Raw genomic sequence first — 57,671 nt, forward strand, 5'->3', positions numbered from 1 at the left:
ATCCAAGGACTGCGTCCATCCCCAAAAGGCGTCGTCGACAACCTGATCTGGGACATCTTGGTGACCAGAAGGAATATTGAGCGAACCGCTTTGGATATGCCAGATTGCATATCTCTGTTGCTCAAGCGTCTCAAGGCACCGCACTGCCCTCCACTTGTAAACTTTCCCGCGCTCGTCCGATTTCACGATCCAGGCCACGTCCGCAGAGTCATTGATCCACGTTCGAATTGCCTCGGCATCACGCCTTGTTGCATAAATAATGGGCATTGTCTCGCCTAAACATAATCACCCCTTCCAGAGATGCTAAAGAATGTATGTACGCCTATTCCGGTCCACGTGAAAGGCATGCCTCGGATCATTTTTATCCGTCGCTACAAAGCCTCGACTAATCATACCGGCTGGCAGCCTGATCAATACTGACCTTCGGCGTAGCGCAATCAGTCCGGTGTCGGTATCTCGTGACACAACGACACCAATACCACGTGCAGCCAGTGCTGGGCTGGCTCGGCGTCGACTCCGGGCACGCTAGCCACACCGATCATGTCGTCATGGATTGCCAAACCCCTACCGACATTCGCATAGTGGCGGGTGCAACCACCCCATGAGGATGTCCCCCACATGAAGAAGACCGCCCTGGCATCGGCGCTGATCGCGCTTGCCTGCACCTTGTCGGCCGCCACGTTCAGTGCGTCCGCGACGGACCAGCATGCGCTGAAGGTCACCCCCGACATGATCCAGACCGGATCGGACATTCCGACTCACTGGAGGCAGCCGGAAGGCAATTTCGACTACATCAAGCGCGAGGTGATGATCCCGATGCGCGATGGCGTGAAGCTGCATACGGTGATCCTGATTCCGAAGGGCGCGCACGACCTGCCGATGCTGCTGGAGCGCACCCCGTACAACGCCGAGGGCTTCGTGCCGAACGACAGTCCGCACATGGCCGACGCCGTGTGGTCGGGCGACAAGGACTGGGCCGACGGCAGTTATATCCTGGTCTGGCAGGACATCCGCGGCAAGTACGGCTCGCAGGGCAAGTACATCATGACGCGCCCGCCGATGGGCCCGCTCAACCCCACCAAGACCGACGACACCACCGACGCCTGGGACACCATCGCGTGGCTGGTGAAGCACGTCAAACAGTCGAACGGCAAGGTCGGCATGATCGGCTCGTCCTACGACGGCTGGACGGTGGCCATGGCGCTGCTGCACCCGAACCCCGCACTGAAGGTCGCGGCGCCGGAGAGCCCGATGATCGACGGCTGGATGGGCGACGACTGGTACCACTACGGTGCGCTGCGTCAGATCAACCTGGACTACTTCACCGAGCAGATGACCGCCCAGGGCTCGGGCGAAAGCGTGCCGCGCGAAAACCACGACGACTACACCAACTTCCTCGAAGCCGGCTCGGCCGGCGCCTATGCCGACGCGCACGGCTTCAAGCAGCTGCCCTGGTGGAACCGCTTCTCCGCACACCCGGCCTATGACGCTTTCTGGCAGCTGCAGGCGCTGGACAAGCTGCTCGCCAAGCACCCGTCCAACGTGCCCACCATGTGGCTGCAGGGCCTGTGGGACCAGGAGGACATCTACGGCGCCGTGCATGCCTGGGAAGCCCTGGTGAAGGCCGGCCATCGCGCCAACAACCACCTGGTGATCGGTCCGTGGTGGCATAGTCAGATCAACCGCAGCGGCCGCCACCTCGGTCCGCTGAAGTGGCCGGGCAACACCACCGCCGAATTCCGCCGCCAGGTGATGATCCCCTGGTTCAACCACTACCTGCGCGGCACCCCGCTGGCCAAGCCGCTGCCGGACGCGATGATCTACAACCCGGTGGCGAAGCGCTGGGACGACTTCGCCGACTGGAAGGTGGCCAGCGCGCAGAAGCTCACGCCGCTGTACCTGCAGGCGCACATGGGCCTTGGCTTCGAACAGCCCGCCGGCGGCGGTGACAGCTATGTCTCCGATCCGGCCAAGCCGGTGCCCTACCTGCCGCGCCCGATCCCGGCCAATGACGAGGCCCGCTGGCGCACCTGGCTGGTCCACGACCAACGCTTCGTGGCGGACCGTCCCGACGTGCTCTCGTACACCACGCCGGTGCTGACCAGGACCGTGACCGTGCAGGGTGCGCCGATCGCCGACATCTTCGCCAAGACCACCGGCACCGACGGCGATTTCGTGGTCAAGCTGATCGACGTCTACCCGGGCAGCGACCCCACCGATCCGGCCATGGGCGGCTACGAGCTGCCGGTATCGCTCGACATTTTCCGCGGGCGCTACCGCAAGAGCTTCGCCGACCCGTCGCCGATCCCGGCCAATGTGGTGCAGGAATACAAGTTCCGCCTGCCGACGATCAACTACGAGTTCAAGCCAGGCCACCGCATCATGGTGCAGATCCAGTCCAGCCTGTTCCCGCTGTACGACCGCAACCCGCAGACCTACGTGCCCAACATCCTGTTCGCCAAGCCCTCGGACTACAAGAAGGCCACGATCACGATCGAGCACGGCCCGGACGGACGCAGCGCGGTGCTGCTGCCGGTCGTTGCGGGTGCCGGCAGTCACTGAGCCGGGCACCAGGCAACGCAGTTGCAGAAAGGCCCGCTCCACGCTTCGTCGTGGAGCGGGCCTTTTCATATCAGCCAGCGGAAGCGAATGTATGGCGGGGCGTGTCGAGGCAGCAGGCGGCCGTTCGTCACATCCAGAATCGACATCGTTCCGACAGGAGTAGAGGCATGCGCAAGCTCATCGTTCCCGCGTTCATCAGCCTCGATGGCGTCATGCAGGCACCCGGTGGTCCGCAGGAAGACACCAGCAACGGCTTCGTCCGTGGCGGCTGGATCTGGCCCTATGCCGACAGTTCCATCAAGCCGATGGACGGGCTGTTCGAACAGCCGATCGACCTGCTGCTGGGACGACGCACCTACGACATCTTCGCCAGCTACTGGCCGCAGGTGCCCGCCGATGCACCGCACCGAGGCATCGCCGACCGCTTCAACCAGGCCGCCAAGCATGTCGCCACCCATCATGCCGACACGCTCGACTGGCAGAACAGCTACAGCCTGGGACTGGACATCCTCGCCACGGTCCGCGCCCTCAAACTTGCCGACGGTCCCGACCTGGTCACCCAGGGCAGCAGCGAACTGGTCCACCAGTTGCTGGCCAGCGACCTGGTGGACGAGCTGCGCCTGCTGGTCTACCCGCTGCTGCTCGGCGCCGGCAAGCGGCTGTTCGACGACCGTGCGCAGGCGGCGGCCTTCCGCCTCGCATCGAGCAAGACCACGCCCGGCGGCGTGCAGGTCAACCGTTACCTGCACGAAGGCCCGGTACGCACCGGCTCGTTCGGCTGAAAACGGCCAGGCCCAGCCCGACCCACCATCACGATTGCAACCGGACACGCTGTAACCAAACCTGACATCTTCCGTGGCTAGACTGGGTCCATGCGAATCCTGTACGGCGTTCAGACGACGGGACGGGGACACCTGGTGCGTGCCCGGGCGCTCATCGCGGCGCTGAAGGCACGCGGCCACGAGGTGCACACCCTGTTCAGCGGACCACCGGTCGAAACCGTGTGGCTGGATGCCGTTTTCGAACCGTGGACCGTGCGCGAAGGGCTGACCCACATCTCGATCGACGGGCGCGTCAGCTATCTGGCCACCGCTCGCCGCCTGCGCCTGCTGCAGCTGGTGCGGGACGTGCAACGCTTCGATGCTGGCGGCTTCGATCTGGTGATCTCGGACTACGAACCGATCAGCGCCCGCATTGCCCGGCGCGTGGGACTGCCCAGCATCGGCGTCGGCCACTTGTATGCCTACGCGCACCGCGTGCCGATGGCCGGCCACAACCTGCTCAATCATGCGGTGATGCGCCGCTTCGCCCCGGTGGACATGCCGCTCGGCCTGCACTGGCATCACTTCGGCCAGCCGATCCTGCCGCCGATGATCCTGCCCGACGTGCCCGCGCCCGCCGACGTCACCGAAGACGGTCCGGTGCTGGTCTACCTGGGTTTCGAATCGCTCGACGCCGTGACCGCGCTGCTCGGCGGGCTGCGCGACACGCGGTTCCGCATCTACACACGCGTCGATGCGCCCCGGCAACTCGGCAACCTGGAACTGATGCCGATCGATCGCACCCGCTTCCTGGCGGACCTGGTGCGCGCACGCGGGGTGATCTGCAATACCGGATTCTCGCTGGTCAGCGAGGCGCTGCACCTGGGCAAGCGTATCCTGACCAAGCCGGTCCGCCATCAGACCGAACAGGAGTCCAATGCCGAGTCGCTGGAACAGCTCGGCCTGGCCACGGTCTGCCGCACGCTCGATGCACGCACCATCACAACATGGCTGGACAGCCCGGTTCCCGTGCCGATGCACTACCCCGACGTGATGCATGCCGTGCTCGCCTGGATCGACGAGCGGCAAGACCGCCCGTTGCAGGCGCTGGCCGACATGCTGTGGTCGCAGGTCGGCGGCATTCGCCCGGACCTGCTCCGGCCATCCGCCCTCTCCGCCAGCCCCTTGGCCTGTGCGCAGACAGGGCCATGACGCTTGTGCAGCGACGCAGTGCTTGATCAGGACGTGCCTTAGCGTGTGCTGCCTTCGTGGGCTGCCGCCGGCGACCCGGCTCCATGAAAGACAACCATCAGGATGCGTTCGCGCTGATAGGGTTTCTGCAATGCATAGATGCCGAACACGGCAATCAGCGAGGCCGCACCCAGACCGAGCAGCGTGCCGAGAGCTCTGCGTTTCATGAAGGTTCTCCCCAGTTCGTAGGACGTGCGTTCCCGAATCGCGGACCACGTGCAACCCAGCGCCCAATGCAACGCGGCCTGACGTGATCCGATGTAAGCCATCTCGTTGAGCATCGCCTCGGCCCACTCCTCGCGATGCGGCGGCAATAGCCAGGCGGCGAAGCGGACTGCCTTTGCCATTGCCGCGAATGTCCGCAGGCGCGCGACCATCAGGTCTGCTCCGGCGACAACGGTCGCCATGGCGCGCTCAAATCCGACGCATGCTGCACGGCGTAAGCCGCCCCCTCCGCAGTCAACCGATACAGTTTTCTCGGCGGACGCCCCTGATGTGGTGATGGCTGCCATTTCGATTCGAGCATGCCCCGATCACTCAGACGCATGAGGATGGGATACAGCGTGCCGGACGGGAGCCCAGTCCGCTCGGACAGGTCATATCCATGCAGCCATTGCCGCCGCTGTGACAGCAGCGCCGACAGCAGCATGCGGGTCTGTGTCGAAGGGGTGCGAACGGGAGACATGACATAACTCTATATATATAGATTATTGCTGGCAATAGCTGCCTGTCAGGCCCTGACCGACGCCTGGACCAGCGCCGCAAGCTTGAGAACGCACACTTCGCCCCGATGCTCAGGACTCCGGGACTTCCAGCATGTGTCCATGTTCGAAAAGTTCAGACGCTGGCGTGTACGCCACATCATTGCCCGACACCCCATCGCCGAGCCGGTCTGGCAGGCCGCGTTGCAGCGCTGTGCGCCGGCACGCCGCCTGGGCGCATCCGACCAGGCCACGCTGCGCGTGCTGGCCACGTTGTTCCTCGAAAGCAAATCGCTGGAGCCGGTACGGGGTTTGCAGCTGGACGAGGCGGACCGCGTGCTGCTCGCCACGCATGCCTGCATACCGATCCTGAAGCTGGGGCTGGACTGGTACGACGGCTGGCACAGCGTCATCGTCTATCCCGATGCCTTCATCCCTAACCGAACCTACGTCGACGCCGCGGGCGTGGTGCACCAGAACCACGCCGTGCTGGCCGGCGAGGCGTGGGGGCGTGGTCCGGTGATCCTGTCGTGGGCCGACGTACTGAAAGCCGGCACCAGACCCGGACACAACGTGGTCATCCACGAGATGGCGCACAAGCTGGACATGCTCAACGGCGACGCCAACGGCTTTCCGCCACTGCACCGACGGATGGACCGCCGGGTCTGGTCGAAAACACTGTCCGGCGCATGGGACCATCTGCGCGAGCAGCGCCGTCACGACCTGCCGTTGCCGATCGACCCGTATGCGCTGGAAAACCCTGCCGAATTCTTCGCGGTGGTCAGCGAGCAGTTCTTCGAGGCGCCGGCAACGCTGCTAGAGCATCTGCCGCAGGTCTATCGCCAGCTCGAGCAGTTCTACCGCCAGCACCCGTACTGATCGCGGCCGGTACCCGGTGATCGGCATGCGCGGCAAGGCGAAGCCTGCCGATCCGTACGGCATTGGCGGCCGGTTCACCCGCGCCAGTTGGCGTGGGTACGCCAGAACTCCACGCTGCGCGCATAGGCCTCGCGGTCCAGCGGCACGCCGGAGCCACCTTCGTCCACGCCCAGCGCATTGCGCATCATGGTGATCGGCGCCATCGGTGTCTCGGCGGGCTCGGCGGTATACATGCAGCCCACCACGCCCCAGTCGGCATCGATCGGCGAGCCTTCCCTGGCCAGCTGCTCGCGGCTGTACAGGATCGGTATCAGGTAATCCGCCACCGGCGGATCCAGCCCCTCGAACCAGCGCACCAGCACCGGCAGCTCGCCCCGCGTGCGCGCTTCGTAGTCCGAACGCAGCAAGTGCCGGTTGCCGTCGGTGATCGGCACCGTCAGGCAGCGGGTGGATGTCCAGTTGCGATGCACATGCAGCTTGCAGAATGGCGCATAGCCATCGAGCACCTGCAGCGGTGTCTGCTCATTGAGCCGGCGTTCGAATTCGGCAGGCGTGCAGTCCTGGATGGTGTTGCGCCGGGGCTCACGGGGAAACAGGCGGGGACGGGCGAATTCGGTCAGGACAATCGACATGCGGTACGGACCATGGCGTGAAAGCCATGCATTATGCCGCGCCAGGGCTGCCTGCCACGCCACGCCGTCGGGTATGCTCGACCCGTGCGGCGCGGGGGCGCCGATTGCAAAGGAAGCAGCACAATGACGACACGATCCAATGGACCCTTGGCCGCCTTCGGCTGGCTCGGGGAGAGCATCAGCAGAGCCCTGCGCCATCCGAAGCCTCTGATCGGCGGAGCCGCCATCCTCACTCTGATATGTTTTCTACCGGCCTTGATCACTGTTCCCATGCAGTTCCTTGCGCGCCGCGCAGGCGTACCGGAAAACCCGACCCAATTCATGGCCATCATGCTCGGCTCGGCTTTGATCGGCCTGCTGGTCGTACCGCTCTACATGGGCTACCTGCAGGTGATCGGCGCCACCGAGCAGGGACTGCCCGCCCGCGCACGCGACATCTTCAAGCCCTACCGGCATGGCGAAGCCTGGCAGCAGATCGGCTACGGCGCACTGATGCTGCTGATCTACTACGGACTCTTCGCCATCCCCTTCGTGTTCCGCGGGCACGAGATCATCAGCTGGTGGACACAGCTGCAGATCGCACAGATTCAGCACCAGCCGCCACCGAGCCCACCCGCGGGCTTCGGCACCATGATTGCGCTGTATTTCGTGATCGGCTTTTTCGTGTTCGGCGTCTATGCGATCAGCCTTGGCCAGGTGGCACTGCGCCGCCGCAACGTGTTCGGTGCCATCGGCGATGGCGTGGTCGGCGCACTGAAGAACCTGCTGCCCCTGATCGCGCTCGTGGTCGGCGGCATCCTGGCGATGATCGTCGCCGTGATCATCATCGCGATCCTGGCCATCGTCATCATCATGCTGGGCAAACTGGCCGGCATGTGGCTGACCTTCCTGTTGATGATTCCGCTCTACATCGCCCTGATACTGGCCATGCAGGTCATGTTGTTCGGCGTGATGTACGGCATGTGGCGCAGTGTCTGCGGCGACGACACCAGCCCCGACGCGAGCCTGGCGATACCGGCCTGAGCCCTGTCGCTCGTCTAGCACGAAGGCGGCCCAGCTAGCCGCCTTCGTGCGTCATGGACCCGGGTATCGCCTGCCGATTTACCTGTACGCCCTGAGCCAACAGGACTTCAGACGCCGCGGCCAGCCGCAGTGAGTGCCCACGCCTGCGGCGATACCCTGCTTTTCAACAACGCCAGGAAGCGCTCGCGGTCGGCCGGAGACACATCGCAAACGCGTTCCCACGGCACCGCTGCATCGCGCCATTCGATCCTGACGCGCCGCCGGTCCAGCGCCGAACTCGCCTGCACACTGTCCACGATGCGCACGCTCGTGATGTCGGCATAGGGAATCGTGACCCGGAAGAACACCGCGAACCGCACGTAGAGATCATGCTCGCGCAGCGCATACCACGTGCCCAGCACCAGACCCGACAAGGCCAGCAGAACCACAACCGCCACGGCAACCAGCGCCAGTGGCACAGCACGCCAGCCCATGCCGAAGGCAGCGACGACGGCCAGCATCGGAATGATGCCCAGCGCGACGTAAAAGCCGCCGACCCTGGGCCTGAAGCGCCACGCTGTCATGTTCGACATCGCCCATCTCCTAATCAGGCGGCACTGTACACCCGGCAAGCGGGCCTGACCGTAGCGACCTGTCCGCCACTCCCGGAAAGACGTCCGCATGATCCGCGCAGGCTTGCCGACCTTTGACAGATGGGCAAGGCGCATCAATCATCGGCTTCCGTCGCCACGAATACCATGCCGGGAGCCACACCGATGACGCCTTGCCGCACGTTGCGCTCGATCGCCGCATTCGCCCTGCTCGCACTGCTGGCCGGCACGCCCGCGCACGCACTCGACAACGGCCTCGCACGCACACCGCCGATGGGCTGGAACAGCTGGAACGCGTTCCACTGCAACGTCAGCGCCAAACTGGTCGAGGCGACGGCCGATGCCATGGTGGCCTCCGGCATGAAGGCTGCGGGCTACACCTACGTCAACATCGATGACTGCTGGCTGCTGAAGCAACGCGGCCCGCACGGCGAGCTGGTGCCGGACCCGGCGAAGTTTCCGCAAGGCATCAAAGCCGTGGCCGACTACGTGCACAGCAAGGGCCTGAAGCTCGGCATCTACGAATCGGCCGGCGCCACCACCTGCGCCGGCTACCCGGGCAGTCTCGGCCATGAGAAGCAGGATGCCCGGCAGTTTGCCAGCTGGGGCGTGGACTACCTCAAGTACGACAACTGCGGCGACCGGGATGGCGAGACCTATGAGCAGCGCTATACCGCCATGCGCGATGCGCTGCTGGCGACCGGGCGACCGATCGTCTACAGCCTGTGCGAATGGGGCAGAAAGTCGCCGTGGCGCTGGGCGCCATCGGTCGGCAACCTCTGGCGCACCACCCAGGACATCACCCCACGCTGGCATACCGACCAGCCGGACAACCAATACCCGCAGGGCATCCTGGACATCCTCGACCAGCAGGCCGCGCTGTCGCATGCGTCGCACCCTGGCGCATGGAACGACCCGGACATGCTCGAAGTCGGCAACGGCTACCTCAGCGACAACGAGAACCGTGCGCACTTCAGCCTGTGGGCGCTGCTCAATGCCCCGCTGATCGCAGGCAACGATCTGCGTCACATGTCCGATGCCGTGCGCAGCATACTCACCAACCGCGAAGTGATCGCGGTGGATCAGGACTGGGGCGGTCGCCAGGGCTACCGTGTCCATCGCAACGGCAACGCCGATGTCTGGGCCAAGCCCATGTCCGATGGCTCGGTCGCGGTGATCCTGCTCAACCGCGGACGCGGCCCGCTGCACATCGCCACTACTGCCGCTGCCATCGGCCTGAAGCACGCCGCCAGCTACACCGTGCGCAACTTGTGGCAACACCGCAGCCACATGAGTCGAGGTGTCATCGCAGCCGACGTGCCCACCCATGCGGTGGCAATGTTCCGTGTCTGGCCGGGCAAGCACACGGTACTTTAGGCAGCAGAGGCGGGCCCGCCTCCTCCGCTGCTCGGTGGTATATCCTGTGATGACGGCAGCCGCGACTGGGTCTGTGCGACCGGTTCGCGGGCATTCGCCCTGATCTGCGCTTGCAACTGATCGTGCTGCCGAATCTGCTCGATGGACTGCGAGGCCTGTGGCGAGGGCATCTTCACATCCACACTCACGCCCCGGAACGGCTGCCCTTCCTGGCGCCCGCCGAAACTGACTACGCCAAGCTGTTGATCGAAAACGACGTCTTTCAGATTGTGATCGGTGATGCCATGGACGTGGCAGGCTGCCGTGAACTGCAGCAGGCGATTGTCGGACGCCTCTGGAAAGCGATATTTCAGATCGCTGAAGAGAACATGGTTCGGATTGAACAGGTTTCGCGGGTCGTCCATGTCGGGCATACGCGCAGGCTCTGCAGACACAGCCGGCAACAAGCTTGCGGTACCGCGCCTGAGCATGCTCATTTCTGAATCGATGGCACGCCATGTGGCGGGCCCGACCTGACCGTCGATCGTCAGTCCACGAGTACGCTGGAAACCCTCTACCGCGCTTCTTGTGGCCACACCGAATTTGCCATCGGCCAACAACAAGTGCCCCGTGTCGTCAGTACACCCCAACTCAGAAAGCACCGCTTGTAGGTCTCGCACCGCGGCACCATGGTCACCGTAGCGGAGCACATCGCCAGCCCTGCCAGACGAGTGATCTGCCACCCGGACCTTCGGACCAAGACCCAGCTCGGCCATCGCCATGTTGAAGCGGGCTTCCCGACTCCTGATTGCACGTTTGTTGGAAGGATTACGACCGTATGGTGTCGCGTCGATGAAGTGTTGCAAATCTTCACGCGTTGGCGGATCACCCACCTTTACCCCACGCTCGACCTTTCCCACCAAAAAATCGACGAGCACGTCATCGTGACGACTCGAAAACTGATTTGCGTAATCAGCGATGCCCAGCTTCAACTTCATATCCGCATCAATTGAATCACCTGTATGCGAATTTCGCTTACGCACTTCATCAACGATAGCATTAACACGCTGAATCGCAATATCCAGTTGATGATTAGTAAAAGCGTCGATCTTCGAGGGTGGGATTGACTGCAATTTGGCATCAAGCAAAAGCCGGTCTTTTCTTGAAAGCCCTCTATACAATTTCAACTTCGATATATCAGAATCATCAAATCCGTGGCCCAACAAAAATGCTTGTGCATCAGGATTCGCTCCAACATCGAACTGCATCTGGCCAAATGATGAAGAGCTACTTCCGAGACCTGCACAGGAGAAATGTCGTGACTTTGAGACTTTACCACCGAGACCGGTAGCGACAAGAACAGCACGGAGCTGTTCACGTTTAATATCGTTACTGCCAGACATGGGAGCCACCATCCGCTCAAGTGCAAAGACTATCCGCGACCACCACAGTCATAGACAAAATCAACAAGATCCTTACGCATCAACTCATGCCCACTTATCGCCCTAACCTGAAAAGAACCCCACATCTCATCACTACATATCTCAACACTCTTCCGTCGTTGTCCATTTTGCAATGTGCATAAGCCACCAACGACCCGCTCTCCACGCCCAGGACCGATGTGCGACCCATCCCATACACCAATCAGCTTTTTACATTGAACAATCTTTCCGGCAACGGTATTTTTCCAAGAGATTATTGAATAGATCAACGTATTCATTGGCATTACGATAAAATCGAACAACAACGCCGCACCCTTTAGATGGACCCTTATAATTCGTTGGCCTCATGCAATCAGACACATGGTTTTCGTTGCCACTTGAATTACTCGCCAGCACAGCAACACGATCGACATAGACCTGACGCAGACAGGCAGTATCCTGACAAACTCCTCGCGCATACCTTATCCAGTTGCGCTGTTGCTTGATCAGCGCGACCTTGCCGCTGGCATCTCTTGCCGACAACGCAGTCGCGTACGCCTGCTGCAGCTTGGTATCGAGCACAGAAAGCCGAGCATCGGCGCAGATCATCTTCTCGACATGTGTGCTCGCCTTCATGCAATCGAAGCCAACCGCATGCACACCAAGCGAAGCGCCCAGCAAGACCCATGCGAGAACAGGTTTCATTACGTCATTGTGATTCGACTTCATCGCTTCGCTCTGGATAGACCCGAGAAGGATTCTGCTTCGACATGCCAGCAGCCGGCCGTCACCCCTATCCGTACAGCCACCTTGCGGAGGCGGCTCTTTCGACGTATCGCCGGCGTCAAGTGTCGCGATACGGGCCAACATCCGGTATCGGAGCAAACCGAATCCGTAGATCATCCAAACCATGCCTTCGTTGTCAGACTTCAACGAAATCGTCCGACAGGGCTCCCTTCAGAATGCAGGAAACGCATTGGCAGCGCAGGCAAGCACCGGCGTTGTTCCGATGCTACGCACAGGAAACCGAGAAGCGCTTCTGCCGTTCCACTCGATAGGCACGATCAACCCCGCCAACCACAGTGCTGCGGCATCAGCCAACGGATGGTTGAGAAGTCGACAATTGATTACACACGCCAAAAGCTCACTACCCGTAACCACAGGCATCGCCACGCCGATACAAACCCGGTAACCAAAAGCCCGGGGACAGGCTGCAATCACCTGTCCCCGGCGACACTCAGGCATGCGGTGGCGGGTAGGACGGCGGCGCGTCCTTCAGATTGCTGCCCCACGCCTTGTCCGGCGTGGCCTGCAGGGTGAAGCGCAGGTGTCCGCCGTGTACCGCGAACTTGGCCGGCAGCCACGGCTGGTCGACCGCCTTGCCGTCGAGCTGCAGTGCATGCACGTACGGAGTTCCGGCCGAGGCACCCGGCGCCTCGATCACCACATCGCCGCCGGGCCGGCGGATCTCGGCCTGCGAGAACAACGGGCTGCCGACGACCAGGTCGGCACTGCCGGGAATTTCCGGATAAAACCCCAGCGCCGACCACACGTACCAGGACGACATCTCGCCCAAATCGTCGTTGCCGGGAATCCCATCGGGTGCGTCTTTCCACAGTGCGTTCACCACTGCGCGCACGGTGGCCTGGGTCTTGTAGGGCTGACCGGCGAAGTCGTACAGCCATGGCGTTTCCACCGAAGGCTCGTTGTTCAGTTCCGCATGCAGTGGGCCGGCATTGGTAAACGCCCAGCGCCCGTCGGCATGATGGAAGAAGCGGTCCAGCCGCGCCACCGCCGTGCCATAACCGCCCATCGCGTCGAACAGGCCGTGCAGGTCGAACGGCACCATCCAGACGTAGACCGCTGCACTGGCTTCGACGAAGCCGTCGTCGCTGGACGGCTTGAACGCCGGCCAGCTGCCGTCGGCGTTGCGGTTCTGGATATAGCCACCGTCGGCTGTGGCCTTCGGGTTGTACAGGTTGCGCCAGTAACCGGCCCGCGCAAGGAAGCGGCGCTGGTTGGCGGCATTGCCGACATCGGCGGACAGCTCGGACAGAGCGAAGTCGGCGGTGGCATCTTCCAGCGTTTCGGCCGCACCGCCCCAGGCATGTGATTGGGTGGCGATGTAGTGCAGCTTCAGCCACTGGTCCAGCGACGGGCGTTCGCCCACACATTCCACGTTGCAGCCAGCGTTGGACTCGTCGTTTGCCGTCGGCACGGTCGCCGCGCGGACCAGCGAGGCGTAGGCGCCGCGCAGGTCGAAGTGGTGACCGCCGAACGCATAGATGTCCGCCAGCGCCGGCACGGCGGGGTCGCCGCTCATCACATGGGTGCCACCGCTGTTGTGCGTCCAGCGGTCCCACTCTCCATGGTTCTGTCGTGCCTGGTTGTACAGCGACTGGGCGATGTCGCTGCCGACCTTGGGCATCAGCCAGGTCACCAACTGCAACTGCGAGCGGTAGACATCCCAGCCGGAAAAGTTGGCGTACTGCGCATGCTGGCCGCCATGCACGCGATGGACCTTCTGGTCGAAGCCGCGGTACTCGCCGTCGACGTCGCTGAACACATTCGGATGCAGCAGGCTGTGGTACAGCGCGGTGTAGAACACCGTGCGCTGGCCGGGCGTACCGCCCTGGATGCGGATGCGGCCAAGCGCCCGGTTCCACGCCTGGTGCGCTTTCGCCCGCACCTGCGCCAACGTGGTGCCGGCCGGAATCTCCGCGTCCAGATTGGCGCGCGCGTTGGCAAGACTAACGTAGGAAATACCCACGTGCATCTGCACCGGCCCCTTGCGCGGGTCGAACGACACCCATACGCCGGAGCCCTTGCCTACGGTCGGGAAACCCTTGGCGTCGTACCCGGTGCCGCCGTGCGCGACGCGCGAGCCCTTATGCACCATCGCGTCCTGCCAGGCTCCGGTGGCGATGAACGGCCGATCGAAACGGGCCACGAAGTACAGCGTGTAATAGCTGTGCTGATCGGCCTTGGACAGGTAACCGCAGAAGTTGCCGCTGGTCACCGAGCCGCTGACGGTCCGCTGCGCGCGGTCGATGCGGGCCGATGCCGCGCTGCTGCCGACTTCGGAATCCGACGCCCGGAAAAGCAGGTTCGCCGGCTTGCCTGCGGGAAACTCGAAGCGTGCCATGCCGCTGCGCATCGCCGCCGCCAGTTCCACCTGCACGCCATTGGCCAGCGCGACCCGATAGTCGCCCGGCACCGCACGTTCGTCGGCATGGCTGAAGTTGGCGGCGTAGCGCGTGTCGCCGTCGTCGGTCGAAGGCGACGCGGTCACCGGCAAGGTCACCGGCATCACCGGGATATCGCCACTCGCGCCGGCACAGCCCGCGCCGGAAAGATGGGTGAGGCTGAAGCCGCGAATACGCGTGGTGTCGTACTGGTAGCCGCTGGGCGACGCGGTGCGCGTGTGATGGCCGCGCGTGTTCTCCGGACTCCACTGCAGCATGCCGAACGGCATCACCGCGCCGGGATAGGTGTTGCCGCCATTGCTGCTGCCGATCAGTGGGTTCACCGCGTCCGCCGGGGCCGATGCGTTCGTCGCAGCCGCGGCACACGCCACCACCCCGAATAGTGCACTACCCCATGCCAGACGCCGTAGCCAGCTACTCATCGGACCCGCCTGCGTCCAGGCCTTCGCTTTCGACATGATGCCCCCTTCCGGATTCGACCAACTAAATTTATATCGATCTAAATTACGCCAAAAAATGATTCCCGTCGAGGCGCCAAGGCTCCCCCATCAACAGCGCGTCACTACCCGCGATAGTGACGCGACGGGCACCGACCGGATCCCCGCGCCGGAACCCCGTCCTTCGACAGACATCATTGAACCTGTCGGACTTCTTTACAGAACAGCAGATCGCGCCAAGACGCTCGCACGCCAATTGCTTGATATTCAAAGGCACTCAGGGCTAGCACGCTTCTTGCTTCGTATTACATGCATTGCGCTGGGATGGCAGGTTTGTCCGTCAGATTCACAGGAGGCATGGCAGAGGATCCTGAATCCATCCGCCAGATACCGCCAGAAAGTCGCAGTGGTTTGAGGTCAGAGATTTGCAGTGACCACGGGGGGACGCCAGGACGGCATGTGTATCGCTTCAAGCCGGGTCGGCAATTCTTTAAACGAAGATCGATGAACCTACGGAATGAGCATTGCCATGAAGACATACACCAAATCACTGCTTGCGATGTTGGCCGTACTCCTCGGGAGTATCTGTTTCGTGGGGACGGCCTCGGCGACGGTCCTGGAGATGAACACGCTGTATGCGGGTGAGTATCCGGCGGCCCCGATCAGCGGTCCGGGCACGCCCTGGCTGACCGCTACGTTGAGCTACGGCGGGCCAAGCGCCACCCAAGGCCTCTACGACTACACGCTGACCATGCAGTCGTATCTCAGCAACAACGAGTTCATCGGCGGCGCCAACAAGAATATCGGCTGGGCCTTCAGCCTGGCGAACATCCCCTACAGCATGGCCTTTGCTTCCGGTACGGCGGCCAATTCGACCCGGACCAGCGGCATCCTGACCGGTTCGGTTCCGGGCACCTACAACCTGGCTTTCTATTGGAAAGCCAACACCTTCACGACCGATTCGTATGCCGTCTACGCGATTGAAACCAGCACTGCGCCTACCAGCTCATTCTTCAAGATGACGGGTCTCGACGGGCTCTACTCGGCGGCGCACATCCAGGGCATCACGGGCACCAACCAGACCTGCAGCGTGTGGATCGTCAACGGCGGCACGTCGGGCTTCACACCCAGCCTGACCTCATGCGGGGCAACGAACGTGTCGGTTCCCGAGCCCTCCGAGCTGCCGCTCTACGCACTGGGTCTGGTACTTGTCCTCACCGGATGGTACGCAGCCAGAAGGCGTAGGCAGTAATCTGATCCAATCTTCGATACATGACGCCCCGTGCAACCGCCGGGGCGTCATTGTTTGTGCGCCCGTTCCAGCATGGAGGCGGATACGGCGTCATGTGTCGGAAACCTTTACGGCTAAGACAAATCCCAAAAGATCGCTCTTCCGAAATGCCAAAGCCTTTCAGACACTTAACATGATGGCGCATATATTGCTTATTTTTTAGTCGGTTACAGCCTTCATCTGCCAATAGAGAGGAGACCGCGATGACATCGGTGGTTCGAAACTCTCGATTCGCAAGGTGGCTATCCGCCACGTTCATCGCCGCCGCCTTTCCCATGGCCGCCCATGCCGTGGTGATCAACTACACATTTGATTCCAGCTTCGCCGGATCCGGAGCCAACGGCGCGGCCATGGAAGCAGCCTTCGGCCAGGCCGCCGCCTTCATCGAGGCCAATTACAGCAATCCGTCGAGCATCAACCTGGTAGTCGGTTACGGCTCGATCGACGGATCAGCGATGGGTTCTAGCAGCCTGGGCGAGAGCCTCGCCTACCTGTACCAGAGTGGATACGCCAAAGTCCGGAATGCGCTGCAGACACTGGGCACGCCCGGTTCGGGCAGCTTGCCGCAGACCGGACCAAGTGACCTTTTTGCAACCACCGCCGAGGCGAAGGCGCTGGGCCTGATACCCAACAGCACGGCCACAGACGGCTATCTCGGTTTCTCCAGCACTTATGTCTTCGACTACACCCCGTCCAATGGCATCACCGTGGGCAGCTACGATTTTTTCGGCGTCGCATTGCATGAAATAACCGAAGCCATGGGACGGCTGTCATTGAAGGACAGCAACTTTCCATATCCGTCCGTCATGGACATGTACCGCTACAGCTCTGCCTCCGGCGACTACTTCTCGCTGAACGGCGGCGCGACCCCACTCGCCTACTTCAACGGCATCTCGGGCTACGACCTAGGTGACTGGGCCTCGTCGGTCGGCCCCAATGCCTTCGATGCCGTCAATTCTTCCGGCCACCTGCTGCCGTTCGATCCGGTAGACCGCCAGTTGGTCGGCGCCCTCGGCTATGTGAGCACGACACAGAGCGTTCCCGAACCCTCGGAACTTCCCCTCTTCGCTATCGGCCTGATCACACTGCTGGCCCTACTGCAGCGCGCCAGAGCAGAAAGAGGACGACGTCAGCTCTGACGCGGACGTGCCCACAAACCCGGCCAATGATCCGGCATCGATCAAGGTGCTGGGCCAAGTTTGTACTGCCCTCACCACAGAAGCGGCGGATATCGCCTGCGCACGATTGTCATGTCGACATTCTTTACAAAGCACACCAAAGAACTAGATGCATCACGCGATAAATAATTGATATGGAAGCAAACGATTAGCAGGCACGGAGCTTGCTGGAAGTCTCCTAAATTTTGGCTACAGCGGGAAAGCCAACGAACAACCCGGTTGCCCGCAGCACCACAGAACATCAGCGTGCCGCCAGAGCGGAACGCGCTTTTCGCAACGCACGGCCACAGCCCCACCCGTGGCTCGTCAACCCAGGGGAAACACCATGAAATTGAATTTGCCGCTATGGATTGCAGCGATGGGCCTGATGATCATTTCGTCAGGTGCCTCGGCGACGGTACTTCAAGATAACTACGTCGGCTCCAACAGCCACGGCTATGGCGACGTAATCGCCAACTCCGGCGTCACCATGTTCAACGTGGACAGTCTGGGTTCGACCCTCAACGGTACCCGGCTCACCGTCACCATCTACACGAACTTCGCCGGCAACGCAGGAGTGGATTCCCGCTACACCACCAACAACACCGGTATCGGATACGGCGACCTGTTCCTGTCAACAGGCTGGACGCCCAGTGGCTCCAATCCCTACACCACCGACAATGCCGCCAACGGCAACCACTGGACCTATGCGTTCTCGCTGGACAATCCGCTGAGCAACGCCGGCGGCAAAGGTACCGTCTACGCACTGGGCGCTGGCACGGCAAGCAACCACAACCCCGACGTGCTGCTGTCAGACCACTTCATCGATTGCGGCAGCCATTGCATCTATCGCAACGGCCAGGCGGTTGCCGTGAACAAGAGCCTGGCGACGGCAACGAATACCACCGGCACATGGACGGTGGGCAACGGCTTCCTGAGCTTCAGCTTCGATACCTTGGGCCTCAACCTGGATACCAACGATCTGGGTTTCCACTGGACGATGTATTGTGGCAACGACGTCATCGAAGGCCAGGACGCACCAACCCAGGTGCCGGAACCGTCGTCGGTCTACATCTTTCTTCTCGGCTTGGCACTGGTCGGTGTAGGCGTGATGCGCCGACGCCGGGTGTAACGGGATCACATCCATCCGTCGATCCGCCGTCGAAATACGGCAGTTCCATTAGTGACAATGGGTCCGTGCCGACGTCGGTGTCGGCACTGCTTGTGGCAACAGGCGGCCCAGTGTCGCGACCACCCCACCAAGCGCGCGATCAGCTCGGGACCAGGCCGACCACCTCAGTTCGCTTTGGCCCTCGCGATGTCATCGAGGTAGTCGGGCGTACCGTTGACCCGCTCCAGGTGCGGGTACTTCAGGCCACCGTGATAGTCGACCTTGTGTGTGCTGTACGTGCCGACATACTTCACCGCCAGCTCGATCGGCGACGTGCCGCTCTGCGCCTGCCGGATGGCCGCCTTCAGCGCATCGCCGGTGAACTCGTTGCCGTTGACCGAGACCACCTTCATGCCCGGCACCAGGCCAGCCTTGTAGGCCGGGCCATTCCACTGCACGTCGCTCACCGTGCCGTCGTCGGACATCGTCATGCCGATCGAATAAGCCAGGTCGAGGCGGTGCCTGGACCGCGACACGGCCTGGTCGTAGGCGGAGGGCGCATTCGTGTACACCACCTTCCAGCCACCGCGTGCGATGCCGTGTTCCGGCAACACCTTGCCCGTGTAGTCCAGGCGCTTGCGCAGGAAGCTCGCCCAGTCGAACGGCTGCACCTGGTTCAGCGCATCCACCAGGTCGTGGAACGTGTAGGTGCGGGTGACATAGCTGCCGTTGTCCATGCCGTAGAACAGCTTGGCGAAGTCGTCCAGCGACCGGCGATTGTGGCTGAGCTGGCGTATCTTCGTATCGACACCCAGCCACAGCAGCTCGCCCTCGGGGTAAAAGTCCGTGCTACGACGGTAATTGCTCCAGTAGCTGCCATTGAAATACAGCAACTGAGCACTGGTCGCGGTGTCCTGCAGCGAGCGCCACGCGCGTCCGGTTCGGTAGGCCTGCGCGGCGTCCACCGACGCCAGCGATTCACGGAACTCGGCAGGCGTAAGCAGGCCCGAGCGCGCCGCCAGCACGACGGACCAGTACTCGGTCAGGCCTTCGTAGGCCCACACCATGTCCGATGGCTGCGGCGTATTGAACGCAGGCGTCCACATGTCGGCGGGGCGGCGGAATTTGCCGTTCCAGGAATGCGTGAACTCGTGCGGGATCAACGTGGCCGACGCCATGAACGCATCCGGATTCGTCAGGAAATCCGCACCCGCCATTTCCATGCTCGACTGGTGATGCTCCAGCCCGGTACCCGCGACATGGTCGGACACCGTCAGCAGCAGGTCGTAGTGATGGAAATGGTGCGAATGGAACAGCGCGTACAGCTGCTTCACCATGCGGCGGTATGCAGCCACCTGCGTGTCGCTGATCTGCACCGACGCCGCACTGTCGCCGACGATGTTCAGATGCACCGGCGCCGCGTCGCCAGGTGACAGATCGACGCGCTTGAAGTACTTGCCCGCGATCAGCGGCGAGTCGATGAAGTTGTTGAAACTCATCCGCTTGAAATGGATCGTGTCGCCCGACCGGCTCGTCACGTCCATGGCCGTGGCGAACTTCCAGCCCGTCGGCAACACCACCGTGGGCCGGATCGGAATATCGCGCGCGTAGTAACCGCTGGGATAGAACACCACCTGGGTCGGGTCCAGGTCGGCCAGATAGGGCGTGGACCACACCTCGTAACCGTACCAGGCACCCGGCCCGGGCGACAGGTACTGGAAGGAAAGGTTGATGCGCTCGATACCCTGCGGCACCGTTACATGCAGCGTGTACATGTCCACCACATCGCGCCGCCAGGGCAGTTGCCTGCCGTCCGCCGTGATGGTCAGGCCCGCGATATTGGCGATGGTGGCATCCGGCGCATGGTCGGGCAACGGCCACTTCGGGTAGTACAGCGTCAACGGGCCCGGTTTCACCGGAATCGTCTCGTGCATGCGGTAAATGCGATGCGGCGCATCGCGCAGATCCATCGTGATCGCCAACACGCCGGGATACGGCGTGTCCTTCGGCGCGGCAGGCGCCGACGCCTGCGCGGCACACACCACGAACACCGCACACGCTGCGACCAGTGCAAGCGCGTGGATGCCAAAACGAACCGATAGCGATTTCACCTGAGCCCCCCCCCTGTAACAAGCGATAGCCGTCGCATACGCAGCATGCGAGGAACTGCGCAACGGCGGTGGACACAAGCCTCAAGTGTGTACGTCACCGCACGGATGGCGTCAACTTGCTTTGGAGGGGGCGAAGATCCTCAATCGTTTTACCGGTTCCGGCCGAGTCCGCATCCAGTCGATGTACATGCATTACGCGACCGAGAAGTGAGATGCGGTGCGGCGGGCGTGACATGCGTCCGCCGCTGTTGTTTCACTGCGATCAGCAGCCTGCTTGCTGCGTGATGTAAAGAACGAGGCCCGGTTCGCTCCCGCCATGAAATAAGTGAACCTGACTCAGCTATTTGTGGTCTGCCACTCGTGAAAAGTGCACTCTAACCCCTGTTTTCGCCCTCTATTTGCTCCCCCGACTACTCTGAGGAAGCCTTCACCGAAGTTGCTACGATGTGATTCAATGGCGACCCTTTGGCAAAATAGTCGAGCATGTAGTTGCGCTCGGCAAGCTTCAGCGTTCGCGTCCCCACAGCCGCCGCCCAAGCCGTCCAGTCCGAAGAGCCCGACTTGGGGATTTCACCTCGAATCTCCTTGAACCCGAAATCTTGAGTGGGTATCTCAAGAACTTTTGCACGAGCGATTCGCGCCTCCCCTGTCAAGTCATACAACTTGACCATCAAGTCGCCAAATTTGGCCGACTTAGCAAGTGACTCTTCGACGATATGAGCGAGCCAAAAAAGCTGGTACTCCAGTAGCGGCTCAGATTCCTCCAGAAACTTGAGAAGGACATCGGCCAACCCCTCCTTGTCATTGACATGGGAACAGACTGCATGAAGCTGCTTGTACAAGTTCGGAAACCTTGCGAACAGTACCGGCAAATACTCGAGCATTGAATCGCTGTGCATTCTTAAGATGTTTAGAATCACTTCCGCGTCTGATTCTTCCAAAGCATCGTCCTTCAGAAATGAAAGCAGCATTTCAACTTGTGCCACCGACAATTGATGCTCAACCTCAACCATCTCCGACGTCACTTCGACACCCGAGGCCGTCTCAATGAAGTCTTCAATCTCGACGACTTCCAGCAAACTCTTCTTAATCTCTGAGACCTTTGCGGCGACATCAGCCTGAAAGTCGTCAATTCCTGTCTTCGATGGATTCACGTTCAGAGCAAACTGACCGAGCAACTGCTGAATGGTAGTGAAATCCCGCAAAAGAACACCCATCGAGTCATCAAAGAGATAAAAATCATCCATAAAGCGAACTAACTGCGCGGACTTTAGCTGACCACTGAGGTCCACAAACTTCAGGAACTCGTTGCCGATCATCTTTGCGGGGAATATGCCTTGGGGAAGAAAATCCACACTCCGTCCAGCATTAATCTCGCGGGTAAACTGACCAAACGCCTCTCCATCTTCGGCCGACACACCATCTCGCGAGCTCACCCAGTGCGTAAGATCATGGTGATATATGGAGTTAAAGTATGCGGCAATATCGAATCGGATGTGGTGCTTGAACTTGCCCCGACACTCACCCAAGGCGGCCTTAAATTCTCTATATGAAGAGTTAACAGGCACTGGTAGCCCGTCTTCGTATCTATAGCCAAACGAAAGGCGCTTGCCGCTCACCGCCTTTCGAAAGACTGACCTATTTCGATAGACGAAGTCGTATAAGAAGTACTCCGCCACCGGGTCAAGCTTGACTGTCCTCCGAAGATGTCCTTTTGGCTTCGTAGCAAAGACGCGCTGCTGAGGAAGAAAGCAATACTCTTTGTCAGCCTTCGAAAGGACCTTTGAATAGATAAAGTCGCGCAGCCCAGCCTCGTTGAATTGAAGGACAATCGCGTTGGTCCGCAGGGGGAAGAGCGTCCCCGAGTAGTCCCAATGAATGAAATCCGCCACGCCCACGTGTGCCTTGGCCTTATTTTTCGGCAGAAGCTGCATCAAAGTCGCAATGATGTCATTCACGGAATCATTCCCGAGGCAGGTTCAAAAATGGATTTTGTTCAAAACGGAGCGGGGGCAGAGTGTAGATCTCCGCGCGAGGCGCGCCGTTCGTAGATTGAAGCAATGCCGCGCACTCCGCGCTTCTGACCAATTCACTTCTCACTCCCCCTGCTGCACCTGAGGGATTAGGCCCGATTCGTTGAGCACCTGCAAATCGCCGACACCCGGCCAAGGAAAAACGCTGGATCCCAGCTTTCGCTGGGATGACGGGCTTGAGGACCAACGCGAAGTTCGGCAGCTGCCAAAAAAAGGCCCGCCAAAGCGGGCCTTCCGACATGCGAAGCGACGGTCGCCTCACATATTCCGCCGATACTCCCCACCCACGTCATACAGCGCGTGGCTGATCTGCCCCAGGCTATGCGTCTTCACCGCCTCCATCAGCGCATTGAACACATTCCTGCGCTCCCGCGCCGTGTTCTGAAGATACCCCAGCCCGTGCCCGTCGTGCTTCGCGGCAACGGCGGTTTCGTCCTCGACCACATGGGTGAGGCCTGTCTCGCCCACCGGCGCCAGCGCGTTGCGGGCTTTCTGGAAGGCCTGCACGTTGGCGATCTGCTGGCCCTTCTCTTCTTCCGTTGAACGAATTAGTTCGATCTCGGTGGCGATCTCGCCGCCGTGGTCCTTCGGCAGGAAGGTGTTGACGCCGATCAGAGGCAGACTGCCGTCGTGCTTCTTCTGCTCGTAGTACATCGACTCTTCCTGGATCTTGCCGCGCTGGTACATGGTGTCCATGGCGCCGAGCACGCCGCCGCGCTCGCTGATCGCCTCGAACTCCTTGTAGACGGCCTCTTCCACCAGGTCGGTGAGGGTGTCGACGATGTAGCTGCCCTGCCAGGGGTTCTCGTTGAAGTTGAGACCCAGCTCCTTGTTGATGATCATCTGGATCGCCACGGCGCGGCGCACGCTTTCTTCCGTCGGCGTGGTAATGGCTTCGTCGTAGGCGTTGGTGTGCAGGCTGTTGCAGTTGTCGAACAGCGCATACAGCGCCTGCAGCGTGGTGCGGATGTCGTTGAACTGGATTTCCTGCGCGTGCAGCGAACGGCCGCTGGTCTGGATGTGGTACTTCATCATCTGGCTGCGCGGGCTGGCACCGTAGCGGTCGCGCATGGCGCGGGCCCAGATGCGGCGGGCGACGCGGCCGATCACGGTGTATTCCGGGTCCATGCCGTTGGAGAAGAAGAACGACAGGTTGGGCGCGAAGTCGTCGATGTTCATGCCGCGCGCCAGGTAGTACTCCACGATGGTGAAGCCGTTGCTGAGCGTGAAGGCGAGCTGGCTGATCGGGTTGGCCCCGGCTTCGGCGATGTGGTAGCCGGAGATGGACACTGAGTAGAAGTTGCGCACCTTGTGGTCGACGAAGTACTGCTGGATGTCGCCCATCATGCGCAGTGCGAATTCGGTGCTGAAGATGCAGGTGTTCTGCGCCTGGTCTTCCTTCAGGATGTCGGCCTGCACGGTGCCGCGCACGGTGCTGAGGGTGTGCGCCTTGATCTTCGCGTAGGTCTCGGCGTCCACCAACTGGTCGCCGGTGACGCCGAGCAGGCCCAGCCCCAGGCCTTCGTTGCCCTTGGGCAGCTCGCCGGAATAGCCCGGGCGCTGGCGACCGTCGAACATGGCGGCGATCTTCGCTTCCGCCTCGGCCCAGCGCGCGGGGTCTTCCTTCAGGTACTTCTCGACGTTCTGGTCGATCGCGGTGTTCATGAACATCGCGAGGATGATCGGCGCCGGACCGTTGATGGTCATCGACACCGAACTGGTGGGCGCGCTGAGGTCGAAGCCGGAGTACAGCTTCTTCATGTCGTCCAGGGTGGCGATGTTGACGCCGGAGTTGCCGATCTTGCCGTAGATGTCCGGGCGCGGCGCCGGGTCTTCGCCGTACAGGGTGACCGAGTCGAATGCGGTGGACAGGCGCGTGGCGGCGCCGCCCTGGCTCAGGTAATGGAAGCGGCGGTTGGTGCGCTCGGGCGTGCCCTCGCCCGCGAACATGCGGGTGGGGTCCTCGCCGGTGCGGCGGTACGGGTACACGCCACCGGTGTAGGGGTAGTGGCCCGGCAGGTTCTCGCGCATCAGGAAGCGCAGCTGGTCGGCCCAGCTTTCGGTGCGCGGCGGCGATACTTTGGGGATCTTCTGGTGGCTCAGCGATTCGCGGTAGTTCTCCACCCGGATCGTCTTGTCGCGCACCTTGTATTCGTTGACCTCGGCGGTGACCGACTCGCGCAGCGCAGGCCAGTCGCGCAGCAGGTGCACGGCCTCGCTGGAGAGTTCCTTCACGGCTTCATTGTAGCGCTGGCGAAGGGTCAGCAGGGAGCGGTCGACGACTGGCGCGGAGCCATGCTTGTGCTCGTCACCCCAGCGCATGCTGGGGTCCACTGACTTGGCATCTTGACCATCGGAAGGAAACTGGATCCCAGCCTTCGCCGGGATGACGGGCGCGGGGTTCGGGACGGACTGCAACGTCTGGCTGTCGTACAGGTCCAACGGACGCGGCAGCGCCGCGTCGTCCAGTTCCTTCAGCGCTTCGTAGTAGTGCTGTGCCTTGCCGGCGGCTTCGGCCATCTGCTCGATGCCGCTGTTGATGCCGCGGCCCTGTTCGGCAATCTCGGCCAGGTAGCGCACGCGGCTGCCGGGAATCAGCACGGTGGCGCGCGGTTCCTTCAGCGCGGTGTCGACCTGCGGCGTCCACTTGTCCGCCGGCAGTGCCAGCTTGTCGCGCATCAGCCGGCACAGGTTGGCGAACATCCAGGTGACGCCCGGGTCGTTGAACTGGCTGGCGATGGTGGGGTAGACCGGCACCTCGTCGTCGCTCATGGCGAAGGCATTGCGGTTGCGCTTCCACTGCTTGCGCACGTCGCGCAGCGCGTCTTCGGCGCCGCGCTTGTCGAACTTGTTCAGCACGACGAGCTCGGCGAAGTCGAGCATGTCGATCTTTTCAAGCTGGCTGGCCGCGCCGTAGTCGCTGGTCATCACGTAGCTGGCGAAGTCGACCAGGTCGACGATCTCCGAGTCGCTCTGGCCGATGCCGGCGGTCTCGACGATCACCAGGTCGTAGGCCTGCGCCTTGAGGAAGCCGATGCAGTCGTGCAGCACGTCGTTGGTGGCGGCGTTCTGGCGGCGCGTGGCCATGGAGCGCATGTAGACGCGGTGGCTGCGCAGCGCGTTCATGCGGATGCGGTCACCCAGCAGGGCACCGCCCGAACGGCGACGGGTGGGGTCGACCGCCAGCACCGCGATGCGCATGCCGGGGAAAGCCTGCAGGAAGCGCAGCAGCAGCTCGTCCACCACCGACGACTTGCCGGCGCCGCCGGTACCGGTCAGGCCCAGCACCGGGGTCTGCTTGCCGGCCAGCGCCCATTCCTTGCGCAGGTGCGCCAGCGAGGTCTCGTCGACATGGCCTTCCTCGATGGCGGTGAGCATGTGGCCCACGCCGATCTCGTCGGCGATGTCCACGCTGGCAGTCGGCGCGGCCTGCCCGGCTTCGCCTTCGGCGCGACGCTCGACGGCGGCGCGGGTGCGCACCATCACGTCCTCGATCATTTCGACCAGGCCCAGCTTCATGCCGTCGTTGGGGTGGTAGATGCGCTCGACGCCGTAGGCCTGCAGCTCGCGGATCTCTTCCGGCGTGATGGTGCCGCCACCGCCGCCGAACACGCGGATGTGCGCGGCGCCTTTTTCCTTGAGCATGTCCACCATGTACTTGAAGTACTCGACGTGGCCGCCCTGATAGGACGACAGCGCGATGGCGTCGGCGTCTTCCTGCAGCGCGGCGCGCACCACGTCTTCCACCGAGCGGTTGTGGCCCAGGTGGATCACCTCGGCGCCCTGGCTCTGGATGATGCGACGCATGATGTTGATCGCGGCGTCGTGGCCGTCGAACAGGCTGGCCGCGGTGACGAAGCGCAACGGATGGGTCTCGCGCCGGGGAGTGCTGGCGGGAACGTGCTGGGCGGGCGAGCTCATGGTGGGGACTCCGTAAACATCGTGGGGATAGCCCCGTGATTGTAACGGCGCGGCTGTTGCAGACTCTGATGCAGCGCGGCATACGCCGACGCATGCAACGCGGCGTTGGCGCCGTAAAAGACCCGCAAGCCAGCCGCGGCACCGCGCCGCCACAGGGTGCCATTCCTTCCCGCGCACCGCGACGCTGGCTGAACGGATCGCCGGCATGCCGGTCAACACGCGCGGCGGTGCCACGTTCTCCGCACTGCACGCCGCCATCGCGGCGATGAAAGGAGAACACACCATGATGATGCGCCTTCCCCGCAAGCTCGCCCTGATCGCCGGCCTCGCCATCGCCTTCGGCGGCATGGCCTACACCCAGCCCGCCGCCGCCCAGGTGCATGTCGGCGTGGGTATCGGCATTGGTATCGCGCCGCCACCGCCGCGCGTCGAGCGTCTGCCGCCGCCGCGTGCGGGTTTCGTCTGGGCGCCCGGCTACTGGCGCTGGAATGCCCGCTGGCACCGGCATGTGTGGGTCACTGGCCACTGGGTGCGCGTGCGCCGCGGCTACCACTACCGCCCGGCCCACTGGCAGCGCGGCCCGCGCGGGCAATGGCACTTCCGTCCCGGCCACTGGGTGCGCTGAACCGGCACGGGGTCCGCCACCAGGCGGCGGACCCCGTGACATTCAGCCCGTGGCGGCGAGCCCGATCCCGCTGTCCGCCGCCTGCGGCTGGCAGCCTTTCACCATGCTGCGGTAATCGCGCGGGGTCATGCCCACGGTCGCCTTGAACTGGCGGGCAAAGGCGCTCTGGTCGGCAAAGCCGCAGGCCAGGCCGACGCCGGCAATGCGCTCGTCGCCATGCAGCAGGCGCATCGCCTCCTCGATCCGCAGCTTGGTCAGCCACTGCTGCGGCGTCACCTGGAAGACCCGCCGGAAATGCCGCTCCAGCTGCGCCACCGAAAGGTTCGCCAGCTTGGCCATGGTGTGCACGCGCACCGGCTCGGCGTAATGCGTCTGCAGGTAGTCGAGCACCTGGCGCAGGCGGTCATAGGTGGGATGACGGCCATCCGGCTGCCCCAGGTCGCGCGAGATGCCGACCACGCCGCGCACCTGGTTGCGCTTCACCAGTGGCCGCTTGCAGGTCAGGCACCAGCCGGACGAGCGATTGGGAAAAATGTGGACTTCGAGCTGGTTGTCGATGGTTTCGCCGGCCAGCACGCGACGATCCTGCATGGTGTAGGAACCGCCCATGCTGGACGGAAACAGGGCATCGGCAGTGCTGCCTATGATCTGGTCGCGGCGCTTGAGCCCGAGCCGACGGATCAGGGTCTGGTTGGCATGCGTGTAACGCCCGCCGTCGTCCTTGACGAAGAAAACGACGTCCGGCAACGCGTCGAACAGGTGCTCCAGTTCATCGGCTGAAATTCTCATCGTCGCAGCCCCGTCACGGCTTGTGGTTGCAATGCAACAAATCGCTGTGAGTCGAACATAGCATGCAAATCAGTGCATTGCGCAAGACCCGGGCGGGCCATTTCGACTATGCCGAATTCCGCATCCAAGCCTCCCAACGTTTTCTATACTGGAACGACCCTGCGAGCCAGCATGGACGGCATGCAAACCATCTCCGTCATCGATTCGCACACAGCCGGCGAACCGACCCGCGTCGTCATCGGCGGGTTTCCCGACCTCGGCCCCGGCTCGCTGGCGCAGTGCCGGCAGGTTTTCCGCGAACGCCATGATGCATGGCGCAGCGCGATCGCCTGCGAACCGCGCGGCTCGGACACCATGGTCGGCGCGCTGTTGCTGCCGCCGCGCGACCCCGATGCCTGCGCCGGGGTGATCTACTTCAACAACGTGGGTTACCTGGGCATGTGCGGGCACGGCACCATGGGCGTGGTGCGCACGCTGGCGCACCTGGGCCGCATCGGCCCCGGCCGGCACCGGCTGGAGACCCCGGTGGGCACGGTCGGCGTCGAGCTGCATGACGACGGCCGCATCGTCATCGACAACGTGGAAAGCTACCGCCACCGGCAAGGTGTCACCGTCGAGGTGGCAGGCCACGGCCCGGTCACCGGCGACATCGCCTGGGGCGGCAACTGGTTCTTCATCATCTCGCAGGCGCCGGTACCGCTGACGCTGGCCAATGAACGCGAGCTGGCGGCCTACACCATGGCGATCCGCGAAGCGCTGGAGCGCGCCGGCATCACCGGTGCGGATGGCGCCGAGATCGATCACATCGAGGTCAACGGAGCGTCGCCCGAAAACCCGGCGGTGGCGCGCAACTATGTGCTGTGTCCGGGCATGGCCTACGACCGCTCGCCCTGCGGCACCGGCACCAGCGCCAAGCTGGCCTGCCTGGCCGCCGACGGCAAGCTGGCGCCGGGCCAGGTGTGGCGGCAGGAAGGCATTCTGGGCACCGTGTTCGAAGGCAGCTATCAGCCGGGCGAACGCGGCGTGCTGCCGCGCATTGGCGGCCATGCGTACATCACCGCGCAGGCGCAGCTGCTGATCGACGACGCCGACCCGTTCGCCTGGGGCATCCGCGCCGGATGACGACCCATGGCGCCAGCTACGACCTGATCGTGGTCGGTGCCGGCATCGTCGGCTGCGCCTGTGCCGAGGCCGCCTCGGCCGAGGGCCTGCGCGTGGCGGTGGTGGAACCGGCGGCGATCGGCGGCGGCGCCACCGCGGCGGCGATGGGCCACCTGGTGGCGATGGACGACGACCCCGCCGAGCTGGCACTGACCAGGTATTCGCTGCGTTTCTGGGACGCCTATGCCAATCTGCCGGCCGCCGAGTTCAGCCGCTGCGGCACCTTGTGGGTGGCCAGCAACGACGACGAATGCGCAGCCATCGCCGGCCGCATCCAGCGACTGGCCGCCGCTGGCGTCCATGCCGAGCAACTGGACAGCAAGGCACTGCACGAAGCCGAACCCGAACTCGTTCCCGGCCTGGCCGGCGGCATGCTGGTACCGGCCGAGGGCGTGGTCTATCCGCCGCGCATGGCACTGCACCTGCTGGGCAGCGCGCAGGCACGCGGCACCCGGCTGTATGCCGGCCGCCGCGTGGTCGCCCTGCACGACGACGGCGCGACGCTCGACAACGGCGACCGCCTGCACGGCCCGGTGCTGGTGGCGGCAGGCTGCGCCACCCCGACCCTGCTGCCGCAGTTGCCCGTGCGCGGCCGCAAGGGGCATCTGGTGATCACCGACCGCTACCCCGGCCTGGTGCGACACCAGGTGCTGGAGCTTGGCTATGCCGCCAGCGCGCATGGCAGCGACCGCAGCAGCGTTGCCTTCAACGTGCAGCCGCGACCGACCGGGCAGATCCTGATCGGCTCCTCGCGCGAGTTCGACGCCACCGACGACAGCGTTTCGCGGCCGTTGCTGCGTCGCATGCTGGCCCGCGCCTTCCATTTCATGCCCGCGCTGGGCGAGCTGCAGGCGGTGCGCGTGTGGACCGGATTCCGCCCGACCAGTCCCGATGGTCGTCCCTACCTGGGTGCCGTCGACGACCGCGACCGATGCTGGGTCGCGACCGGCCACGAGGGTCACGGCGTCACCACCGCGCTGGGCAGCGCGCGCCTGCTGGTCGACCTGATGCTGGGGCGCACGCCGGCGATCGACCCGACCCCCTACGCCCCCTCGCGGGTGATGGCGCAACAGGTGACCGCATGAAGCCGGTCGTGCTGTACGTCAACGGCCAACCGTTGCAAGTCGCGGCGGGCATCAGCGTGGCCGCCGCGGTGGCCCACATGCAGCTGGCCCTGCGTCGCTCGTGCAGCGGCCAGCCGCGCGCACCGCTGTGCGGCATGGGGATCTGTTTCGAATGCCGCGTCAGTATCGACGGTGTGGCCCAGCAGCGCTCCTGCCAGGTGCTGGTGCGCGACGGCATGCAGGTCCGGACCGATGTCTGAGCCGCGACACTACGACGTGCTGGTGGTGGGTGCCGGCCCGGCCGGGCTGAGTGCCGCCCGGACTGCCGCCGGACACGGTGCCCGGGTCGGCCTGGTGGACCTGCAGCCGCGCGCGGGCGGCCAGGTGTGGCGGCACGACGTGGCGCATGGCGCACCGCGTGCCGCGCGCCAGGCCATCGACCAGCTCAGTGCCGCGGGCGTGGAACTGCTGACCGGCACCCAGGTGGTCGATGCGGAAGCCGGCTGCCTGCGGCTGGAACGCGGCGACACCACTTTCGACGCCAGCTACTGCGACCTGATCCTGGCCACCGGTGCGCGCGAACTGCTGCTGCCGTTCCCCGGCTGGACCCTGCCCGGCGTCACTGCCGCCGGCGGCCTGCAGGCACTGGCCAAACAGGGCTTTCCGGTAAGCGGCCGGCGCGTACTGATCGCCGGCAGCGGCCCGCTGCTGCTGGCGGCGGCGGCCACCCTGCGCCGGCATGGCGCGCAGCTGCTGGGCATCGTCGAACAGGCGCCACGCGCGCAGGTGATGCGCCTTGCCCGCCAGCTCTGGCGCTGGCCCGCGCGGGCCATGCAGGCATTGCAACTGCAGCTGCAGCTGGCCGACGTGCCGCGCTACTACGACAGTTGCGTCACCGCGGCGCAGGGCCACGGCATGCTGGAAAGCGTGGAACTGCAGGACGCCGCCGGCACCACCCGGCAGCTGGCCTGCGACCTGCTCGGCGTCGGCTTCGGCCTGCTGCCCAACGTGGAACTGGCCGCCCTGCTCGGCTGTGCGCTGGACCCCGATGGCGCGCATCAGCGGGTACGCGTGGACGCCATGCAGCGCACCAGCACCGCACACATCTATGCCGTGGGCGAAGCATGCGGCATTGGCGGCCTGCACAGCGCCCGGCTGGAAGGCGCGATCGCTGCCCACACCGCCTGTGGCCACGCCACCAGGGCACAGGCCCTGCTCGAACAACGCGATCGCGCACGCCGCTTCGCCGTCGAACTGACCCGCAGCTTCGCGCTGCAACCGCGCGTGCGCCAGCTGGCCCGGCCGGACACCCTGGTGTGCCGCTGCGAGGATGTGCCGCTGGGCGCGCTCGACGGTTTCGGCGACGCGCGCGCCGCGAAACTGGCCACGCGCTGCGGCATGGGCGCCTGCCAGGGTCGCATCTGCGGCGCGGCGCTGGCCGAACTCGGCCACTTTCCCCGCGGCCACGGCCGCCCCCCTGTTTTCCCCGCACGGCTGGCAACGCTGGCCGCCGTTTCTGGATCCTGCGAACACCACGGAGCCTGTTCATGAGCAATGCCACTTTCTGGCGCGGTGTCATCCCCGCCATCACCACGCCCTTCACCGCCGATGACGCGATCGACCACGAGTTCCTCGGCCGCCACGCCAACTGGATGGTGGACGCCGGCTGCACCGGCATCGTGCCGCTGGGTTCGCTGGGCGAAGCCGCCACGCTCGACTTCGACGACAAGGTCGCGATCCTGCGCACCCTGGTCAAGGCGCTCGACGGCCGCGTGCCGGTGATCCCCGGCATCGCCGCGCTGTCCACCCGCGAAGCGGTGCGCCTGGCCAAGGCCGCCGCCGAGATCGGTTGCGGCGGCCTGATGGTGCTGCCGCCGTACGTGTATTCCACCGACTGGCGCGAGATGAGCGCACACGTGCGCGCCATCATCGAGGCGACCGACCTGCCGTGCATGCTGTACAACAATCCGGTGGCCTACCGCACCGACTTCCAGCCCGAGCAGATCGCCGAGCTGGCCGCCGCCTACCCGCAGCTGCAGGCGGTCAAGGAATCGTCCGGCGACGTGCGTCGCTTCGCTGGCATCCGCGCGCTGCTGGGCGATCGCCTCGACCTGCTGGTCGGCATGGATGACGCCATCGTGGAAGGTGCCGCGATGGGCGCTACTGGCTGGATCGCCGGCCTGGTCAACGCTTTCCCCAAGGAGTCCGTGGCGCTGTACCAGCTCGCCACCGGCAACGGTGCCGATGCCGCCATGCCGCTGTACAGCTGGTTCCTGCCGTTGCTGCGGCTGGACACCGTGCCCACCTTCGTGCAGCTGATCAAGCTGGTGCAGGCCCAGGTCGGCATGGGCAGCGAACAGGTACGCGCGCCGCGCCTGCCGGTTGCGGGCGCCGAGCGTGACGCCGCGCTGCGCGTCATCGAACACGCCCTCAGCAACCGCCCGGAGGTCTGAGCATGTCCAGCATGGCTCCTGTCCTGATTGCCGGCAGCTGGCGCCAGGCCAGCGATGCCACCGGCCACTTCAACGCCGAGAACCCGACCACCGGCGCCGCCATCGCCGGAGACTTCCCGGTCTCCGGCGCGGCCGACCTGGAGGCTGCGCTGAGTGCCGCCGTCGACGTCGCCGCCGAACTCGCGGCGACGCCGCCGGAACGCATCGCCGCGTTTCTCGAGGCCTATGCCGATGGCATCGACGCGGCTGCCGATGAACTGATCGAACTGGCCCACGCGGAAACCGCACTGCCGCGCGAGCCGCGTCTGGCCAAGGCGGAACTGCCGCGTACCAGCGGCCAGCTGCGCCAGGCCGCCGCGGCGGTGCGCGGCTACCGCTGGACACAGCCGGTGATCGACACCGCCGCCGGCCTGCGCTCGCACCTGGCACCGCTGCACAAGCCGGTGCTGGTGTTCGGGCCGAACAATTTTCCGTACGCCTTCAATGCCATCGCCGGCAGCGATTTCGCCTCGGCCATCGCCGCCCGCAACCCGGTCATCGCCAAGGCACATCCCTCGCATCCGCACACCAGCCGGCGACTCGCCGAGATCGCCCACGCCGCGCTGCTCGCCACCGGCCTGCCGCCGGCCGCGGTGCAGATGCTGTATCACTTCGACAACGAGCCCGGCCTGCGCCTGTGCGGCGACAGCCGTCTTGGCGCGATCGGCTTCACCGGCAGCCGTGCCGGCGGACTGGCGATCAAGGCCGCCGCCGACCGCGCGGGCATTCCGGTCTATGTCGAGCTGTCCAGCGTGAACCCGGTGTTCATGCTGCCCGGCATCCTGGCCGAACAGGGCGAGGCTCTGGCCGGCGAGTTCTTCGCCTCCTGCACCATGGGCAGCGGCCAGTTCTGCACCAACCCGGGCGTGGTGACCGTGCCGACCGGCGCGGACGGCGACGCCTTTGTCGAAGCGGCACGCCAGCGCTTCGCCGCCGCCTCGCCGTCGGTGGTGTTCTCGCGCGGGGTGCTCGATCACCTGGCCAGCAACGTGGACGTGCTGCGCGCCGCGGGCGCGGACTGCCTGGCCGGCGGTGCGCGCGGCAACGGTCCCGGCTACGACTACCAGCCGACCCTGCTCAGCGTCGACGCGGCAACCTTCCTGCGCAACCCGGCCGCCCTGCAAACCGAGGCCTTCGGCCCGACCAGCCTGCTGGTGCGCGCCGCCGACATCGACACCATGGTGGCGCTGGCCGCTGCCTTCGAGGGCAACCTCACCGGCACGCTGTACCGCGCCGCCGACGGTCGTGACGACGCGGCCTGGCAGCGCGTGGCAGCGGCGCTGCGGCCGCGTGTCGGGCGCCTGATCGCCAACCGGATGCCGACCGGCGTCGCGGTCAGTCCGGCGATGAACCACGGTGGCCCCTACCCCAGCACCGGTCACCCTGGCTTCACCGCGGTCGGCATGCCCGCGGCGATCCGTCGCTTCGCCGCCCTGCACAGCTACGACCATGTGCCCGACCCGCTGCTGCCGGCCGAGCTGCGCGACCGCAACCCCGGCGGTGTGCCGCGTCTGGTCGACGGGCACTGGAGCGACGCCGACCTGGAGACGGCATGAGCGGACAGATCGGCGGACTGGACCCGGCACGCGCACTGGACGGCCTGGCGGCCTGGGCGACGCCGGCGGCACCGATCGATGCCGACGAATACGGCCGCCGCCATGAGCAGGCCCGCCGCCTGCTGCGCGAACACGGCGCCGATGCCCTGCTGCTGACGGCCGGCACGTCGCTGCGCTACTTCAGCGGCATCGGCTGGGGTGCCAGCGAGCGGCTGGTGGCGCTGCTGCTGCCGCTGCACGGCGAGCCGGTGGCGATCTGCCCGGCCTTCGAAACCGGCTCGCTGTCGCACGCACTGAAGGTGCCGGCCGCGCTGCATACGTGGGAAGAACACGAGGACCCGCAGCAGCTGGTCGCCGCCGCGCTGCGTGCAGGCGGCGGCAGCACGCTGGCGCTGGACCCGCAGGCGCCGTATGGCGTGGCCAGCCGCCTGCGTGAGGCGCTGGACGGAGGCCGGCTGATCGATGCCACCCCGATCATCGACGGCTGCCGGCGCTGCAAGTCGGCCGCCGAACTGGCGTTGATGGAACAGGCCACCGCAATGACCCTGGAGGTGCACCGGCGTGCCGCGGCGATGCTGCACGAAGGCATCGGCACCGACACCGTGGTGCGCTTCATCGACGCCGCGCACCGCGCGCTGGGCGCCGACAACGGTTCGACCTTCTGCATCGTGCAGTTCGGCGAGGCCACCGCCTACCCGCATGGCATTCCCGGCGTACAGCACCTGCGCGAAAACCAGCTGGTGCTGATCGACACCGGCTGCACCGTGCAGGGCTATCACTCGGACATCACCCGCAGCTACGTGTTCGGCCGCGCGGAGGCGGAGCAGCAACGCATCTGGGATCTGGAACAGGCCGCGCAGCGCGCCGCGTTCGAGGCGGTACGCCCCGGAGTGAGCTGCGAGAGCATCGACCACGCCGCGCGCAAGGTGCTGGAAGCGGCCGGACTCGGACCCGACTATCGCCTGCCCGGGCTGCCGCACCGCACCGGCCACGGCTGCGGCATGGCCATCCACGAAGCGCCCTACCTGGTACGCGGCGACACCACCGCGCTGCAGCCGGGCATGTGCTTCAGCGACGAGCCGATGATTGTGGTGCCGGGCCGCTTCGGCATCCGCCTCGAGGACCACTTCCACGTCACCGACGACGGCGCGGCCTGGTTCACCCAGCCCTCGCCCGCCATCGACCAACCCTTCGCCAGCTGACTCCGAGAAGACTGCCATGCCCATGCTGATGCTCAGCCTTGCCTGCGCCGCCGGCCTCGCCGCTGCCACACCCGCCCATGCGCTGCCATCGCCGGATGCCAGCTTCAAGGCGCTGTACACGCGCGAGTGGAACTGGCGCCAGGCGCAGTTCGCCGACGACGAGGATTCCAGCTCGGACGAACCCGCCGCCCACCTGCCGCATGTCGACGCCGCCACCCAGGCCAGCCGGCAGGCGTACTGGCAGCAGGTGATGGACCAGCTGAAGGCGATTCCGCGCGACAAGCTGAGCCCGGCCGACCAGGTCAACTACGACGTCTACACCTACCAGATCCGCACCCTGCTGACCGACCAGAAGTACCGCACCTGGGAAATGCCCTTCAACAGCGACACCGCGTTCTGGAGCGACCTCGGCTTCACCGCGCGCAGCCATATCCGCGATGCGCAGGGCTATCGCAACTACCTCAGCCAGCTCAGCGAGATTCCGCGCTACTTCGGCGAGCAGATCGACAACATGCGGATGGGCCTGGCGCGCGGCTTCAGCCAGCCCAGGGTGATCCTGCAGGGTCGCAACGACTACATTGCCGGCATCGCCGATGCCACGGGCGAGAGCAACCTGTTCTACACCCCGTTCCGCAAGATGCCCGACAGCATCCCGGCCAGCGAGCAGGCCGCACTGCGGGCACAGGCGCTGAAGGAGATCGAGGCCGACGTGATCCCGGCCTACACCCGCCTGCTGCACTTCATGCGCGACGTGTACGCGAAGCAGGCACGCGATTCGATCGATGCCTATGCGCTGCCCGACGGCAAGGCCTTCTACCAGTCGCAGATCTACGAATACACCACGCTGGACATGACCCCGCAGCAGATCCACGCGCTGGGACTGAAGGAAATGGCGCGCATCCACCAGGAGATGCTCGACACCATCAAGCAGACCGGCTTCAAGGGCAGCTTCGCGCAGTTCCTGCACTTCCTGCGCACCGACCCGCGCTTCTATGCCAGGACGCCGAAGGAGCTGCTGATGGACGCGGCGTGGATCGCCAAGGAAGTCGATGGCGTGGTCGGCCAGTACATCGGCCACCTGCCGCGCGAGCGCTTCGCGATCAAGCCGGTGCCGGCGGACCTGGCACCGTTCTACACCGGCGGCCGCGGCGGCCCCGGCATCTACCTGGTCAACACCTACGACCTGCCCGCGCGGCCGCTGTACTCGCTGCCGGCGCTGACCCTGCACGAGTCCTCGCCGGGACATGCGCTGCAGATGCCGCTGGCGGCCGAGTTCACCTGGCTGCCCGACTTCCGCCGCTACAGCTACATCTCCGCCTACGGCGAGGGCTGGGCGCTGTACTGCGAATATCTCGGCCAGGAGATGGGCATCTATAAGACGCCCTACCAGCGCTTCGGCTATCTCAGCTACCAGGCCTGGCGCGCGGCACGGCTGGTGGTGGACACCGGCATCCACGCCATGGGCTGGACCCGCAAGCAGGCACAGGACTACATGCGCGAGAACACCGCGCTGGCCGATCACGAAATCGAGACCGAGGTCGACCGCTACATTGCGTGGCCCGCGCAGGCGCTGTCCTATTACCTGGGCGAAATGGCGATACGCGACGATCGTGCCAAAGCCGAAAAGGCACTGGGCGCGAAGTTCGACATCCGCAACTTCCACGACGCGGTGCTCTCCACCGGCTCGGTGCCGCTGCCGGTGCTGAACGCGCGGATCGACCGTTTCATCGCCGATGGCGGCAAGTCGCCCTACGCCGACGACAGCCACTGCAACTGCGCCACCCACTGACCAGACCGGAGCGGAGCCCGACGATGCCAGCGAAAGGATCCTTCCACCGCGAGCTCGGCCTGACCGACCTCACCTTCATCGGCCTGGGCGCCATCTTCGGCTCCGGCTGGCTGTTCTCGGCCAGCCACGTGGCGGCCATCGCCGGCCCCGCCGGCATGCTGTCGTGGCTGGTCGGCGGCGGCGCCGTGCTGCTGCTGGGCCTGGTCTACTGCGAACTGGGCGCGGCGCTGCCGCGTGCCGGCGGCGTGGTGCGCTACCCGGAGTACTCGCACGGGGTGCTGCTGGGCTCGCTGATGGCCTTCGTCACCCTGATCGCCTTTTCCAGCCTGATCGCGATCGAGACCGTGGCATGCCGGCAGTATGCCGCCGCGTGGTTTCCCGCCCTGAGCCGCGACGCGGCCGGCGATCCCACCGTGCTGGGCTGGCTGGTGCAGCTGGCCCTGCTGGCGCTGTTCTTCGGCCTGAACTACTTCAGCGTCAAGACGTTCGCCAAGGCCAACAACCTGGTCAGCGTGTTCAAGTTCGTGGTGCCGCTGCTGGTGATCGTGGTGCTGCTACTGCACTTTCATCCGCAGAACATGCACGCGCACGGGTTCGCGCCGCACGGCTTCGCCGGGGTGGAAGGTGCGGTGTCGGCCGGCGGCGTGATCTTCGCCTATCTGGGGCTGACCCCGATCGTCTCGGTGGCCAGCGAGGTACGCGAACCGCAGCGCACCATCCCGATCGCGCTGATCCTGTCGGTGCTGCTTTCCACCGCGATCTACCTGCTGCTGCAACTGGCTTTCCTGGGCAGTATTCCGGCGCCGCTGCTGGCGCATGGCTGGGGTGACATCGGCACCCTGTTCTCGCTGCCCTATCACGACATCGCGCTGGCCCTGGGGATCGGCTGGCTGGCCGTACTGGTGGTGTGCGACGCTGTGATCTCGCCCAGCGGCACCGGCAACATCTACATGAACGCGACGCCGCGGGTGGTCTATGCATGGGCACGCAGCGGCGCGTTCTTCCCGTACTTCGCGCGAATCGATGCCGGCTCGGGCATCCCGCGCCCGGCGCTGTGGCTGAGCTTCGCGCTGTCGGTGTTCTGGACCCTGCCGTTCCCGTCGTGGCAGGCGATGATCAACGTGGTGTCGGCGGCGCTGGTGCTGAGCTATGCGATCGCACCGATCACCGTCGCCGCACTGCGCCGCAACGCACCCACGCTGGAGCGGCCGTTCCGGGTCCGCGGCATCAGCGTACTCGGACCACTGTCGTTCATCATCGCGACGCTGATCGTGTACTGGTCGAACTGGCAGACCGTGTCGTGGCTGCTCGGCCTGCAGATCGCCCTGTTCGCGGTGTATGCGCTGTACCGCCTGCCCTCCGCCGAAGGCCGCGCCCGGCTGCGCGACGAAGCCGCCGGCAGCTGGTGGCTGGTGGTGTACTACGCCCTGCTCATCGCGCTGTCCTGGCTCGGCACCTTCGGCGGCCGCGGCAGTCTGGCGCAGCCCTGGGATTCGCTGGCCGCGGCGCTGGTCGGCCTGGTCATCTACCACTGGGGGGCACGCAGCGGCCTGCCCGCCCACCGGCTGGACCTGGGCTCCGACAACGACTGACCACCCGACTCTGACCCGGCGCCAAAGTCGCCGGGCATGCGCGCCCCCGGTCCGCCATCGAGCGGCAGGCCGGGCTTCCGCCGGGCGCGACAGACCTGTCCGACAGGCGGGCGATGGCGGATCGTCCGCAGGAGTTTGAAGCATGGACCGTCGCCGCTTTCTGCAAGGCATGGCCACCACCGCAGCCGTCGGTCTGGCGGCCGGGCGCCCCGGCCGGGCCGGCACCCCCGACGCAACGGCCACGCGTGCCGCGCCACCGCCGATACGCATTCCCAGCGCGCAGGCGCAGCTCGCCGGGAAGCAGGCGATCGCACGCTTCAGTCAGTCCGGGCAGGACTGGCAGGTGCTGGAAGACTTCAGCCATCCCGACGGCGCGCTGGCCCTGGTCTGCGGCGACCAGGCCTGCGTGCTGGCCAAGCGCACCGAAGCGGCCTACAGCGAGGCATCCACGCCGTACTTCGGCATGCGCCAGGCCGATATCGCCCTGGCCGGTGCCGACCTGCTGGCCGACCACCTGCTGAGCCACGGCGAGCCCGACGAGGCGCAGGTACGCCTGGCTGCACCACCGGTGGCCTCGCAGCTCAACCCGGCGGACTACTACGGACGCCTGCCGTGGACCAGTTTCGTCGGCACCCGCCAGTGCTCCGACACGATGCCGGTGTATACCGCCGGCAGCACGCGTACCTACCACGCCGAGCAGGTGTTCGCCGAACTGCACGACGCGGAAAAAGTGGCGCGTCGGCGCGAAGGCCTGCTCGGCGGCTGGCTGCCCGCGGTACACAAGGTGGTGCCGCTGGACGACGGTCGCTGGTACGACGTACTGGTCTTCGCCGACGTCGATGCCGACGACCGTTTCGTGGTGCAGACCTGGCATCGCACCGCTCTGGTCGAACACGGCCGGATCAGCCGTGTCGTCTACGGCCACAGTTACCCCAGCTACCCGCCGCGCCGCGAACCGCCGGCGGCCGCCGACTTCTATGCCGCGCTGCTGCGCTTCCACGATGCCTGGCAGGCCGAACTGGCCGGCGCGGCGGCGACCTCGCTGCCCGTGGCCGGCTGGGACGACATGCCGCGCTTCGCCTTCGCACGCGAGCTGGTGGTGCGTCCTGGCGGCAGCTACCCGAAGTACGGCGCCGTGGACCGCGACTACTACGGCAACGAGTACGACGGCTTCCAGGACACCTTCACCAGCTCGCTGTACGCCAACCTGGAATGGGGCCGCTTCGAGCAGGCGGCGGCGGTCCTCGACGAATACTTCACCGACTTCGTCTACGCCGACGGCCTGATCAACATGCGTGGCCCGGAAACCGGCCAGTACGGCCTGACCCTGTCGCTGCTGGCGCGCTACCTGCACTACACCGGCGACCGCGCGCTGCTGCTGAAGCACCGCGAAAAGATCCAGGCCACCGCCACGTTGCTGGTGCAGCTGCACGACGAAAGCCTGAAGCTGCCCGATACCGCGCCGGGCCATGGCCTGATCCACGGCTGGAACGAATCCGATTCCTGCCTGTTCCCCGACCCCAGCCTGTGGTGGAAGCCGTACTACGCCAACAGTGCGATGGCGGCCCGCGGACTGGCCGACCTGGCCGCCGTATGGCCGTCGCTGCAACCCGGTGCTGGCGCACAGGCCGCCGACTGGCAACGCCGCGCGAGGATGCTTCGCACGCAGACGGAGCACACGCTGCGCGCCAATGTCCGCCATGATCTGAGCCCGCCGTATGTCGGCCCACTGCCCGGGGTGAGCTTGACCTTCCGAGAGTCGCTGGCCCACGAACATCCCAGCGAACAGCAGTGGCCGCACCGCGCGTACGCCGAACTGCTGCAGGCCGACGTGCTGCCGGACGAACTGGCCAACCTGGTGATCGACTGCATGCGCGGCCATGGCGCGACCAGCATCGGGGTGGTCGCCAACATCGGCCCGGTCGATCCGCATGCGCGCGACATCCTGGGTTTCATCTCCTACGGCTATGCGCAGCAGTTGCTGCGGCTGGACCGCATCGACGAGTACCTGCTGTTCCTCTACGCGCACCGCCACCATGTGCACACGCCGGGCGGCTGGACCGCGGGCGAGGTGACCGGACTGGATGGCAGCATGCCGCTGTTCTGCATGCCCGCGCAGATGACCATTCCACTGCTGCTGCGCTGGATGCTGGTCAGCGAGGACAGCGCGGGCGACACGCTGTACCTGGGCCGTGCGATACCGCACGCCTGGCTGCACAGCGGCACGTCCATCGCCTGCAGCGCATTGCCCACGCGCTGGGGCAAGACCGGGTTCGCTCTGCAACTGCAGGCCGACCGGCACCATCTGCACGGACATGTGGACATGCCACCGGACGCACCCGACAACGCCTGGCTCAGCCTGCGCCTGCCACCGGGCCGGCAATGGCGCGAAGTGCGTGCCGACGGACGCGTGCTCGAAGCACATCCACGCGGCGACCGCTTCAGGTTGCCGCGACATGCCACCGGACGACTGACGATCGAGGCCGCCCTGGCCTGACCATCCCTGCCCCCAGATGCCGGATATTCACCCCAACAGGTGACGATAAACATAACCAAATAGACGTCTAGACACCTATTACATGGACACATCGACGACTATGCCGTATTCCGCATCCAACACCGGCAAATGACACAAGACGTATCGAGCATGTAACGGCAGGATGAAAGCATGGGGTCACACCCGTTCCATACGCCAGTGGTGACGTCACCACGTGTCCCACGGCCATCCAACATGTTGGGGGAGCAACATGCACGATGCGGAAAACCATCGCAGGCGATTCATCAAGGGCACGGCCACTGTGCTGGCTTCTGCGTTTGCGGTGCCTGCTGCGCGTGCATTCGTTCCCGACACGGCAGGCACCAGCGCGACCTCCACGAATGATGCCGTAGCCTCGCGAGAGCAACCGGTGAAGCGCATGCACGGTTTCAGCCTGAACCAGGTGCGCCTTCTCGACAGCGAGTTCGCCACCCAGGCCGAAATCAACCGTCGCTACCTGCACAGCCTGCCGGTTGACCGTCTCGCCCACAACTTCCGTCTCCAGGCAGGCTTGCCCAGCCAGGCCAGGCCGCTGGGTGGCTGGGAAAAGCCCGACTGCGAACTACGCGGCCATTTCAGCGGCGGCCACTACCTTTCCGCGGTGGCACTGGCCTATGCCAGCCATGGCGACACCGTACTGAAGGAACGCGGCGATGCACTGGTAGCCATCCTCGCTGCCTGCCAGCAGCCGAACGGCTATTTGAGCGCCTTCCCGGAAAGTTTCTTCGACCGTCTCAGCCGCGGCCAGAAAGTCTGGGCGCCGTTCTACACCATCCACAAGATCCAGGCCGGCATGCTCGATATGTACCAGCATGCCGGCAACGCACAGGCGTTGAAGGTAGCCACCGGTATCGGTGACTGGTTGGTGCACTGGCTCAACGGGTTTTCCGATACCGAGATGGCGCATATCGAGAAGACCGAGTTCGGCGGCATCAACGAGTCGATGTACAACCTGTACGCGATCACCGGCAACGGTCGCCACCTTGAAGCCGCGCACCGCTTCGACCAGGCATCGCTGCTCGATCCGCTGGCGGCCCATCGCGACGAACTGAAGGGACTGCACAGCAACACGCAAGTGCCCAAGATCATCGGCGCCGCCCGCCGCTACGAGCTGACCGGCGAGCCACGCTACCGGCGGATCAGCGAGTTTTTCTGGGAAACGGTGACCGGCGAACGCACCTATGCCACCGGCGGCTCCAGCAACGACGAGTTCTGGAAGACCGGCCCGGGCGACCTGAAAGGCCAGCTGGGCCTCTACGCCGCCGAGAGCTGCGTGGCCTACAACCTGCTCAAGCTGACCCGTCACGTATACGAATGGAACGGCGATCCGCGCGCCTTCGACTACTACGAGCGCACGCTCTACAACGCGCGCCTGGGCACCCAGGACGAGAACGGCATGAAGCTGTACTACTACCCGCTGCAGGCCGGCGCCAACAAGTACTACAACACGCCATTCGATTCGTTCTGGTGCTGCACCGGCACCGGCGTGGAAGAGTTCGCCCGCTTCAACGAAAACATCTATTTCCGCGAAGGCACGGACCTCTACGTTAACCTGTTCATCCCCTCGGAACTCGACTGGCCGGAACAACAGCTCAAGCTGCGCCAGGAAACCGGTTTTCCGCGTGAGCCGCGGACCCGGTTCGTGCTCGCGCTGGGCAAGCCCATCACGATGGCGCTGAACCTGCGCATTCCCGAGTGGATCGGTCCCGACGCCGCCGTGCGGGTGAATGGCGAGACGCTGGATGTCTTCGCTTCGCCCGGCAGCTACCTCACCCTGCGCCGCGAGTGGCGCGACGGCGACCGCATAGAGCTGGACTTGCCGATGACCCTGCGCAACCAGCCACTGCCCGGCGACGACAGCCTGCGCGCGGTGCGCTACGGACCGCTGGTGCTGGCCGCACAACTGGGCGGCAAGGGACTGACCCATGCCATGCAGTACGCGGGCATGTGGGCGGCGCCGGACCCTGAACCCAAACCGCAACCGGCGCCGCGCGTGGCGATGACCTCGCCGCGGCAGATGGACTGGCTCAAAGCCGCCGACACGCCACTGAGCTTCACCGCCAGCACCCTCCACGGCGAGCTGCCGGTGGTGCCGGTCAACCAGATCAAGCACCAGCGCTACGCCGTGTACTGGCAGACCGAAATGGCTGCCGCCGGCGAAAGCTGAACCCGCGAGCGCGTCACGCGCGCTCAAAACACCTGCGGCAAGGCCCGTTACGGGTCTTGCCGGGGGACGACGGCACCGGGCCCGGTGCGCCGCGCTTGCGCGAACGATGTCCCTCAAAGAGCTATCTGCGGCGTCTCCCCGCAGCTTTCGCGTGCCCCGCAATCGCCCCACGCCCCAACGCTCCGTCAACCCCACCCCGCTGAGGAAACGTCTATGTTTATGGACAAACGCGATACCCGAATCCACGCTTCTCCCTCCATCGCCTCCCGACATGCGCGCCGGGCGCTGAGCCATGCCATCCACGGCGCCTTGATGTTGTTCCTGCTGGCCGGCACCGGCACCCTGCATGCCCAGGACAACGGCACGACCGATACCAGCAGCAAAGGCGCTGACGTCAAAAAGGCGAAGAATCTGGAAGCCGTCACCGTCACCGGTTCGCGTATCCGCCGTGTCGACGTCGAGACAGCCAACCCCGTGGTCACCCTCGACCGGACCGCGATCGAGGACACAGGCAAGCCGACCCTGGGCGACCTGGTGCAGGAGCTGCCCTCGATCGCGGGCAACGCCACCAACCCCTATACCAACAACGGCGGCGGCACCGGCGCATCCACCGTCTCGCTACGCGGCTTGGGCGACAAGCGCACGCTGATCCTGGTCAACGGTGTGCGCCTGGCCTACAACGACATCAATGCGATTCCCGCCAGCATGATCGAGCGGATCGAAGTCCTCAGCGACGGCGCCTCGGCGGTGTACGGCTCTGACGCGATCGGCGGCGTGGTGAACTTCATCCTGCGCGATCATTTCGACGGCGTGCAGGTATCCGGCGATTACGGCACCAGCTCGCGCAGCGATGCCAACCGCCGCAATTTTTCCATCACCGCCGGCCACACCGGCAGCAACTACAGCGTGATCGGCGGTCTTTCCCGCAGCAGCATCGATGCGTTGTCCGCCGGCTCGCGCAGCTATTCGAAGGACGCGCTCTACCTGATCGACGGACAGACGGTGAAGGAAGGTTCGTCGGCGACCCCTTATGGCTCGATCAGCTTCAATGACGGCTCGGCGGCATCCACCGCACTGGCGACTGCCAACGGGTGCTCGCGGGTCACGCTCAACCATGGCGTCAGCGGCACCGCCAGTGCCGGCGATTTCCACTGCTACAACTCCAGCAGCGACTCGTACAACTACCAGCCCTACAACCTGCTGCAGACACCGCAGAAGCGCACCAACGCATTCCTGCTGGCCAAGTACCAGATCAGCGACAACGTCTCGGCCTACCTCAACACGTACTTCAGCCAGACCAAGTCCTCGTCGGTGATCGCGCCCGTCCCGATCTTCGCCAACGGCGACAACTTCCTGGTTTCGGCCAACAGCTACTACAACCCGTTCGGGGTCAACTTCGGTACCGACCGCAGCACCGGCACCTCGTACAACGACCTCAACACCCGCCTGACCGTGCTCGGCAACCGAAGCTACGAATACACCACCGACAACCTGCAGGTGAATCCGGGCCTGCGCGGCAACTTCGGCGACAGCTCCTGGCAGTGGGATGCCGACATCAACTACGGTCGGGTCAGGCAGACCTCGATCAACTACGGGTTCCTGAACTACGCCAAGTTCGAGCAGGCCATCGGCCCCTCGTTCATGGATACCGACGGGGTGGTCAAATGCGGCACCCCCGGCAATGTGATCAGCAGTTGTACGCCGCTGAACATCTTCAACATCAACGACGCATCCAACCTTTCCACGCTGCAGTCGATGGTGGTCAACCCCAGGTTCAGCAGTGTCTATACCGTCAAGCAGGTGGAAGCCAATGCCAACGGCGACCTGTTCGATCTGCCTGCCGGTACGGTCAGCCTGGCCACCGGACTGTCGTATCGAAAGGAAAGCACCTCGAGCCAGGCCGATGCGCTGTATACCGCGGACGAGAACGGCCTGTGCGGCGTGATCGAATTCTGCGCCTCGAACCTGGCCGGCAGCTTCAACGTCAAGGAAGCCTATGCCGAGGCGCTGGTGCCGCTGCTGGCCGATCTGCCGGGCGTGCGCTCGCTGAACATCACCGTAGGCACGCGCTGGTCGGACTACAGCACCGTGGGCAGCAAGACCAACAGCAAGCTGGCGCTGGAATGGCGCCCGATCGACGACCTGCTGCTGCGCGGCACGGTGTCCCAGGTATTCCGTGCCCCGAACACCAGTGAGCTGTATGCCGGCGTGGCCGGCGACGCCGCCACCGTCAACGATCCCTGCAACGGTTACACCGGTGGCCATGCGGCAGCCTGCGCCAACGTACCCACCAACGGCAGCTATCAGCAGGCCGACGGCCAGATCTCCGGCAAGGTCTCGGGTGCCGTGGTGGCCGGGTACCAACTCAAGCCGGAGACCGGTCGCTCGTATGACTTCGGCTTTGTCTATGACCCGCACTGGCTGGAAGGCCTGTCGGTGAGTGTGGACAACTGGCGGATCGACCTGCAGGACACGATTTCCACGGTGTCCGCGCAGACCGTGCTCAACCAGTGCTACGCCAACTCGGCCAGCGCGTTCTGCGCCCTGATCCACCGCAATGGCAATGGCACGATCAACTACGTCGCCGAGCCGACGGTGAACCTTGGCAAGCTGTGGGTCGCCGGCACCGATTTCTCGGCCAACTACAAGTTCGCCAGGACCGACTACGGCCGCTTCATCGCCAGCCTCAACGGCACCTACATGAAGCGCTACGACATCAACCCGGACACCACCGACCCCAGTTCGGTGGTCATCCGCAACGCCGGCATCTACACCTATGCCTACGGCAACTTCCCGCGCTGGCGCGGCCTGGGAACGCTAAGCTGGGCACGCGGCCACTGGAGCGCCTCCTGGCAGATGCGCTACATCGGCAAGACCCAGATCGGCAGCTCCGACCCGGCCCAGGGCCTGTCCGCCGATTACGATATAGCCAATGCCGTGCGCAAGATCGGTGCGGTCGTCTACCACAACCTTCAGGTGGGCTACGACTTTGCCCGCTGGCATACCAAACTCCAGCTGGGTGTGGACAACCTGACCGACAAGCAACCCTCGCTGTACTACGCCAACAATGTCACCAACGCCAACACGGATGTCGCCACCTACGACCTGCTGGGGCGTTATTACTGGATGCGCGCCACGGTGAAATTCTGATCCATCGCGTCAAGGCGGCCGGCCATGGCCGGCCGCCTCGGGAACCCATAGCAAAATGACAGTACGAACCTGCGTCCGCCCCCTGCTGGGCGTCCTCCTGGCGGCCTCGGCCTTTTTGGCCCAGGCCGGCGAGCCTCCGCAACTGGTCCATCACGATGGCCGTTTCGCCCTGATGGTGGACGGCCGGCCATTCACCGTACTGGCGGCGCAGCTCAACAACTCCAGCGCCTGGCCGGACGTGCTCCCGGAAGTCTGGCCCGCAGTCGAGGCCGTGCATGCCAACACCGTCGAGGCACCGGTGTACTGGGAACAGTTCGAACCCCGGCCGGGCCAGTTCGACTACACCAACATCGATGCGCTGGTCACCCAGGCCCGCGCTCACCACGTGCACCTGATCCTGCTGTGGTTCGGCACCTGGAAGAACGGCCAGATGCACTACGTGCCCACCTGGATCAAGGACGACCCGACGCACTACCCACGCATGCTGGACGCCGATGGCCAGCCGATCGAAGTGCTCTCGCCCTACTCGGCCGCCAACCTGCAGGCCGACCGCACGGCCTTCGTCGCGCTGATGAAACACCTGCGTGCGATCGACGGCGACCGCCATACGGTGATCATGGTGCAGGTGGAGAACGAACCCGGTGCCATCGGCACCGTGCGCGACCACGGCGCTGCCGCCGACCGCGCGTTCGCCGGCCCGGTGCCGACGACGCTGGCACAGGCGCTGCACAAGCCGGCCGGTTCGTGGCGCCAGTTGTTCGGCGCCGATGCCGCCGAAGCCTTTGCCGCCTACGGCATCGCCGATTACATCCAGCAGGTGGCGGCCGCCGGCAAGGCGGTGTATCCGCTGCCGATGTACGTCAACACCTGGCTGCGCTACAAGGGCAAGCACCTGCCCGGGATCGACTACCCCAGCGGCGGCGCCACCTGGAACGTGCTGGACATCTGGAAGGCGACGGTGACCTCGATCGACCTGATCGGCACCGACCTGTACACCGACGACTATCACGAGTTCACCCGCGTGGTCGGCCAGTACCACCGCCCGGACAACCCGAGCTGGATCTCGGAAACCGGCTTCGAGGCGGGCACGGCGAAGTTCCTGTTCTACATCCTGGGCAAGGGCGGCATCGGCTTTTCCACCTTCGGTGTCGACGGCCACGACACCGACGCTGCCGGCAAGGCAGCCAGCCAGGCCTATGCGCGCAACTACGGGGCCATCGGCGCGATCGACCGCATCGTGGCGTCAGCCGCCTATGAGGGACGTCTGCAGGCCGTGGTCGAGCAGCGCGGCCAGCCGAAGCGCGTGTTGCGTTTCGGTCACTGGCGGATCGATGTGTCGTTCGGCGCGCCAGCCTGGGGCGACGCACCGCCGATCCTGGCCGGCAACCCGCACGACAACGGCCACGTGCTTGTCATACAGCTTGACCCGCACACCTTCCTGGTCACCGGCTTCCATGCCCGCGTCGAGTTCAAGCGCACGGCGCAGGACGGCCGCCGCGGCCAGCTGTTGCGCGTCGAGGAAGGCGATTTCGAGCATGACGGTCGCTGGCATTCGCGTCGCTGGCTCAATGGCGACCAGACCGACTACGGCCTGAATTTCGGCGACGACAGCCGGCTGCTGAGGGTCACGGTCGGCAGCTACTGACAATCGCCGCATGCCGCGCCCGCGCACCGGCCTGCGGGCCGGTGATGGTGCGGCGCAAGCTGTTGCCTCCGTCGGTGGAGGACTACAATGCACCCCGTCCACGAACCGCCATGCTCCGCCTGGCGGTTTGTTTTTTAAGCACAATCAAAGAGTTGAAGGTGCGTACACGGACATGCCAAGGCATGCACGCGCTGCGTAGTACCGCCCTCCTTCGGGCACTCCATCCACGACGTTATCCGTATCCCCATGATCTTTGAAACCATCTCCCATACCGACCACGAGCAGGTTGTTTTCTGCCACAACCGCGACGCCGGCTTGAAGGCCATCATCGCGATCCATAACACCGTGCTGGGCCCCGCACTGGGTGGTCTGCGCATGTGGCCGTACAAGACCGAGCAGGATGCCGTGAACGATGTGCTGCGCCTGTCGCGCGGCATGACCTACAAGAACGCCGTGGCCGGGCTGAACCTGGGCGGCGGCAAAGCGGTGATCATCGGTGACCCGTCGAAGGACAAGTCCGAGGCGCTGTTCCGCGCGTTCGGCCGCTTCGTCAACACGCTGGGCGGCCGCTACATCACCGCCGAGGACGTCGGTATCGACGTCAACGACATGGAATACGTGTACCGCGAAACCGAGTACGTGACCGGCGTGCACCAGGTGCATGGCGGCTCGGGCGACCCGTCGCCGTTCACGGCCTACGGCACCCTGCAGGGCCTGATGGCCACGCTGCAGTTCAAGTACGGCAGCGAGGACGTGGGCAAGTACAGCTACGCGGTGCAGGGCTGCGGCCACGTCGGCGGCGAGTTCATCAAGCTGCTGCGCGAGCAGGGCGCCAAGGTGTTCGTCACCGACATCAACAAGGAAGCCGTGCAGCGCTGCGTGGACGAGCTGGGCTGCGAAGCGGTGGGCCTGGACGAAATCTACGACGTGGACGCCGACGTCTACGCGCCGTGCGCGCTGGGCGGCACCGTCAACGAGCAGACCATCGACCGCATCAAGGCCAAGATCATCTGCGGCCCGGCCAACAACCAGCTGGCCACCGACGCGATCGGCGACGAGCTGACCCGCCGCGGCGTGCTGTACGCACCCGATTACGCGGTCAACGCCGGCGGCGTGATGAACGTGTCGCTGGAGATCGACGGCTACAACCGCGAGCGTGCGATGCGCATGATGCGCACGATCTACTACAACCTGGGCCGCATCTTCGAGATCAGCAAGTCCGAAGGCATCCCGACCTACAAAGCAGCCGACCGCCTGGCCGAAGAACGCATCACCGCGATCGGCAAGATCAAGCTGCCGCACATGGGCAACGGCACCCGCTTCCAGGGTCGCATGCGCGGCCAGTAAGCGGACCAGCCAGCCATGCTCCCGACGAGCCCGGCCATGCGCCGGGCTCGTTCGTTTCACGCCGGCCGTCACGCATTCGCGCAGGCGGCTTCAATCGACCGGCAAGCCTGCTAAACTGCGGGCACAAAAGATGTGCAAGGCTTTGCCGGCAAAGGCAAAGCTGCGATCAGGGGGCCCGTTTCGCGGGCAGCCGGCACGGCCGGTGTCAGGCAGATCCAGCGGTAACCGGGATATCCGCGCCCAGGGCCTTTTGCGCCCGATGCACGGAGGCCCATGGCTGACTGCGGCACGCAGTATTCACCAAGGCAGGAACAGGTAGAACCGTTATGAGCAGCATCATGGAAGCAGGGATTAGCGACGAGGAGATTCTGGACAAGCTCCGCGACGTGCTGCGCGACACCTTCGAGATCGATCCTGCCCGGGTCACCCCCGGCGCCCACCTGTTCACCGACCTGGAACTGGATTCCATCGACGCGGTGGACCTGGCGATCCAGGTGCAGGAAATGACCGGCATGCGGATCAAGCCGGAGGACTTCAAGAACGTACGCACGGTGGGTGACGTGATCGCCACGGTGCACGCCCTGCTCGAGCGCTGACGCCGCACGCGCCATGCGCCCCGACGCTCGTTTCGCGCCCTGCGCGCTGATCCCCATCTACAACCACGGCAGCACCATCGCACGCACCGTCCAGGCCCTGCGCACGCATGGCCTGCCGGTACTGGTGGTGGACGACGGCAGTGACGCGGCCACACGCGCGATCCTCGACGGCCTGCTTCGCGACGAGGCCGGCATGACCCTGATCCGTCTGCCGCACAACCAGGGCAAGGGCTGTGCCGTGGCGGCCGGCCTGCGGGCGGCGCATGCGGCCGGCTACACCCATGCGTTGCAGATCGATGCCGACGGCCAGCACGACACCGCAGACGCACCGCGCTTCATCGCCGCCGCACAGCACTGCCCGTCGGCGCTGGTCTGCGGCTGCCCGGAGTACGACGAAAGCGTGCCGCGCGGGCGCCTGTACGGGCGCTACGTCACCCACGTCTGCGTGTGGCTGGAAACCCTGTCGCTGGCGATCCGCGACTCGATGTGCGGCTACCGCGTGTATCCGCTGGATACCGCCTGCGCTGAACTCGACCGTGCTCCGGTGCCGGCACGGATGGACTTCGACACCGAAATCGCGGTTAGGCTTCACTGGCGCGGCGTGCCGGTGCGCAACCTGCCGACCCGGGTGATCTACCCGGAAAACGGCTTGTCGCACTTCCGCATGCTGCGCGACAACCTGCGCATCAGCGCGATGCATACGCGTCTGCTGCTGGGCATGCTGCCCCGTGCGCCACGCCTGTTGTGGCGCCATGTTCGTGGAGACCAACCATGCGACGTCTGATCGCCCCGCTGCTGCTCTGCATCCTGCTGCTTGTCGGGGTGCTGCCGCCCGGCCATGCGGACGGCACCGACCAGCCACTGCTGCAGCAGATTTTGACCGGGTTGGCGCGCCACCACGCCGTGCGTGCCGACTTCGTGCAGACCCGCTCCAACCCGGCCCTGGCCAGACCCCAGACCAGCCACGGGCAGCTGCTGTTCGTGCTGGGCCACGGCATGCTGTGGCAGACCGTGGCACCGTATGCGGAAACGCTGGCGTTCACCGGCACCCGGGCGGCGCGCATCGACGCGCAGGGGCGCGCGCAGCGCATGCACGACGCGCGCGGCGTGAGCCAGATCTCGCAGATGCTGCAGGCGATGCTGGCCGGCCACGTCGACACCGTGCGCCGCCAGTTCGACATTTCCGCCAGCGGCACCGCCTCGGCCTGGACCCTGCGACTGGTGCCGAAGCAGGAGCGCGTGGCGCGCGTGCTCGGCAGCATCGTGCTGAGCGGCGACGCGTTCCTGCAGGACATCCGCATCGCCATGCGCGATGGCGGCGGTACCGACATCCGCTTCAGCCACAGCCGCGATGCAGCCCGCTTCAACCCCCTGGAAAAACAGGTGCTCGGCCTGCCATGAGTCCGCGTCTGACGCTTCGCGCCGGGGCCTTCGCCGTCGCGCTGCTGCTGATTGCCGCTCTGGGCGCATGGCTGCTGTTCGGACGCGGCCGCCTGCCGATCCAGACCGACCTGCTGGCGATGCTGCCTGCCACCGAACAGCAGCCGCTGGCGGAAGCCGCGGTACAACGGCTGGCCCACGCCAACGGCGACCGCATCGTGCTGCTGGTGGAGAACACCGATGACCGTCGCGCCAAGGCGGCCGCCCGTGCGCTGGGCAAGGCGCTGACGCCGCACAAAGTGTTCCGCTCGGTGCTGGCCGAACTGCCGCCGTTCGACCTGAAGCAGATGGTCGCGCCCTATCTGGCGCACCGCTTCTTCCTGCTGTCGGATACCGACCGCGCCGCAATGAACGCGCCCGGCTACGATCCGGCACAGGCGCTGGCGCAGCGACTGAACGCGCCCTTCGTCGACGGTGTGGGCACCACCCTGCAGGACGATCCCTTCGGCTGGCTGCAGCACTGGCTCGGCACCCAACCGTGGAGTCGCTCGCCGCTGCTGCCGGAAGACAATCTGCTGGTTGCGCACACTGGTGGCCGCACCGATGTGCTGGTCACCGCCACGCTGGCCGGCTCGTCCTACGACGACAGCGTGCAGCAGCGCGTGCTGGCCGCCGTGGACGATGCGGCCCGCCGGATCGAGCACGACCAGCCCGGCACCCGTGTGCTGCGTACCGGCGCGGTGTTCTATGCCGCCGCCGCGCGCGCCGGCGCGGAGCACGATGTGCACCTGGTCGGTTGGATCTCCACCTGCGGCATCGCGCTGCTGCTGATCGGCATGTTCCGCTCGCCCGGACCGCTGCTGCTGGCGTTCCTGTCGACCGCCGCGGGCGTGGTGTTCGCCACCGTGGCCAGCCTGCTGGTGTTCGGCCAGATCTACCTGCTGACCCTGGTGTTCGGTGCGGCCCTGTTGGGCGAGGCGGTGGACTATTCGATCCAGTACCTCACCGCGCGCGCCAATGCCGGCCCCGGCTGGCAGGCCGCGACCGGCCTGCGTCAGGTGCGTCCGGCGCTGCTGCTGGCGCTGGCCACCTCGCTGTTGGGCTATGCCCTGCTCGGGCTGGTACCGTTTCCCGCTCTGCGCCAGATGGCAGTGTTCGCGATGAGCGGCATGCTGGCGGCCTGCCTCAGCGTGTTCTGGCTGCTGCCGGCACTGCTGCAGCGCCCTGCCGGACCGCTGTCGGCCGCGCCGGTACGCTGGGCGCTGGCCCTGCAAAACGGCGTCGGCCGCGCCAGCCGGGGACCGCGCGGCGTGCTGCTGGCCGTCGGCTTGCTGCTGCTGGCGCTTCCCGGCTGGTACCGGCTGAGCCACGACGACGACGTGCACCTGCTGATCTCGCCGCCGCCCTCGCTGGTACAGCAGGAACACCGCATCCGCGAAATCGCCGGCATCGGCAACAGCAGCCAGTTCTATCTGGTACAGGGCGCCGACACCCAGCAGACCCTGCAGCGCGAAGAGGCACTGGAACAGCGGCTGCAGGCGCTGGTGCATGACAATCGCCTCGACGGCTGGATTGGACTGGCCGGCATGGCTCCTTCGCGTACCCGCCAGCAGGCCGATCACGCGCTGCTGGCACATGCTCTGTTCGCGCATGGCGCCAGCGCCAGTGCGGACGATGCGACCGTCCGCGCCCGTCTGCAGACACTGCTGGTCGCCGGTGGGCTGCGCGCCGATGCAGCGGCAGCCTATGCCGATGCGTGGCCGGGCTCGCCGCTTAACTTCAAGACCTGGCTGGCATCGCCGATGGCCACGCCGTTCCGTTATCTGTGGATGGGCTGCGGCCGACACGGTTGCGGCTCCATCGTGCTTCCACAGGGCGACCCCGGCGATGCCCGGCTGCGCCGCGCCGCCGCTGGCCTGCCCGGCGTAACCCTGGTCGACAAGGCCGCCAGCGTGTCGCGCCTGTTCGGCCGCTATCGCCGCTACGCCAGCATGTGGCTGCTTGCGGCGATCGTGCTGATCGTGCCGGTGTTCGGCTGGCGCTATGGCTGGCGGCGCATGCCGCGCGTACTGGTGCCACCGGTGCTCGGCATGGCGCTGGCGCTGGCCACGCTGGGTTACCTCGGCCAGCCGCTGACCCTGTTCCACTGGATGGCGCTGATGCTGGTGCTGGGCGTGGGCGCCAACTATGCGGTGTTCCTGCACGAGGGCGAACCGCACACCGCACACCGCCCCGGCGCGATGTACGCCAGCGTGCTGCTGTCGGCGATCACCGCCCTGCTTTCGTTCGGTCTGCTGTCGCTGAGCTCGATGCCTGCGTTGCGGGATTTCGGGCTCACGCTGTTGCTGGGGATCGGTTTCACAGTGTTGCTGGTGCCGGCGAGTCGGCATCCAGGCGGGGAGGGGGCGACGTGATCCCGATGGCGACTGCCCGTCAGCTGACGGTGCGATGTGAGACCGGTCTTGCCCCACCATGGCACTTCGAGTCGCCCCGTGCAGGAAGCAGAGCGGTTTCGACCGCCTGCCGGCGGCCGAGTCACCTTCTCTTGCTTGCCCACGCCGCCGCTCCCGGCGGCGGCGCGGGCCGGCAAAGAAAGGGGGTTCGGGTCGCGGCAGTGGCTCGAAACCGCGCTGTCCATTGCGACAACGCAAACGCGTCGAAAGTCCTGGCACACAGAAGCACCACGACTAATCCAACAAACCTGATTTCACCGACAAGGATGCCGCCCCCATGAAACGTGTCGTCATCACCGGCATCGGCGGTATCACCGCGCTGGGCCACGACTGGCCGACCATAGCCGCACGCCTGCGCGAGGGTCGCAATGCCGTACGCAGGATGCCCGAATGGGATTATTTCGACGCGCTGAACGGACGCCTCGGCTGTCCGGTCGACGACTTCAAAGTGCCGTCGTGGCCGCGCCAGAAAACCCGCTCGATGGGCCGTGTCTCGCAACTGGCAGTGGCCGCCAGCGAGCACGCACTGCGCGATGCGGGACTGCTGGACGAGGTGTCGATCCGCGATGGCCGCATGGGCGTGGCGTATGGCTCCTCCGGCGGTAGCGTCGCACCGATCCGGGTGATTGGGCGCATGCTGGAAACCGGCTCGATGCAGGGCGTCACCGCCACCAGCTACATCCAGATGATGGCGCATACCACGGCGGTGAACGTGGGCGTGTTCTTCGGCCTGCAGGGGCGCATCATTCCCACGTCCAGTGCCTGCACGTCCGGCAGCCAGGCGATCGGCTACGGCTACGAGGCGATCCAGCAGGGCAAGCAGACGCTGATGCTGTGCGGTGGCTCCGAGGAGCTGTCGGGACCGGGTGCAGCGGTGTTCGACACGCTGTTCGCCACCAGCACACGCAACGACGAGCCGCAGCTGACCCCGCGTCCGTTCGACCGCGCGCGCGATGGACTGGTGGTCGGCGAAGGCGCCGTCACCCTGGTGCTGGAGGAGTACGAACACGCCAGGGCCCGCGGCGCGACGATCCACGCCGAGATCGTCGGCTTCGCCTGCAATTCCGATGGCGCACACATCACCCAGCCCAGCGCCGGGACGATGGCGGTGGCGATGCGCCTGGCGCTGGCCGATGCGAATCTGCCGCCGTCGGCGATCGGCTACGTCAGCGCCCACGGCACCGCCACCGATCGTGGCGACGTGGCGGAAAGCCACGCCACCCATGACGTGCTCGGCCCGCAGGTGCCGGTGAGCGCGATGAAAAGCTATGTCGGGCACACCCTGGGTGCCTGCGGCGCGCTGGAATCGTGGTGGGCGATCGAGATGATGCGCGCGGGCCGTTTCGCGCCCACGCTCAACCTGGACCAGCCCGACCCCGACTGCGCCGAACTGGACCACATCACCGGCAGCGAGCGCACCATCGCCACCGACTGCGTGATGAACAACAACTTCGCCTTTGGCGGCATCAACACCTCGCTGATCTTCAGGGCCTGCGACTGATGCGCCTGGTCGATGCCAACGGCCTGCCGCGGGTGGTGGTCACCGGCACCGGCTCGCTGTCCTGCCTTGGCGCGGGCAACCACGCGCTGTTCGACGGGCTCCGCCACGGACGCTGCGGACTGCGCAGCATGGCCGGTTTCGCCGCGCTGGACCTGCAGGCACGGGTCGGCGGCCCGGTCGACCTGGCCGGACTGCCGGAGCCGCCGCGCAAGCTGCGCCGCTTCCTGGCCGCACCGGGTCTGTACGCCTGGCATGCATTGAACGAGGCGCTGGCGCAGGCCGGCCTGACGAACGAACGGCTGCAGCGCGACGACTGCGGTCTGGTGCTCGGTGGCGGTGCCGCCCTGAGCGAACACGAGGCGGCTCTGGACAGCCATCGCGCCCGCGGCGTCGGCCGGCTCTCGCCGTTCATCGTGCCGCGCGGCATGAGCAGCGCGCTGTCGGCCAGCGTGGCGCACGCCTTCGGCATCGGCGGTATCAGCCTCACCATCAGCTCGGCCTGCACCAGCAGCGCGCATGCGATCGGCCAGGCGATGGAGCTGATCCAGCTCGGCCGCCAGCAGGTAGTGATCACCGGCGGCGCCGAGGAACTGCACGACAGCACCGCGATGTGGTTCGACGCGATGCATGCCTTGTCGCCACAGCACGATCCCGCCCTCGCCTCGCGCCCCTACCACCCCGGGCGCGACGGCTTCGTGCTGGCCGCGGGTGCCGGCGTGCTGGTGCTGGAATCGCTGCAGCACGCGATGGCGCGCGGTGCCGTGGTACTGGCCGAGCTGGCCGGCTACGGCAGCGCCACCGACGCCGCCAGCATGGTCGGCCCGGGTGCCGACGGCATCACCCGCGCGCTGCGCCAGGCGATCGACCGCGCCGGCACCCTGCCCGGCTACATCAACACGCATGCCTGCTCCACGCCGCAGGGCGACCTTGCCGAGTGGCAGGCGATCCGCACCGTGTTCGCCGAACGCGATCTGCCAGTGCCGCCGCTGTCGTCGATCAAGGGCCTGATCGGTCACGCACCCGCCGCCGCCGGCGCGCTCGACGCGATCGCCAGCCTGCTGATGATGCAACACGGCATGCTGCTGCCCGGCCGCGTGCCGGTACCACGCGACGAGGCGTTCGCCGACGCCCCGCTGCCGGATGCGCCACGCGCGTTGCCGCTGGACAGCGTACTGTCGGGCAACTTCGGTTTCGGCGGCAGCTGCACCGCCCTGCTGTTCCGGCGCTGCGCGGAGGCGGATGCATGATCGACATACGCATCGACGACTGGCGCGGCTGGGCGCCGGGGCTGGAAACGCCGGCGGCGTGGCAGGCCTGGGCCGAAGCCCCGCATGTCGTGCACGACGACGGCCAGCTGCAGCCGGCCTGCGCGTTCCTGCCCGCCATGCAGCGCCGCCGCCTGAGCCGGCTGGCGCGCATGACGCTGGAAACGGCATGGCCGCTGTGCGGCGAACACGAGCAGTTGCCGTTCGTGTTCGCCTCGCGCCACGGCGAAACGCCGCGCACGCTGGCCCTGCTCGGCGACATCGCCGACGGACAGCCGCTGTCGCCCACCCGCTTCGGCCTGTCGGTGCACAACGCGATTGCCGGACAGTGGTCGATCCTGCGCGGCCAGCATGGCGAATCTACCGCCATCGCGGGCGAGGCCGACGTGTTCGAGCATGCGGTGCTGGAAGGCGCCCTGCAGCTCGCCGCGGGCGCGCCGGCAGTGCTGGTGGTGGTGGCCGAGGAACTGCCGCCCGCGGCCTACGCGCAGTGGATCGACGACGTGCCGTTCTCCTATGCTGTGGCCCTGCGAATGGGGAACGTCGGACAACCCGACGGCGACGCGGCCGGCAACGACGCGAGCGGCCGCAGCCGGGCAAGCGGACTTGGCCGGGCGAGCGGATCGGGCTGGCGGCTGCAGCAGGCGCGCAACACGACGGGTGGCGCGCCCTGCGCATGGCCGCATGCACTCGACTTCCTGCGCGCACTGCTGGTTCGACAATCGTCACTGGAACACCTATGGAAGGCACGCCGATGGAACTGGCAACAGCGGACCTGAACCCGCGCACCGACGCATGGGCGTGGCGCCTGTTAGCCACCGGCGCCAGCTTCGTGCTGTTCGGGCTGGGCGGGCTGCTGCTGCGCCTGATCATCCTGCCGGTACTGGCCTGCCTGCCCGGCGACGCCGTCGCGCATCG

General features: G+C 65.4%; 43 protein-coding genes and 1 pseudogene (2 of these 44 running past the window's edge). 32 read left to right on the forward strand and 12 right to left on the reverse strand.

The window, feature by feature from the left end; all coding sequences use genetic code 11:
• Nucleotides 1–267, reverse strand: partial view of a hypothetical protein gene (locus RA164_RS10765; RefSeq protein ID WP_329740850.1) — the start only. The gene continues 348 nt to the left of window position 1, outside the view; the window shows 267 of its 615 coding nt (coding positions 1–267); the start codon lies at nt 265–267; its stop codon lies off the left edge, out of view.
• A 351-nt stretch (nt 268–618) separates the two neighbouring features.
• Between RA164_RS10765 and RA164_RS10770 the strand changes: the two genes are divergently transcribed.
• The 3 genes from RA164_RS10770 to RA164_RS10780 all read left to right on the forward strand — a co-directional run bounded on the left by RA164_RS10770 (nt 619) and on the right by RA164_RS10780 (nt 4,535).
• A complete protein-coding gene (locus RA164_RS10770) occupies nt 619–2,562 on the forward strand; it encodes a CocE/NonD family hydrolase (protein ID WP_329740851.1) in 1,944 nt (647 codons plus the stop codon).
• 167 nt (nt 2,563–2,729) lie between these two features.
• Nucleotides 2,730–3,344 carry a dihydrofolate reductase family protein gene (locus tag RA164_RS10775; protein WP_329740852.1) on the forward strand — a complete coding sequence of 205 codons (615 nt, stop codon included), beginning with the start codon at nt 2,730–2,732 and terminating at the stop codon, nt 3,342–3,344.
• Between the two features lie 90 nt (nt 3,345–3,434).
• A complete protein-coding gene (locus RA164_RS10780) occupies nt 3,435–4,535 on the forward strand; it encodes a glycosyltransferase family protein (RefSeq protein ID WP_329740853.1) in 1,101 nt (366 codons plus the stop codon).
• Between the two features lie 38 nt (nt 4,536–4,573).
• Here the strand turns inward: RA164_RS10780 and RA164_RS10785 are convergent, their stop codons facing one another.
• The gene (locus RA164_RS10785) at nt 4,574–4,981 is read right to left on the reverse strand and encodes a hypothetical protein (RefSeq protein WP_329740854.1); all 408 of its coding nucleotides are present in this window, start codon (nt 4,979–4,981) and stop codon (nt 4,574–4,576) included.
• Nucleotides 4,951–5,259 (reverse strand): PadR family transcriptional regulator, encoded by a 309-nt coding sequence (locus RA164_RS16620; RefSeq protein WP_412731021.1) that lies wholly within the window; start codon nt 5,257–5,259, stop codon nt 4,951–4,953. Before RA164_RS16620 ends, RA164_RS10785 begins: the two co-directional genes overlap by 31 nt.
• A 139-nt stretch (nt 5,260–5,398) precedes the next feature.
• Between RA164_RS16620 and RA164_RS10790 the strand changes: the two genes are divergently transcribed.
• Nucleotides 5,399–6,154: a M90 family metallopeptidase gene (locus RA164_RS10790; protein ID WP_329740855.1), complete on the forward strand. Its 756-nt coding sequence runs from the start codon at nt 5,399–5,401 to the stop codon at nt 6,152–6,154.
• Nucleotides 6,155–6,228: 74 nt separating this feature from the next.
• Here the strand turns inward: RA164_RS10790 and RA164_RS10795 are convergent, their stop codons facing one another.
• Nucleotides 6,229–6,786: a DUF3228 family protein gene (locus RA164_RS10795; protein WP_329740856.1), complete on the reverse strand. Its 558-nt coding sequence runs from the start codon at nt 6,784–6,786 to the stop codon at nt 6,229–6,231.
• Between the two features lie 270 nt (nt 6,787–7,056).
• On the opposite strand from RA164_RS10795, the gene RA164_RS10800 reads away from it, so the two are divergent.
• Nucleotides 7,057–7,809, forward strand: coding sequence for a hypothetical protein (locus RA164_RS10800; protein WP_329740857.1), 753 nt, complete (start codon nt 7,057–7,059; stop codon nt 7,807–7,809).
• 107 nt (nt 7,810–7,916) lie between these two features.
• Here the strand turns inward: RA164_RS10800 and RA164_RS10805 are convergent, their stop codons facing one another.
• Complete coding sequence (locus RA164_RS10805; protein WP_329740858.1) at nt 7,917–8,516, reverse strand: PH domain-containing protein; 600 nt, start codon at nt 8,514–8,516, stop codon at nt 7,917–7,919.
• Nucleotides 8,517–8,564: 48 nt separating this feature from the next.
• Between RA164_RS10805 and RA164_RS10810 the strand changes: the two genes are divergently transcribed.
• Nucleotides 8,565–9,776, forward strand: coding sequence for a glycoside hydrolase family 27 protein (locus RA164_RS10810; RefSeq protein ID WP_329740859.1), 1,212 nt, complete (start codon nt 8,565–8,567; stop codon nt 9,774–9,776).
• On the opposite strand, the gene RA164_RS10815 is transcribed toward RA164_RS10810, so the two are convergent.
• The 3 genes from RA164_RS10815 to RA164_RS10825 form a co-directional block, all read right to left on the reverse strand.
• A complete protein-coding gene (locus RA164_RS10815) occupies nt 9,773–11,158 on the reverse strand; it encodes a peptidoglycan-binding domain-containing protein (protein ID WP_329740860.1) in 1,386 nt (461 codons plus the stop codon). The genes RA164_RS10810 and RA164_RS10815 overlap by 4 nt on opposite strands.
• Before the next feature lie 249 nt (nt 11,159–11,407).
• Nucleotides 11,408–12,109, reverse strand: coding sequence for a lysozyme inhibitor LprI family protein (locus RA164_RS10820; RefSeq protein ID WP_329740861.1), 702 nt, complete (start codon nt 12,107–12,109; stop codon nt 11,408–11,410).
• A gap of 304 nt (nt 12,110–12,413) precedes the next feature.
• The gene (locus RA164_RS10825; RefSeq protein WP_329740862.1) at nt 12,414–14,840 is read right to left on the reverse strand and encodes a GH92 family glycosyl hydrolase; all 2,427 of its coding nucleotides are present in this window, start codon (nt 14,838–14,840) and stop codon (nt 12,414–12,416) included.
• Nucleotides 14,841–15,348: 508 nt separating this feature from the next.
• Between RA164_RS10825 and RA164_RS10830 the strand changes: the two genes are divergently transcribed.
• The 3 genes from RA164_RS10830 (at nt 15,349) to RA164_RS10840 (ending at nt 18,399) form a co-directional block, all read left to right on the forward strand.
• On the forward strand, nt 15,349–16,071 hold the full coding sequence (locus RA164_RS10830) for a PEP-CTERM sorting domain-containing protein (protein ID WP_329740863.1): 723 nt from the start codon (nt 15,349–15,351) through the stop codon (nt 16,069–16,071).
• A 242-nt stretch (nt 16,072–16,313) separates the two neighbouring features.
• Nucleotides 16,314–17,249: an NF038122 family metalloprotease gene (locus RA164_RS10835; RefSeq protein ID WP_329740864.1), complete on the forward strand. Its 936-nt coding sequence runs from the start codon at nt 16,314–16,316 to the stop codon at nt 17,247–17,249.
• Nucleotides 17,250–17,613: 364 nt separating this feature from the next.
• A complete protein-coding gene (locus RA164_RS10840; RefSeq protein ID WP_329740865.1) occupies nt 17,614–18,399 on the forward strand; it encodes a PEP-CTERM sorting domain-containing protein in 786 nt (261 codons plus the stop codon).
• A 164-nt stretch (nt 18,400–18,563) separates the two neighbouring features.
• Here RA164_RS10840 and RA164_RS10845 read toward each other — a convergent pair whose 3' ends face one another.
• The 3 genes from RA164_RS10845 to RA164_RS10855 form a co-directional block, all read right to left on the reverse strand.
• Entirely contained in the window at nt 18,564–20,489 is a 1,926-nt protein-coding gene (locus RA164_RS10845; RefSeq protein WP_329740866.1) for a M61 family metallopeptidase, read from the reverse strand.
• 410 nt (nt 20,490–20,899) lie between these two features.
• Nucleotides 20,900–22,447, reverse strand: coding sequence for an antiviral reverse transcriptase Drt5 (drt5, locus tag RA164_RS10850; protein ID WP_329740867.1), 1,548 nt, complete (start codon nt 22,445–22,447; stop codon nt 20,900–20,902).
• A 333-nt stretch (nt 22,448–22,780) separates the two neighbouring features.
• Complete coding sequence (locus RA164_RS10855; protein WP_329740868.1) at nt 22,781–26,443, reverse strand: methylmalonyl-CoA mutase family protein; 3,663 nt, start codon at nt 26,441–26,443, stop codon at nt 22,781–22,783.
• 205 nt (nt 26,444–26,648) lie between these two features.
• Between RA164_RS10855 and RA164_RS10860 the strand changes: the two genes are divergently transcribed.
• A complete protein-coding gene (locus RA164_RS10860; RefSeq protein ID WP_329740869.1) occupies nt 26,649–27,068 on the forward strand; it encodes a hypothetical protein in 420 nt (139 codons plus the stop codon).
• 42 nt (nt 27,069–27,110) lie between these two features.
• Here the strand turns inward: RA164_RS10860 and RA164_RS10865 are convergent, their stop codons facing one another.
• Nucleotides 27,111–27,857, reverse strand: coding sequence for an AraC family transcriptional regulator (locus tag RA164_RS10865; protein WP_329740870.1), 747 nt, complete (start codon nt 27,855–27,857; stop codon nt 27,111–27,113).
• A gap of 180 nt (nt 27,858–28,037) precedes the next feature.
• On the opposite strand from RA164_RS10865, the gene RA164_RS10870 reads away from it, so the two are divergent.
• From RA164_RS10870 to RA164_RS10975, 22 genes and pseudogenes are all read left to right on the forward strand, one after another.
• Entirely contained in the window at nt 28,038–28,979 is a 942-nt protein-coding gene (locus RA164_RS10870; protein WP_329740871.1) for a 4-hydroxyproline epimerase, read from the forward strand.
• Nucleotides 28,976–30,103, forward strand: coding sequence for an NAD(P)/FAD-dependent oxidoreductase (locus tag RA164_RS10875; protein ID WP_329740872.1), 1,128 nt, complete (start codon nt 28,976–28,978; stop codon nt 30,101–30,103). The genes RA164_RS10870 and RA164_RS10875 overlap by 4 nt, the downstream gene beginning before the upstream one ends.
• Complete coding sequence (locus tag RA164_RS10880) at nt 30,100–30,342, forward strand: (2Fe-2S)-binding protein (RefSeq protein WP_329740873.1); 243 nt, start codon at nt 30,100–30,102, stop codon at nt 30,340–30,342. Before RA164_RS10875 ends, RA164_RS10880 begins: the two co-directional genes overlap by 4 nt.
• A complete protein-coding gene (locus RA164_RS10885) occupies nt 30,335–31,633 on the forward strand; it encodes an FAD/NAD(P)-binding oxidoreductase (RefSeq protein ID WP_329740874.1) in 1,299 nt (432 codons plus the stop codon). The genes RA164_RS10880 and RA164_RS10885 overlap by 8 nt, the downstream gene beginning before the upstream one ends.
• Nucleotides 31,630–32,535 carry a dihydrodipicolinate synthase family protein gene (locus RA164_RS10890; RefSeq protein WP_329740875.1) on the forward strand — a complete coding sequence of 302 codons (906 nt, stop codon included), beginning with the start codon at nt 31,630–31,632 and terminating at the stop codon, nt 32,533–32,535. Before RA164_RS10885 ends, RA164_RS10890 begins: the two co-directional genes overlap by 4 nt.
• 2 nt (nt 32,536–32,537) lie before the next feature.
• A complete protein-coding gene (locus RA164_RS10895; protein WP_329740876.1) occupies nt 32,538–34,130 on the forward strand; it encodes an aldehyde dehydrogenase (NADP(+)) in 1,593 nt (530 codons plus the stop codon).
• Entirely contained in the window at nt 34,127–35,332 is a 1,206-nt protein-coding gene (locus RA164_RS10900) for a M24 family metallopeptidase (protein ID WP_329740877.1), read from the forward strand. Before RA164_RS10895 ends, RA164_RS10900 begins: the two co-directional genes overlap by 4 nt.
• 16 nt (nt 35,333–35,348) lie before the next feature.
• The gene (locus RA164_RS10905) at nt 35,349–37,121 is read left to right on the forward strand and encodes a DUF885 domain-containing protein (protein WP_329740878.1); all 1,773 of its coding nucleotides are present in this window, start codon (nt 35,349–35,351) and stop codon (nt 37,119–37,121) included.
• A gap of 23 nt (nt 37,122–37,144) precedes the next feature.
• Nucleotides 37,145–38,713, forward strand: a complete 1,569-nt coding sequence (locus RA164_RS10910; RefSeq protein ID WP_329740879.1) for an APC family permease — start codon at nt 37,145–37,147, stop codon at nt 38,711–38,713.
• Nucleotides 38,714–38,855: 142 nt separating this feature from the next.
• Nucleotides 38,856–41,210, forward strand: a complete 2,355-nt coding sequence (locus RA164_RS10915) for a Tat pathway signal protein (RefSeq protein ID WP_329740880.1) — start codon at nt 38,856–38,858, stop codon at nt 41,208–41,210.
• A gap of 418 nt (nt 41,211–41,628) precedes the next feature.
• The gene (locus RA164_RS10920; RefSeq protein WP_329740881.1) at nt 41,629–43,416 is read left to right on the forward strand and encodes a glycoside hydrolase family 127 protein; all 1,788 of its coding nucleotides are present in this window, start codon (nt 41,629–41,631) and stop codon (nt 43,414–43,416) included.
• Nucleotides 43,417–43,833: 417 nt separating this feature from the next.
• Nucleotides 43,834–46,566, forward strand: a pseudogene (locus tag RA164_RS10925) (TonB-dependent receptor domain-containing protein); the annotation flags it as partial.
• 55 nt (nt 46,567–46,621) lie between these two features.
• Nucleotides 46,622–48,211, forward strand: a complete 1,590-nt coding sequence (locus RA164_RS10930) for a DUF5597 domain-containing protein (RefSeq protein WP_329740882.1) — start codon at nt 46,622–46,624, stop codon at nt 48,209–48,211.
• Between the two features lie 246 nt (nt 48,212–48,457).
• The gene (locus RA164_RS10935) at nt 48,458–49,558 is read left to right on the forward strand and encodes a Glu/Leu/Phe/Val dehydrogenase dimerization domain-containing protein (protein WP_329740883.1); all 1,101 of its coding nucleotides are present in this window, start codon (nt 48,458–48,460) and stop codon (nt 49,556–49,558) included.
• Nucleotides 49,559–49,896: 338 nt separating this feature from the next.
• Nucleotides 49,897–50,154, forward strand: a complete 258-nt coding sequence (locus tag RA164_RS10940; RefSeq protein ID WP_329740884.1) for an acyl carrier protein — start codon at nt 49,897–49,899, stop codon at nt 50,152–50,154.
• A gap of 13 nt (nt 50,155–50,167) precedes the next feature.
• A complete protein-coding gene (locus RA164_RS10945) occupies nt 50,168–50,938 on the forward strand; it encodes a glycosyltransferase family 2 protein (RefSeq protein WP_329740885.1) in 771 nt (256 codons plus the stop codon).
• A complete protein-coding gene (locus RA164_RS10950; protein WP_329740886.1) occupies nt 50,926–51,555 on the forward strand; it encodes an outer membrane lipoprotein carrier protein LolA in 630 nt (209 codons plus the stop codon). Before RA164_RS10945 ends, RA164_RS10950 begins: the two co-directional genes overlap by 13 nt.
• Nucleotides 51,552–53,948, forward strand: a complete 2,397-nt coding sequence (locus tag RA164_RS10955; RefSeq protein ID WP_329740887.1) for an MMPL family transporter — start codon at nt 51,552–51,554, stop codon at nt 53,946–53,948. Before RA164_RS10950 ends, RA164_RS10955 begins: the two co-directional genes overlap by 4 nt.
• 316 nt (nt 53,949–54,264) lie before the next feature.
• Complete coding sequence (locus RA164_RS10960) at nt 54,265–55,488, forward strand: beta-ketoacyl-ACP synthase (RefSeq protein WP_329740888.1); 1,224 nt, start codon at nt 54,265–54,267, stop codon at nt 55,486–55,488.
• Nucleotides 55,488–56,735 carry a beta-ketoacyl-[acyl-carrier-protein] synthase family protein gene (locus RA164_RS10965; RefSeq protein WP_329740889.1) on the forward strand — a complete coding sequence of 416 codons (1,248 nt, stop codon included), beginning with the start codon at nt 55,488–55,490 and terminating at the stop codon, nt 56,733–56,735. Before RA164_RS10960 ends, RA164_RS10965 begins: the two co-directional genes overlap by 1 nt.
• Nucleotides 56,732–57,532, forward strand: a complete 801-nt coding sequence (locus tag RA164_RS10970) for a beta-ketoacyl synthase chain length factor (protein WP_329740890.1) — start codon at nt 56,732–56,734, stop codon at nt 57,530–57,532. The genes RA164_RS10965 and RA164_RS10970 overlap by 4 nt, the downstream gene beginning before the upstream one ends.
• Nucleotides 57,508–57,671 carry the 5' end (the start) of a lysophospholipid acyltransferase family protein gene (locus RA164_RS10975; RefSeq protein WP_329740891.1) on the forward strand. The gene runs 628 nt beyond the window's last position, so 164 of the gene's 792 nt are visible here — the first part of the coding sequence; its start codon is at nt 57,508–57,510; its stop codon lies off the right edge, out of view. Before RA164_RS10970 ends, RA164_RS10975 begins: the two co-directional genes overlap by 25 nt.

Origin of the sequence: Dyella sp. A6, assembly GCF_036320485.1 — a bacterium.
GTDB classification, from domain to species: domain Bacteria; phylum Pseudomonadota; class Gammaproteobacteria; order Xanthomonadales; family Rhodanobacteraceae; genus Rhodanobacter_A; species Rhodanobacter_A aluminiiresistens.

Coding starts and splice junctions, on each gene's coding strand:
- RA164_RS10770 (WP_329740851.1), top strand. CDS start 619: ATGAAGAAGACCGCCCTGGCATCGGCGCTGATCGCGCTTGCCTGCACC.
- RA164_RS10775 (WP_329740852.1), top strand. CDS start 2,730: ATGCGCAAGCTCATCGTTCCCGCGTTCATCAGCCTCGATGGCGTCATG.
- RA164_RS10780 (WP_329740853.1), top strand. CDS start 3,435: ATGCGAATCCTGTACGGCGTTCAGACGACGGGACGGGGACACCTGGTG.
- RA164_RS10785 (WP_329740854.1), bottom strand. CDS start 4,981: ATGGCGACCGTTGTCGCCGGAGCAGACCTGATGGTCGCGCGCCTGCGG.
- RA164_RS16620 (WP_412731021.1), bottom strand. CDS start 5,259: ATGTCTCCCGTTCGCACCCCTTCGACACAGACCCGCATGCTGCTGTCG.
- RA164_RS10790 (WP_329740855.1), top strand. CDS start 5,399: ATGTTCGAAAAGTTCAGACGCTGGCGTGTACGCCACATCATTGCCCGA.
- RA164_RS10795 (WP_329740856.1), bottom strand. CDS start 6,786: ATGTCGATTGTCCTGACCGAATTCGCCCGTCCCCGCCTGTTTCCCCGT.
- RA164_RS10800 (WP_329740857.1), top strand. CDS start 7,057: ATGCAGTTCCTTGCGCGCCGCGCAGGCGTACCGGAAAACCCGACCCAA.
- RA164_RS10805 (WP_329740858.1), bottom strand. CDS start 8,516: ATGCGCCTTGCCCATCTGTCAAAGGTCGGCAAGCCTGCGCGGATCATG.
- RA164_RS10810 (WP_329740859.1), top strand. CDS start 8,565: ATGACGCCTTGCCGCACGTTGCGCTCGATCGCCGCATTCGCCCTGCTC.
- RA164_RS10815 (WP_329740860.1), bottom strand. CDS start 11,158: ATGTCTGGCAGTAACGATATTAAACGTGAACAGCTCCGTGCTGTTCTT.
- RA164_RS10825 (WP_329740862.1), bottom strand. CDS start 14,840: ATGTCGAAAGCGAAGGCCTGGACGCAGGCGGGTCCGATGAGTAGCTGG.
- RA164_RS10830 (WP_329740863.1), top strand. CDS start 15,349: ATGAAGACATACACCAAATCACTGCTTGCGATGTTGGCCGTACTCCTC.
- RA164_RS10835 (WP_329740864.1), top strand. CDS start 16,314: ATGACATCGGTGGTTCGAAACTCTCGATTCGCAAGGTGGCTATCCGCC.
- RA164_RS10840 (WP_329740865.1), top strand. CDS start 17,614: ATGAAATTGAATTTGCCGCTATGGATTGCAGCGATGGGCCTGATGATC.
- RA164_RS10855 (WP_329740868.1), bottom strand. CDS start 26,443: ATGAGCTCGCCCGCCCAGCACGTTCCCGCCAGCACTCCCCGGCGCGAG.
- RA164_RS10860 (WP_329740869.1), top strand. CDS start 26,649: ATGCCGGTCAACACGCGCGGCGGTGCCACGTTCTCCGCACTGCACGCC.
- RA164_RS10865 (WP_329740870.1), bottom strand. CDS start 27,857: ATGAGAATTTCAGCCGATGAACTGGAGCACCTGTTCGACGCGTTGCCG.
- RA164_RS10870 (WP_329740871.1), top strand. CDS start 28,038: ATGCAAACCATCTCCGTCATCGATTCGCACACAGCCGGCGAACCGACC.
- RA164_RS10875 (WP_329740872.1), top strand. CDS start 28,976: ATGACGACCCATGGCGCCAGCTACGACCTGATCGTGGTCGGTGCCGGC.
- RA164_RS10880 (WP_329740873.1), top strand. CDS start 30,100: ATGAAGCCGGTCGTGCTGTACGTCAACGGCCAACCGTTGCAAGTCGCG.
- RA164_RS10885 (WP_329740874.1), top strand. CDS start 30,335: ATGTCTGAGCCGCGACACTACGACGTGCTGGTGGTGGGTGCCGGCCCG.
- RA164_RS10890 (WP_329740875.1), top strand. CDS start 31,630: ATGAGCAATGCCACTTTCTGGCGCGGTGTCATCCCCGCCATCACCACG.
- RA164_RS10895 (WP_329740876.1), top strand. CDS start 32,538: ATGTCCAGCATGGCTCCTGTCCTGATTGCCGGCAGCTGGCGCCAGGCC.
- RA164_RS10900 (WP_329740877.1), top strand. CDS start 34,127: ATGAGCGGACAGATCGGCGGACTGGACCCGGCACGCGCACTGGACGGC.
- RA164_RS10905 (WP_329740878.1), top strand. CDS start 35,349: ATGCCCATGCTGATGCTCAGCCTTGCCTGCGCCGCCGGCCTCGCCGCT.
- RA164_RS10910 (WP_329740879.1), top strand. CDS start 37,145: ATGCCAGCGAAAGGATCCTTCCACCGCGAGCTCGGCCTGACCGACCTC.
- RA164_RS10915 (WP_329740880.1), top strand. CDS start 38,856: ATGGACCGTCGCCGCTTTCTGCAAGGCATGGCCACCACCGCAGCCGTC.
- RA164_RS10920 (WP_329740881.1), top strand. CDS start 41,629: ATGCACGGTTTCAGCCTGAACCAGGTGCGCCTTCTCGACAGCGAGTTC.
- RA164_RS10930 (WP_329740882.1), top strand. CDS start 46,622: ATGACAGTACGAACCTGCGTCCGCCCCCTGCTGGGCGTCCTCCTGGCG.
- RA164_RS10935 (WP_329740883.1), top strand. CDS start 48,458: ATGATCTTTGAAACCATCTCCCATACCGACCACGAGCAGGTTGTTTTC.
- RA164_RS10940 (WP_329740884.1), top strand. CDS start 49,897: ATGGAAGCAGGGATTAGCGACGAGGAGATTCTGGACAAGCTCCGCGAC.
- RA164_RS10945 (WP_329740885.1), top strand. CDS start 50,168: ATGCGCCCCGACGCTCGTTTCGCGCCCTGCGCGCTGATCCCCATCTAC.
- RA164_RS10950 (WP_329740886.1), top strand. CDS start 50,926: ATGCGACGTCTGATCGCCCCGCTGCTGCTCTGCATCCTGCTGCTTGTC.
- RA164_RS10955 (WP_329740887.1), top strand. CDS start 51,552: ATGAGTCCGCGTCTGACGCTTCGCGCCGGGGCCTTCGCCGTCGCGCTG.
- RA164_RS10960 (WP_329740888.1), top strand. CDS start 54,265: ATGAAACGTGTCGTCATCACCGGCATCGGCGGTATCACCGCGCTGGGC.
- RA164_RS10965 (WP_329740889.1), top strand. CDS start 55,488: ATGCGCCTGGTCGATGCCAACGGCCTGCCGCGGGTGGTGGTCACCGGC.
- RA164_RS10970 (WP_329740890.1), top strand. CDS start 56,732: ATGATCGACATACGCATCGACGACTGGCGCGGCTGGGCGCCGGGGCTG.